Below are 55,945 nucleotides of genomic sequence, written 5' to 3'. Positions count from 1 at the left end.
TGCGTGGCCCGGACGCGCCCTGGCGAGCCCGCCCCGACCGGGTGTAGCCCTCGGGGCGTCCCGCGGAAGGCGGGGGAAAGGTAGAGCGCCGCGAGCCCTANCCTAGGTAGGGCTCGCGCCGCTGGGGACGGTACTGCTCAGTTCGGGCGGAGCGGGCGGCCCTGGGCGTCCGTACCGCCGTTGACGAGGATCATGATCCCGTCGATCAGCGGCCAGATGGCGCCGAGCCCGCAGGTGAGCCACGTGGCCGCGATCTGCGCGATCGCGATGCCGGTGTGGCCGGTGTAGAACCGACCGGCGCCGAAGCTACCGAGCAGGATGCCGAGCAGGCCTGCGATGAGCTTCGTCTTGTCGGAGTAGGGAAGGCCGGTCGCCGGGTCGACGGCGCCGTAGCCCGGCTGACCGCCGGGGTAGCCGCCCGGCTGCCCGCCGGGGTACTGGCCAGGAGGTGGAGAGTAGGTCATGGCGCCGCAGCGTAGTGGGCTTCGAGTGCACTGCACGATCGGGTAGGCGACACCGGTTAATTTGTGCCCGTTTTGTCGCCTAATGAGGGGTGACTTGCGTCGTTTATCCTCGGGAATTCCAACCATGGATCGAGGCCGCATCGCTGATCGTCATCGTTTACCGACTCAACGATGTCGCACGGCGCGCGTTGGAAGGACAGGTGGACGGTTGTGAAGATCGGTGTCCCGGCAGAGGTCAAGAACCACGAGTACCGCGTCGCGCTGACGCCGGCCGGCGCGCAGGAACTGGTCCGGCACGGCCACGAGGTCGTCCTCGAGGCCGGCGCAGGGCTGGGCTCGTCGCTGGCGGACGCGGATTTCGCCGCCGCGGGCGCCCGGATCGTCGACGGGCCGGACGCCGTCTGGGGCGACGCCGACCTCGTGCTCAAGGTGAAGGAGCCGATCGGAGAGGAGTACGACCGGATGCGGCCCGGCCAGACGCTCTTCACCTACCTGCACCTGGCCGCGTCCCGCGAGTGCACCGACGCGCTGGTCGACCGGAAGATCACCGGCATCGCGTACGAGACGGTCGAGCTGGCCGACCGCTCGCTGCCGCTGCTGGCGCCGATGAGCGAGGTCGCCGGACGGCTCGCGCCCCAGGTCGGCGCGTACCACCTGATGCGGTCCGGCGGCGGTCGCGGCACCCTGATGGGCGGGGTGTCCGGCGTCTACGCCGCGAAGGTCGTCGTCATCGGGGCGGGCGTCTCCGGGATGAACGCGGCCGCGATCGCACTCGGCATGCAGGCCGAGGTGCTGCTGCTCGACACCGACCTGAACAAACTGCGCGCCGCCGACCGGATCTACCAGGGGCACCTGCAGACCGTCGCGTCCAACAGCTACGAGATCGAGCGCGCGGTGACCGACGCCGACCTGGTGATCGGCGCGGTGCTGGTCGCGGGGGCCCGGGCACCGAAGCTCGTGTCGAACGCGATGGTCGCCGAGATGAAGCCGGGCAGCGTGCTCGTCGACATCGCGATCGACCAGGGCGGCTGCTTCGAGGACTCGCGTCCGACCACCCATGCCGACCCGACCTACCGGGTGCACGAGTCGGTGTTCTACTGCGTCGCGAACATGCCGGGCGCGGTACCGCACACCTCCACGTACGCGCTGACCAACGTCACGCTGCCGTACGTGCTGCAGCTGGCCGACAAGGGCTGGAGGGACGCGCTGCGGGCCGATCCGGCGCTCGCGCTCGGCCTCAACACGTTCGACGGCCAGGTCGTCTCCGAGCCGGTGGCGGCCGCGCACGGCCGGCAGGTCCTGCCGCTCGCCGAGGTGCTCGCGTAGCCTCTGCCCGCGTGGAAGCGCTGCAGCGGGCCGTCCGGGGTTACCTCGACCACCTCGCGGTCGAGCGCGGCCTGGCCCGGAACACGCTGCTGGCCTACCGCCGCGATCTGGGCCGCTACGTCGAGTTCCTGACCACCCGGGGCATCGACGGGCTGGAGCGCGTCGGGGAGCGCGACGTCGGTGACTTCCTGGCCGGGCTGCGGGCCGGCGACGAGGAGCACCCGCCGCTCGCCGCGTCGTCCGCGGCCCGGGCGGTGGTGGCGGTGCGCGGGCTGCACCGCTTCGCGGTCCGCGACGGGCGCGCCGGATCCGATCCGGCGCGGGAGGTCCGGCCCCCGACGCCGGCGCGCCGGCTGCCCAAGGCGCTGCCGCTCTCCGACGTCGAACGGCTGCTGGACGCGGCGGGCCCGGCGCCGGACGCGGTGGACACCGGCACCGACACGCCGCGCGCGCTCCGGGACCGAGCGCTGCTCGAACTGCTCTACGGCACCGGCGCGCGCATCTCCGAGGCGGTCGGGCTCGCGGTCGACGACGTCCAGGCCGCGGACGACGAGCGCGACACCGTGACGCTGACCGGCAAGGGCGACCGGGCTCGGCTGGTGCCGGTCGGCTCGTACGCCCGCCGCGCGCTCGAGGCCTACCTGGTGCGCGCCCGTCCGGCCCTGGCCACCGCGGGCCGCGGCACCCCGGCGCTGTTCCTGAACGCCCGCGGCGGGCGGCTGTCCCGGCAGGGCGCCTGGGGGATCCTCGGTGCGGCGGCCGAGCGGGCCGGGCTGGCCGGCCGGGTCTCGCCGCACACGCTGCGGCACTCGTTCGCGACGCACCTGCTCGACGGCGGCGCCGACGTGCGGGTGGTCCAGGAGCTGCTCGGGCACGCGTCGGTGGCCACGACCCAGATCTACACGCTGGTCACCGCGGAGAGACTCCGCGAGGCCTACACACTCGCCCACCCCCGCGCTCTGTAGCGCCACCAGGCGCGTTTGCACTGTTTGATTGCTACGGCGGTGGAGCCCGCCGAGGGCGAGGCTGGCGTCCGCGCGCGAGGCCGCCGCGACCTGGCTGTTGTCTCAAGGCCTTGCGCGCGGCCGTCAGGCTCGCCCCTCGGCGGGCCGTGCACGCCCTGCACACCCCCAGCGGCTGGAGGGTGGGTCCGCAACCAGCTACGGGGGAGCGGGGCGTCCCGGCGGATCGTGCGCGCGTCGGTCGCGGAGGGGCGCGGGGCCGGCCAGGCAGGCGTAGTCAGGGGTTTCTCGGGGTGGGAACCGGGGGGAAGCCGGGGGACACGCCGGATGGAACACGCGGCGTTTCTCGCGAGGCTGAAGGCCGACGCGAGGAGGTCGGGCGATGGGCGCGCGAGGAGCGAGGCGGGTCGGGGTCGTGGCCGGGTTGGCGGCCGTCGGTGGCGCTGACCGGAGGGTGCGACTGGCTGCTCACCGAGAAGGCCACCCAGCGGTACGAGGTGCAGGGCGACGTGCACACGCTGTCGGTCACCGGAGCGGCCGTCGACCTCGACGTCGTGCCGGGGCGCGGACCGGTCGTCGTCGACGAGGTGGTCCGGTACAACGGCAGCGCCCCCGCGACCAGCCATCGCCTGACCGGCGGCACGTTGCGACTCGAGTCCCCCGGCTGCACCGTGGGCGAGGCGTGCCGCGTGCGCTACCGGGTCACGCTGCCTGCCGACACCCGGGTCGTGGTCGAGATCGACGCGGGCACCGTCGAGACCACGGGCCTCACCGGCGACCTCGACCTCTCGCTCGACGCCGGCCAGGTCACCGCCCGGCAAGCCGCGAGCAGCCGGGCGGACGTCCGGGTGGAGGTCGGCGACGTCGACCTGCGGTACCGGCAGGCCCCGGAGCGGGTCGCGGTGACCACCGGCACCGGCGCCGTCTCGGTGAAGCTGCCCGCGAGCGACGACTACGCCGTGCGGACCCACACGACCGTCGGCGAGACCGACGTGTCGGTGCCGCGCGGCCCGGCCTCACCCAGGGCGGTGGACGTCCGGGTCGACGTCGGTCCGATCACCGTCGCGTCCGCATAGGAGGGCCCGGAACGCAGCCCACGGTTGCGGCGCGGCAGCGACACGCCGAGCGACTTGCAGGTTTATCGACAATCTTTGCTTTGGCCCCACCAGGTCCCTAGGGTTCACGGCAAGTTCGGCGGACTCTGCCGTCGCACCCGAATTCCTTTCCGACCGGCGTCCGTTGAGGTCACTCGACCCCGCCGGACGGCTGGAGGAGTTCAACGTTGTGCACATGGGGGACTCGTCCGCAGGGGGCGAGGCGGACGCGGCGGGAGCTGGTGAGATGTCAACGAACCCGGTGATGAGCGACGACTCGGGCGCTCTGGAGCAGGCCACCCTCGACCTGGCGACCTTGGGCATCGTCAACGAGCCGCGGCGTGCCCGCCGGCCGGACGAGAGCCTCCAGGCCAAGAGCGGGCACGGCCCCGCCCGAGTGATCGCGCTCTGCAACCAGAAGGGCGGCGTGGGCAAGACCACCAGCACGATCAACCTCGGCGCCGCGCTGGCCGAGTGCGACCAGCGGGTGCTGCTGGTCGACTTCGATCCGCAGGGCGCGCTCTCGGTCGGGCTCGGCGTGAACGCCTACGACCTCGAGCTGACCGTCTACAACCTCCTGATGCAGTCCGGCATCCGCACCGAAGACGTGCTGGTCAAGACGAACGTCACCGGTCTCGACTTACTGCCGTCCAACATCGACCTGTCGGCGGCCGAGGTGCAGCTGGTCAGCGAGGTGGCCCGGGAACAGACGCTCGACCGTGCGCTGCGGCAGGTACGCGACGAGTACGACTACATCCTGATCGACTGCCAGCCCTCGCTGGGTCTGCTGACGGTCAACGCCCTCACGGCGGCGCACGGCGTGATCGTTCCGCTCGAGTGCGAGTTCTTCAGCCTCCGCGGTCTGGCCATGCTGATCGACACCATCGAGAAGGTGAAGGACCGGCTCAATCCGGACCTCGAGCTCGACGGAATTCTGGCAACCATGTACGACTCGCGCACCGTCCACTCTCGCCAGGTACTCTCCCGCGTTGTGGAGGCGTTCGGCGACAAGGTGTACGACACGGTGATCTCGCGTACCGTCCGGTTCCCGGAGACGACGGTCGCCGGTGAGCCGATCACGACCTGGGCTCCCGGGTCCGGCGGTGCCAAGGCCTATCGGGCCCTGGCCCGCGAGGTGCTCGCCAGGTGAGGCGGCGGGTTCAACTCCCCGGCGCTTCCGAGCTGTTCCGGATGACGACGTCATCCGGGGCGAGCACGGTCGAGGTGATCGGCGGGACGCCCGCGGCGGCGGCGCGGCCGGCGACGCCGCGACCGGCACCGTCCCGGTCGACCCCGCCCGCAGAGGTCACTCCGATCCGCGCGTCGCCGCGGACTCCGAGCGGCAGGCAGCGGCACGATGAGAAGATCACCGTGTACCTGTCCTCCGGTGAGCTGCTCGAACTCGAGCGGACCCGGCTGGACCTGCGGGCTCGTCACGGCATCGGCATCGACCGCGGCCGTATCGTCCGGGAGGCGATCGCGATAGCACTGGCGGAGTACGACGCGAACGGGGAGCACTCGGTGCTCGTCCGTCGGCTCGCGAGCGGCCAATGAACTCTTTTCAACCTCAGATATTCCCGCAGGCTGAGCGCCGTCCGCAGGGGTCGGTCGAAAAGAATTCACTGACGTGCTCTTCGCGCTGAGTCGGCCGGCGGCGCTCGCCGGCTTGGCACTGGCCTTCGTGTTGGCCCTGGTGATCCGGGTGCTCGCCATCCGGGTCGTCCAGCGCCGTCAGGTGCCGGCCGGCTGGGGTACGCCCCGCCGGTCGGGCGGCAAGCTGGTCGACGTCAAACGGGACGTGGACATCTTCGGCGTGGTGGCCGCCGTCGTCGGCGGCACCGGCTGGGGCAAGAAGGCCGAGGACTCCGGCATGGCGCCGCCGCCGCTGCGAGTGCTGCTGGCCGGTCCGATCGCCGTGCTGGTCGCCGCGCAGGCGGCGTTCCTCGCGTTCCGACTCGTGACCGGGCCGGTGGCCCTGGACGCCCTGGACGTCTCCAACGTCCTGCGGGGCGACGTGTTGGGCGGCACCACCGTGGAGATCTTCCTGCTGTCGCTCGCGGTCGGCCTGCTGTGTTTCGGTCTGCTGGACCTGGTGCCGCTGCCTCCGCTGGACGGATGGGGGCTGCTGCGGCACGCGGTGAAACGTCCCGGTACCGGGTTCCAGAAGGCCCGGTACTGGCTGGAGGAGCAGAACGTCGGGATCGCGATCCTGCTGGCCGGCATGCTGCTGCCGCTGTTCCGCGGGCTGCCGCTGTTCCTGTTCCTGCTCGACCTCGTCAGCTGGCCGTTCCTGCTGATCTGGTCGTGACGCTGCGCGCACGTCGGGGCCGGTGACCAGGGTGTTCGGGCTTCGGCACGGTACGGTCGTGCGGTGAGCGAGACCGGTCCCGACAGCGCCGTTGGCGTGGGCGTCGTCGCGGCGGCGGAGACCCCGGCGGCGGAGATTCCGGCGGCCGAGGACGGGCCCCCGCGGGGATCCGGGTACGGCGAGAAGTTCCACATCCGGCTGGAGAACTTCGAGGGTCCGTTCGACCTGCTGCTGCAGCTGATCAGCAAACACAAGCTGGACGTCACCGAGGTGGCGCTCAGCCAGGTCACCGACGACTTCATCGCGCACATCCGATCGATGGGCGACGACTGGGACCTCGGGCAGGTCAGCGAGTTCCTGCTGATCGCCGCGACCCTCCTCGACCTCAAGGCCGCGCGGCTGTTGCCGGCCGCCGAGGTCGAGGACGAGGAGGACCTGGCGCTGCTGGAGGCCCGCGACCTGCTGTTCGCGCGGCTGCTCCAGTACCGGGCGTTCAAGCAGGTCGCGAGCTTCCTGGCCGAGCGGGAGCGGGACGGCGCGACACGCTGGCCCCGGGCGGTGCAACTCGAGGCACGGTTCGCGGCGGCGATGCCCGAGGTGCTGCTCGGGCTCGGTCCCGAGCAGTTCGCGCGGCTCGCGGTCAAGGCGATGACACCCAAGCCGGTGCCGACGGTCTCGATCGACCACATCCACGCGCCGAAGGTCTCGGTGCGCGAACACGCGGCGATCCTGCGGGAGCGGCTGGCGCGGCTGGGGCAGGCGTCGTTCCGGGCGCTCTGCACGGACTGCGCGAACACGCTGGAGATCGTCGCGCGGTTCCTGGCGCTGCTGGAGCTGTACCGGGAGGGCGTCCTGCTCTTCGACCAGATCGAGCCACTGGGTGAACTCCACGTACGCTGGGTCGGGGGTAGCGACCGCGTCGTCGTCGAGATCGACGAGTACGGCAGCGACGCCGACACCCCGCCGGCTCCATCGGCGGTGGGTGCGGTGCCGTCCGACGCGGCCGATGCAGAGCCGACCGGGCCGGAGCCGGTGGGTCCGCCGCCGGCGGTGCCGGCCAGTCGCTCGGCCCCATCGATCGAAACGAAGGAACGCGGGTGAACGAGGAAACACCGGCCGACGCTCCGGCGGAGCGCGGCTCGGCGGCGGTCGACGGTGCGCCCGCCGCGGCGCACGGGACCGCGGTGGCCGACGTGGCGCCGTCAGTGGCCGACGTGGCGCCGTCGGCGGCCGAGGGGGACGGCGCGCTGTTCGCTCCTCCGGAGGGCGCGCAGTCCGACCGGATCGAGCCGGCGCTGGAGGCGATCCTGATGGTCGTCGACGAGCCGGTCCCGGTGGGGCTGCTCGCGCAGACGCTGGGCTGCCCGGTCGACGCGGTCACCCGCGCGCTTCGTGGTCTGGCCGACGACTACACCGCGGCGGGCCGTGGTTTCGAGCTGCGTCAGCTCGCCGGCGGCTGGCGGGTTTACACGCGGTCGGAATACGCACCGTACGTGGAACGGTTCGTCCTGGAGGGCCAGCAGGCCCGGCTCACCCAGGCCGCGCTGGAGACGCTCGCGGTGATCGCCTATAAGCAGCCGGTGACCCGGTCGGCGGTGGCGGCGATCCGCGGCGTCTCGGTCGACGGGGTGATCCGCACCCTGCTCTCCCGCGGGTTGATCGAGGAATGCGGCACGGACCCGGAGACCGGTGGATACCAGTTCCGGACGACGGTGCTCTTCCTCGAGAAGCTCGGCTTGAACTCACTGGACGAATTGCCGGCGCTCGCGCCGCTCCTCCCTGGAATGGATGCCCTGGATGATGTCATCGCCGCGTCGTAACCCCAGCCCGCGCCGGGGTGACGGTCCCCCGCGCACGGGTGGCGGCGCCCCCCGCCGCGGTGACGCGCCGGGACGCGGTGACGCCCCCCGCCGCGGTGACGCTCCGGGCCGGGCGAGTGGGGATGCTCCGCGCCGGGCGAGTGGGGATGCTCCGCGCCGCGCGAGCGGCGAGAACCCTCGGCGGGGCGGTGACGGCGGCGGCCGCGACGGCGGCCGCGGTGGCGCGCCCCGCACCGGTGGCGGCGCCCCTCGTACCGGTAGTGGCGCGCCTCGCACGGGCGGTGGCGCCTCGCGTACCGGCGGCGGTGGCACCCCGCGTACGGGCGGTGGCGGCGCCCCGCTCACGGGCGGGGGCGGTCGCGGGGGAGCGCCCCGGCGCGGCGAGAGCGACACCTCCCGGGGCACCGACGCGCGGCGCAGCGAGCCGCTCGGCCGGGACGGACAGCCCGCCCCGCGGCGCGCGTCCCGCACCGTCGGCCGGGGCAAGGCCGCGACGCCCGAGCGTCCCTACCAAGACGTCTGGGAAGAGGAAGAGGGCGACCCGAACTGGGCCGCGAAGCTCGACGAGCCGAAGGAAGGCGAGCGCCTGCAGAAGGTGCTCGCGGCCGCCGGCGTCGGGTCGCGCCGCGCCTGCGAGGAGCTGATCGAGCAGGGCCGGGTCAGCGTCGACGGCGACGTCGTCCGGGTGCAGGGCAAGCGGGTCGACCCGCTGACCGCCGTCATCCACGTGGACGGGCAGCGGGTGATCGTCGACGACCGCATGGTCTACCTGGCGTTCAACAAGCCCAAGGGCGTGCTGTCCGCGATGACCGACGACAAGGGCCGCCCGACGGTCGGCGATTACGTCGCCGACCGGGACACCCGGGTGTTCCACGTCGGCCGGCTGGACGCCGAGTCCGAGGGCCTGCTGCTGCTCACCAACGACGGCGCGCTCTCGCATCGGCTGACCCACCCGTCCTACGGCGTGCTCAAGACGTACCTCGCCGAGGTGCCCGGACCGATGAACAACGACGTCCGCAAGCGGCTGCTGGAGGGCGTCGAGCTGGAGGACGGGCCGGTGAAGGTCGACCGGTTCCGGGTCGTGGACAACCTGCCCGGCAAGCTGCTCGTCGAGGTCGTCATCCACGAGGGTCGCAAGCACGTCGTCCGGCGGCTGCTCGAGGAGGTCGGGCACCCGGTGAGCCGGCTGGTCCGGACCGCGATCGGCCCGGTGCAGCTGGCCAGCCTGAAGCCCGGCAAGACCCGGCACCTCAACCACGCCGAGATCGGACAGCTCCACTCGGAGGTCGGGCTCTAGGCGCTCGCGGGGCGCCATTAGGCTCGGGGCGAGGTGTTCGGAAGGGGACGACGGGTGGCGGTCAGGGCACTGCGCGGAGCGATTCAGGTCGACGAGAACTCGCGGGACGCGATCCTGGAGGGAACGACCGAGCTGATCAAGGCGGTGCTGCACCGTAACGTGGTCACCCCGGACGACCTGATCAGCGTCATCTTCACCGCGACGCCCGACCTGGACGCGGAGTTCCCGGCGTACGCCGCGCGCCTGCTCGGCTTCACCGACGTGCCGCTGCTCTGCACGACCGAGATCGGCGTGCCCGGGTCGATGCCCCGCGTGCTCCGGCTGCTCGCGCACGTGGAGACCGAGACGCCGCGCTCCGGCCTGCACCACGTCTACCTGCGAGGCGCCGCCGCCCTGCGGCGGGACCTGCCCCAGTGAGCTCGCCCCTGGTGCGTGCGCTGGCTCTCGGCCTGCTGCTCGTCGTCCTGGTCGTCGTGCTGCTCACCGGCGGCGTACCGGCCCCCGCCGACCTGCGGTCGTTCGTCGCGGGCGCCGGGGCGTGGACGCCGATCGGGGTGGGCGCCGTCGCGGTCGTGACGTGTCTGCTTATGGTGCCGCGCGGCGTACCGGCGGTCCTCGCCGGGCTGTTGTTGCCGCCGGGCGTCGCGGTGGCCACCGCACTCTGCGGCATCGCCCTCGGCGCGACCGTGTCGTTCTCGCTCGGCCGCTGGCTGGGCCGCCCCTACTTGGCGGGCCGGACCGCACGCGTCGCCCCGGACGCCCGGCTGGCCCGGCTGCAGGCCTGGCTCGACCGGGACGGGACCCGGGCGGTGGTGTACGCCCGGATCCTGCCGGTCTTCCCGTTCGGCCTGCTCAACTACCTGTTCGGGGCGACGTCGGTGCGGGTGCTGCCGTTCGTCCTCGGCACCGCGTTCGGCGTCGCGCCGAGTACCACCGCCTACGTGCTCGTCGGCGCGTCGGCCGACCAGCCCGGCTCACCGGCGTTCCTGCTCTCGGTCGGGCTGGTCGCGCTGGTCGGGGCGCTCGGCCTCGCACACGCCTGGTACACCCGGCGCCGGTCGCGCGCCGTGCCCGCGGAGGTCAGCGCGGACCCGGTGCGGACGGGGTGACCGCGAGGCGGAGTGGCTTCGCCACCGCCCGCCAGTCCAGGAACTTGAAGTTGGTGTTCTCCCGCCCCTCGGTCTCCGGCGTGTTCTCGCCGTCGTGGACGACGAGCAACCCGGCCGGGAACGCGGCGGAGAGCGGCGTGTGCACCACCGCCGTACCGTCGGAGTGCTGGACGCCGTCCGTGGCCGCGCCGTCGACGACGTCGTACCGCCCCAGGTACACGAGCGTCTTCCGGTCGTAGACGAGGAAGCCCGAGTCGCCCTGGCTGGACACCAGCAGGTACCGGTCGGCGTAGACCGCCAGGCCCTCGACGTCGGCGGTGATCCGGGTGCCGCCGTACCCGGGGTTCGCGCCGTACACGCACTCGTCGGACGCCGCGTCGTAGGTGCCCGGGACGCCGAACTCCTTCACCTTCTCCACGATCCGGGCCGGGCCGAAGCGGTGGTTCCGCAGGTCGATCCGCCAGAGCGCGACGTCTTCCTGCGCGGCGTAGAGCACGCCGGTGACTGGGTCGACGACGACACCCTCGACCTGCGGGCCGACGCCTGGCTCGTCGCACGGCGTCCACGTCGTGCCGTTCGGCAGCCGGAAGGAGCCCGGGAGCGACAGCGTGTCGGCCCGCTGGTAGCTGACGCCCCGTGCGGTGTTCACGAGGCGGAAGAGACCGAGCTGGGTAGCCGACCGGCGGCTGGCCACGACCCAGGCGGTGCCGCGCTCGACGGTCGTCGTGAGCCCGTACGCGGTCGACTGGTCGTTCACCGCCGCCTGCTCGGCGTTGAACGCGAACGGGACGTCCGGCGCGGTGACGTCCACCAGCGGACGGGCCGCCCCGACTCCGTCGATCCGGTAGATCCGCAGCTGGTCGCGGCCCCGGTCGGAGACGACCGCGAGGTCCGCGGTGGTACGGCCGAGGCGGACGCCGTACGCGACGTCGACGTTGTTGAAGCGGCCGGGGGCGTCGTCGGCCGCGGGCGGCGGAGGCGGGGCGATCCGCTGCAGCTCCCGGCCGGCCAGGTCGTAGACCGCGAGGCCACCCTCCTTGAGCGTGCCGATCACCAGGCTGCGGCCGGGGCGGCGGGGGTCGACCCAGATCGCCGGATCGTCGGCGTCGGCGTTGCCGCCCGCCTCGTCGTCGAAGACCGCCGGGGTCTCCACGGTCGCGGTGACGGCGGCCCGCGGCGGGGTCGCGCCGTTCGCCGGCGCAGCGGCGGCGAGGAGTGCGACGGCAACGCCGGCGGCACTCAGGAGTAGGGGGTGTCGGGACATCAGCGAACCTCCGGTCTGGTTCGGACGAATCCGGGCAGACCCTAGGGGCAGCGAATGGTCGCCGTGCGAACGTTCGATGAATGGCCGGAACCGGCCGTCCTGCGCGAGATGGCCGGTTCGCGCGCCGCACGAGCCGGGCACGGCGCCGACGCCGGTCCGCTGCTCCGCCGACCGACCTCGCCGTCGGTCATCCGGCTCCGGGAGGTAGCGCCTCGGCGAGGCGGTCGAGGAAGGTTCGCTGAGCGGCGACCATCTTCTCGCGGGCGGTGCTCACCTCGAACCACTCGACCCGGTCGACCTCTGGGAACTCCTGGATCCGGCCGGACTTCGGCGGCCACTCCAGCGGAAACGTCCCCGGGACGACGTCGTCGGGGGAGAGGTCGCCCGCCACCGCCCAGACGGTCACGGTCTTGCCGCCGGACTGCTTCACCTCACCGAGCGGCAGCAGCGGGCCGTCCGGGGCCGGCAGACCCAGCTCCTCGGCGAACTCCCGGCGCGCCGCTGCCTCCGGCGTCTCGTCCGCGGTGTACTCGCCCTTCGGCACGGACCAGGCACCCGCGTCCTTCCTGGCCCAGAACGGCCCGCCCATGTGGCCGAGTAGCACCTCCAGCCGGTCGTCGACCGTCCGGAACAGCAGTAGCCCTGCGCTGCGCTTCCCCGCCATGGCTGTCAGTCTGCCGCTTCCGTCGTCGCCGGTCACCCGCGACACCGCGCCGTCCGACAGGACTTGCGGATAGGCGACAGCGGGATGGCCGGACGACGACGGAAGCGGTCATCATGGCGTGACATCGAGCGTGCGTACCGTAGGGAGGGGACGGCGATGACGTCAACCGCACCTGATTCACTCCCGGATCGCGCTGTGCTTCTCGCGCTCCAGGACTTGACCACGGAACTGACCGCGGACGGCGGGGACCTAGGGGCCCAGTCGGAGAACGAGGCCCGGCTCGCCATCGCGGCGCTCTTGACCGCGGCCGGAGCCCGCGAAATCGACCCGGCAGAGGTGTTGCCCGACGATGCGGCGGCCATGATGGCGGCGCGGCGGCTGCTGCGTTTGTCCACGGAGGACCCGGACACCGCGCGAGTGGCCGACGACGTACTCAGCCACCCCCCGGGTGACGACCAGATGTCGCTGGAACTGGCGGTGGCCGGTGCGGTGGTCCTGGGCGCGCTCATCGGATGGCTCCAGACCAAGGTGCACATCCGGATCACGCGGGTCGACGGCAAGACGGAGTTCGAGTTCGAGGCGCGCAAGGCGGCGGCCAGCCCCCGCCTCCTGCAGACAGTGGCCTCGACCGTCAGTGAACTCCTTGGCGCACCACCTGGCCCACCTCCGCCGGCCTAGGAGCGGGCGTGAGCACCGACGGCCCTGGGAGCGTCGAGGAGCAGCTCCAGCGGCTGGAAGAGGAAGTGCGAGCAGAGGGCACGATCGACGCATGGAGTCACTTCGCTGCGGTTCTCGCCGACAACGGGTATCCAGGACCAGCACTCGAGTACCTCCGGACGCTCTGGGCGGACGCCATGGCGGCCTCCGCACTCGACGAGGAGGAGACGTCCTCCCTCGTCGAATCGCTGTTCCTCGCGAGCTCCCTGGCGCGACGCGAGGACCTCGACGGGTACGCTGATCTGCTCCTCCGGCGAGCCGCCGCGGTCACCACCAAGCCCTCCCTACGGGAGGCAGCGCAGGAGCGCTTGGCTGCGGCGGCAGAGCGTCGAGTAGCCGAGAACACTGATCGGCGCCTGCACGAACTGCAGTGGGCGGACCTGATCGAACAACGTCGTCTCTGGTCCCTGGGGGTGGAGGACTACCTCCGACTCACCGATCTGACGCTCCGCGTCGGAGCGACCGACGAACTCGGCTCTCGTCTCCGATCGGCACTCGCCGAGTGCGTCGACGGACTCCGCGAGCACCCCGATGCCGCGCCGCTGCTCGAGTACTACGCGGAACTGTTGAGAGTGCTCGGATGCGCCGCCGAGCTGGACGAGGCTCTGCGCCGCCTGGAACGCGTCGATCCGTCGTCGGCCGTCCTAGCCCACCTCGCTCGCGCGCCGCTCTCCGACCCGGCGTCGCTCTCCGATCGCTCGATGGGTGTGTGGCGATTCCTGATGTCGATCGCCGGTTCCTCGGATACCTCCGAGGCCGCCGCCGCGCTGCACGATTTCCGGGTCGCGGTGGAGCTGAGTCCGCTGGTTCGCCCGCTCCGCGTCTTCTACATCTACGCGCTCTGGGATGCCGGCGAGCGCGACGCGGCGCGAGAGCAGGTTCGGCTCCTCGAATCGGTGGCCGACGAGACCCACATCAGCCACTACAACCTGGCTCACGTATACCGCTATACCGATCAACCATCCGACGCGCTGCACCACGCCGAACTCGCCCGCCGATACGCGACGACCGACCAGGACCGAGCAGACGCGGACGACCTCATCGCTGAGTGGAGGGCCTGATGAGGGAACTCGCCGAAGAGGTCCTTTACCAGAACCATGCCCTGCGCCTCATCGGATTGGACAGCTCCGTTCGGATCGCTGAGGACGTCCGGCAGCGGTCGCTCCGGCGTTACCCGCTGCGTGCGGCGTTCGACGCGATGATCGCCGCGGCGACCGCCGAGGGTCGGTCAGCGCGCGGACGTCTGCTGGCCTTCGTCGCCGACCTCGCGGATCGGGCGCTGGCAACGAAGGGCGCAGCGCTCAAAAGTGAGTTCCCGCCGTCCGTGGCCGCGGCGATCGAGCGAGCGAAGCGCGCCACCACACCGCTCGACGCCTATCGCGTTCTGAGTGACCTCCGCCCCGAGCTCACCGAGGCCGTCTACCAGCGGCTGAGCGCGCTGGCCGAGTCCCCGCCCGACGAGCGTGACCTCGTATTGAGGTACCTGGTGGCGCTGGCGTCCGGTCGACCGGAGTTGCGGGTCGAGGCCTCGATCGAACTCGCGGACCGGCGTGCCGACGAAGGCGACTACCGGACCGCGGCCCATTACTCACGTCGGGCGGTCGCGCTCGCGCGAGCCCTGGGGTCCCGCTCGCGCACGATAGCTCTGACCTGTGCATACGGTACATACCTGGCGCGGAGCGGACGGCCCGAGGTCGCCGCGTCCGTACTCGAAGCAGCGATGGCATCGGAAGACCCGGCGGACGAGTCCGGCGAGTCGGACCTGCTGGGCACGGATCTGCGGTTGCGACTCGCCTCGGTCTACCGTGAGCTCGGGCGCCTCGACGACGCGTTGCCCCTGATCGAGCAGAGCTTGGCGATCGTCGGACGCTTGCAGGGGGTGCTCGAGGTCGCCCGCCGCTCGGGGCTAGCCACGCCGCCTCAAGCCCAACTCGACCAGCACGAGTGCAGGTTGCGGATGCTGCGCCTGAGCATTCACTCCGATCGGGGCGACTGGGACCTCGGAGAGGCCGACGCCGAGGCCATCCTCGTGCCCGCCGAGCGCTCGAACCTGGCCGACATGCATTTCCAGGCGCAGACGTACCGGGCCACCGCAGCCCGGGCGCGCTATGACCGGCGATCGGCCGAGCAACTGTACGAGGCCGTGGTCGACCGCGCGCTACGGCACGGGGATCCGCGGATGCTTGCCGCCGCATACAACAACCTCGGTGCGTTCTACGGCGCTGATCGAGCGGAGGAGTCGCACCGTGCCCACGTCGCCGCAGTCTTTCACGCGGGCCGGGTCGGGTTCCCGAACACAGGCGTGCCCATCGCGCTCATCGGCCTCGGGGATGCGATGTCCGCGTTGGGGCACCGCGCGGGAGCAATCACCGCGTACAACAGGGCGCTGGAATCCGCGGAGGAGATCGGCGAGTTCACGTTCGTCACCGCGGCTCTGACGCGCCTGATGCAGGACGACGGCTGGTGGGCCGATGGTGGCGTCACCAGGATGATCGAGCTAGCACCGCAGCTTTCCGCCGCGGCCACGGCCGAGACCATCGCGCTGTTCGGGACGACCGCCGCCGACCGGCTCCAGCGCGACGGGATGACCGAGCTGGCGCTGGAGATGCTCCGGACCGCGGTCAACGACATCCAGGCCCGGAGCCCTCAGTCCCAGCACCTGGCCGATGCGCGGCTCGAGTACGGCCGCGCTCTCGCCGACGTGCCGGAGCGCCGCGTGGAGGCGTACCGGATGCTCGCCGAGCTGGTGGACGATATCGAACGGAGCATCGTCGCCACCGGGGACCCCACCCGCAAGTCGGACCAGATTTCGCGCGCGATCGACGCGTACGCGGTCCTGGTCCGGCTGCTGGTCACCGAAGATGCGGAGTCCCTCGGGCACGCGCGACCGGAGGAGCGCGCGTTCGCTGTGCACGAAGCGGCGAAGGCGCGGACGTTCGCGGCGCGACTCGGCCGCGCCACGATGGATCCACCGCAGTCGGTGCCGGACGAGCTCGCCGCGGAGGAGGCGGAGTTGCTCGGGCTCGCGCGGAACGCGTTGGCCGAGCACCTGCCAGGCGTTTCGGCGCGCGAACGGCTCGGCCGGATCGAGGTGGCTCTGCGCGAGTGCTGGAGTCGCATGCGTGAGTTCGCACCGGACTATGCGCGGATCCGCACCGGCGAACCTGTCAGCCTCGCGGAGCTGGGGGAGTTGCTCGCCGCGGAGCCCCACCGGGTCGCGCTCGCATCGTTCTTCTGCGACCGCGACTCGACGACGTGCTTCACACTCCAGCCGGGCGAACCGCTCGCGGTGCGACGGATCGACGTCGGCCGGAGCGTCTGGGTCGACGTCGCAGCCGTACTGCGCCGACAGTTCAATGGCGCGCCCGACGCCTGGCCGCCCTACCCGCCGATCCGTCGTGACCGGCCGTGGCGCAGGGACCTGTCGGCGCTTGACCGGGCCAGCGCCGACCTCGGACGGTTGCTGGAGCCGGTCGGAGACGTCGACCTGCTCTGCGTCGCTCCTCACGGGCCGCTGCACCTGCTGCCGTTCGCGGCGCTCCGTGGTGAGGACGGTCGGTATCTGATCGAGCGTTTCGGCGTCGTACATACACCAAGTCTGACGACGCTACGGCGCCGGACCGGCGCTCGCCCGGCGGACGTGGCCGCGGTGGTCGCCGGCGTCGCTGCGGAGGGCGATGCCCACCCGGAATTCTTCGAGCACGACGAGGTCTCGCTGGGCGGCATCCGGGCCTTGTCCGTCCACAACGGTCCGGAACACGCGACGCCGGGCTCCGTCCTTCATGCGCTCCCGAACGCCGACGTCGTTCACCTGACCTGTCACGGCTTCTTCGATGGGGATGACCCCCTGAGGTCCGGGCTTCTGCTGGCCGACGGCGAACGGCGGCCGCCACGGGCGCCGCGCGACATGGGCGTCCGCAGGCGACACCGGTTCTTGGTCACCGGTGAGGACGTCGTCGCGTTGACGCTGCGAGCCTCGATCGTGACGCTGCGCGCGTGCTCCAGTGGCGTCGTCGGCGAGCGCAACAACGGGGACGAGTTCGACGGATTGACCAGGTCCTTTCTCCAGGCCGGTGCGGGTGCGGTGCTCGCCGGGCTTTGGAACGTGGATCAGCGCTCCTCGAGCCGACTGACCTCGGCCTTCTATCGCCATTGGCTGGACGGCTCCGACCACCCGGCCCGATGGCAGGCGCTCCGGCGAGCGCAGCTCGAGCTCTTGCACGACGCTGCGGAGCCGTACCTCGCCCACCCGTATCACTGGGCAGCCATGTCGTTGATCGGCGATTGGCGTTGATTGAGCCGCCGTGAACGTGCACATCGGTGCGGCCACTCGATCTTGACACCACCCTCTGAGGGGCTCATTCTGCCTTACGCGAACGTTCGCCTAATGGATGAAGTGCATTTGTTAGCGATCACATGGCGGAACTGGGGGGACCCGTGTACGTCTCGCTCAAGGACGTCGCCGAGCGCGCCGGGGTCAGCTTCCAGACGGCGAGCAAGGTGCTCAACGGACGGTCCGGGGTCGTCTCCCCGGCTACCCGGGAGCGCATCGAACGTGCAGCCCGCGAGCTCGGGTACGTACCGAACGCGCTCGCCCGCGGCCTGGTCCGGCGGGACTCGCTGACCGTCGGCATCCTCGCCGACGACTTCTCCGACGTCGCGCTTTCCCGGTTCGTGGTGGCCGCGCAGCGCGCGATCGAACGGCAGGGACACGCGGCGCTGGTGGCCACGACGGCTCCGGAGAGCGACGCCCCGCTCCGCAGGCTCCAGGAGTACCGCGTCAACGGGGTGCTCGTCGTCGCGCCGAGCGTCGAGGAAGACGCCGTCATCGGCGACTACCTGCGCGGACCGCTCCCGGCCGTCACCCTCAACCACATCGCCGGCGGAGGTGTCCCCGCGGTCGGGTCCGACCACCGGGAGACCGGCGTGCTCGCCGCCGAGCACCTGGTCGGCCTCGGGCACCGGGCGATCGGCACGGTCACCGGCCCCACCGGGCGCCGGGTGGTGGTCAGCCGCCTCGGCGGCTTCCGCGCGGCGCTGGACGCCGCCGGTATCGCCCTTCCCGAGCGCCGGGTGTTCGCGACCGAGTGGGACGCCAGGAGCGCGGCCGCGGCGACGCATCGCCTGCTCGACGCCGACCCCGGCATCACCGCGATCTTCGCGCACAACGACACGATGGCGTTCGGCGTGCTCGCCGCGCTGCGCGCCCGGGGTGTACCGGTTCCGGCGGCCTGCTCGGTGGTGGGCTGCGACGACGCCCCGCTCGCCGAGTTCGCCGCGCCGCCGCTGACCACGGTGCGGGTGCCGTTCGAGCAGACCGGTGCGCGCGCGGCCGACCTCCTGCTCGCCCGGATCCGCGGCGAGACGATTCCCCGGCGCGACCTGCTCCCGGTCGCGCTGGTCGTCCGCGACTCGACCGCGCCACCACCGTCCGCCGCGGACCCGCCGCGCTCGCTCTCGTCCGGCTGACCTCGCCGCCGGATTCCGGCGGAGCGCCCGCCGCCCCGACCCGCGCCGCTTCCGTCGGCGCGCTCCCGGCCGACACCCCGCGGCCGGTCCCCCTCCGGAAAGGACAGCGATGACCTCTCCGCCAGTTTTCTCCCGACGATCGTTACTCCGCGGTGCGGTGGGCACCGGGGCGGTGGCCGCGCTGAGCGGCTGCTCCTCGGTGCTCTCCGGCCTGACCACCGCCGGCGAACCGGCGAACACGCTGCAGTTCTGGGACCTGTTCGGCGGCGGCGACGGCCTCCGCATGCAGTCGATGCTGGATGTCTACCGGAAGCAGAACCCGGGCGTCAGCTTGAGCGCGACCACGTTCAACTGGGGCAATCCGTACTACACGAAGCTGTCGCTGGCGACCGTCGGCGACAAGCCGCCGGACGTCGCGGTCGCGCACCTGACCAGGGCGAAGTCGATGATCGAGGGCGGCCTGCTGCAGGAGCTGGAGACCGACGCCCTGGAGCGCGCTGGCCTGACGCCGGACAAGTTCAACGAGCGGGCCTGGGCCGCCGGCCTGGTGGACGGCAAGGCCTACGCGATCCCGATGGACACGCATCCGTTCGTGATGTTCTACAACACCGACATCTGCAAGAAGGCCGGCCTGCTCGACGCGAACGGTGTGATCAAGCCGCTGAAAGGCGAGGCGGCCTTTCTGGACGCCATGCGCAAGGCGAAGCAGGTCACCGGCGGTTACGCCGGGGCGATCGCGCTCGGCACCGAGATCGTCACCGCGTGGCGGGCGTTCCAGTCGCTCTACGCGCAGCTCGGTGGCGAGATGCTCGCCGACGAGGGCACGAAGGTCGTGATCGACGACGCGAAAGCGCTCCGGGCGCTCACGTTCCTCCGGCAGCTGACGCAGAGCGGACTGTTCCCCAAGCCACCGACTACCAGGGTTCGATCGCCGACTTCGCCTCCGGGCGGACGGCGTTCCTGTTCCAGGGCGAGTGGGAGATCACGACGTTCCAGGACGCGAAGACGCCGTTCTCGATGGCGCTGTTCCCGCACGTGTTCGACGAGGGGTCGTACGCCTGCCAGGCCGACTCGCACACGCTCGTCGTCCCGAAGAGTCCGAAGCTCACGCCGGACCGGCTCGACCGGTCGCTGAAGTTCATCCGCAGCCTGCTCGACCAGAGCAAGACCTGGGCGGAGGGCGGGCACATCCCGACCTGGTTGCCGTTCCGGGACAGCGCCGAGTACCGGACGCTGCAGCCGCAGGCGCAGTACGCGACGGCCGCCGACAGCGCGGCCTACGACCCGGGCGGCTGGTACTCCGGCTCGGGGTCGAACTTCGAGCTGATCACCGGCTCCGCGATCGGCGCGATGATGGCGGGTCTCTCCACGCCGCAGGAAGCGCTCGACGAGATGCGCACCAAGCTGACGAACCTCGCCGCCACTGCCTCACCGATCTGAGCCCGATCCGACTCAGGAGGTCGACGATGACCACGCCCGCGGTGCGGCAGGGGCGTCCTGCCGCCGGGCAGGGGCGCTCCGCCGCTGCCTTCCTCGCTCCATTCCTCGTCCTGTACGTCCTGTTCATCGTCGGGCCTGCGCTCTACGGCCTGCTGATGAGCTTCTTCAACACCAGCATGGTGAAGTCCGGCCTGTCGACCTTCGCCGGTCTGGAGAACTACGCGGAAGCACTGACCAACTCGGACTTCTGGTCGTCGCTGTGGCACACGGTCTGGTTCACGATCCTCACGACGCCGCCGCTCGTCGTCCTGGCCCTCGTGCTGGCCCTACTGGCCAACCGCGTCAGCCGCGGCCGGTGGTTCTACCGGCTGGCGTTCTTCATGCCCTACGTCCTGCCGTCCGCGGTCGTCGCGCTGATCTGGATGTGGATCCTCGCGCCGGGCATCGGGCTGCTCGACACGTCGCTCTCGAAGATCGGCGTCACGGCCCCGAACTGGCTCGGTAGCGAGAACTGGGCGATGCCCGCGCTGGCGCTCACCACGGTCTGGTGGACGCTCGGCTTCAACTTCGTGCTCTACCTGGCCGGCCTGCAGGAGATCCCCCGGGACCTGTACGAGGCGGCCGTGCTGGACGGCGCATCCCCGTGGCAGCAGATCCGCCACATCACGATCCCGCTGCTGGGGCGCACCACGACGCTGGTGGCGGTGCTGCAGGTCATCGCGTCGCTCAAGGTGTTCGACCAGATGTTCATCATGACCGCCGGCGGACCGAACTTCTCCACCCGATCGGTCCTGCAATACGTCTACGACGAGAGCTTCACGAACTACCGGGTCGGCTACGCGTCCGCCGTCTCGATGTTGTTCTTCGTGGTCGTGCTGGCCGTCTCGGTGGTCTGGTTCCGGCTGGTCCGTTCGCAGCAGAAGGAGGTCTGACATGGCCAGCGAGACGGTGGGGGCCACCGGAACCCTGACCAGGCCGCGGGCGGCCCGATCGGCGGTCACCGTCGAGGCCGTCGACCGTCGGATGATGCTGTTCAACCGGATCTGCATCGGCGTGCTGATCGCGTTCGCGGCGCTGTGGCTGGTGCCGATCCTGTGGGCGGTGGACACCGCACTGAAGCCGAACGCCGAGACCGTCAACACCACCTGGTGGATCGAGAACCCGACGCTCGCCGCGTTCGGCCGCGCCCTCCGGGACACCGACATGCTGAGCTGGTACGCCTCGACGTTCATCGCGTCGGCGCTGACCGCCGCGCTGACCGTTGTGACCGCGAGCCTCGCGGCGTTCGCTCTCTCCCGGCTGCGGTTCCGGTTCCGGACGCTGGTGTTCTGGTTCATCCTGGCCGGGATCATGATCCCGTCGCAGGTCCTGATGGTGCCGCAGTTCCGTGAGTTCCAGTCGGTCAGCCTGCTCAACACGTTCTGGGCGGTGGCACTGCCCCAGGCGCCGACCGCGATCGCCGTGTTCATCTTCAAGCAGTTCTTCGACGGGCTCCCGGCCGACCTGGAGGAGGCGGCCCGCGTCGACGGCGCCGGGTTCTTCCGGATCTACCGGCAGATCGTGCTGCCGCTGTCCCGGCCGGCGGTCGCCGCGGTCACGATCTTCTCGTTCGTGATGGCCTGGAACAACCTGCTCTGGCCCCTGCTCGTGCTGACCAACCCGGATCTGATGACGATTCCGGTGGGGTTGGCGACCGTGCAGGGCGCGTTCGGTATCCGCTACGCCGACACGATGGCGATGGCGGTCTTGGGGGCGATCCCGCTGGTCGCACTGTTCCTGCTGTTCCAGCGGAACATCGTCGAGGGCATCGCCGGCACCGGAATCAAGGGGTGACTTGGTGTTACGAGCAACGCTGACCATCGATCCCTCGTTCACCGTGGGCGACGTCGACTCGCGGCTGTACGGCTCGTTCGTCGAGCACATGGGGCGGTGCGTCTACACCGGCATCTACGAGCCGGACCACCCGTCGGCGTCCCCCGACGGGTTCCGGACGGACGTCGCGGACCTGGCGCGGGATCTCGGCGTGCCGCTCATCCGGTACCCGGGCGGGAACTTCGTCTCCGGGTACCGGTGGGAGGACGGGATCGGGCCGGTCTCCGACCGGCCCACCCGGCTCGACCTGGCCTGGCGCTCGATCGAGACCAACCGCGTCGGCGTCGACGAGTTCCAGCGCTGGGCCGCGGGCATCGGCTCCGAGACGATGATGGCGGTCAACCTCGGTACCCGCGGGATCGAGGCCGCCCGCGACCTGATCGAGTACTGCAACCTGCCGGGCGGAACGTACTGGTCGGACCTGCGGCGCAAGAACGGCGCGTCCGAGCCGTACCGGATCCGGACCTGGTGTCTCGGCAACGAGATGGACGGGCCGTGGCAGATCGGGCACAAGACGGCGTACGAGTACGGGCGCCTCGCCGCGGAGACCGCGAAGGCGATGCGGCTGGTCGATCCGTCGATCGAGCTGGTCGCGTGCGGTAGCTCGAACTCGTCGATGCCGACGTTCGGCTCGTGGGAGGCCACGGTGCTCGGCGAGACGTACGACCAGGTCGACTACGTCTCCATGCACGCCTACTACGAGCAGCGCGGCGACGACCGGGACAGCTTCCTCGCGTGCAGCGTCGACATGGACCGGTTCATCGACGCGGTGGTCGCCACCGCCGACCACGTGCGGGCGGTGGGGCGCCGCAAGAAGCGGATCAACATCTCGTTCGACGAGTGGAACGTCTGGTACCTCAAGCGGTTCGAGGGCGAGGCGAACCTGCCGATCCGGGAGGCGCCGCCGCTGATCGAGGACGTCTACTCGGTGACCGACGCGGTCGTCGTAGGGAACATGCTGATCAGCCTGCTCAAGCACGCCGACCGGGTGAAGATCGGGTGCCAGGCGCAGCTGGTGAACGTGATCGCGCCGATCATGACCCGGCCGGGCGGCCCGGCGTGGAAGCAGACGACGTACCACCCGTTCGCGCTGACGTCGCAGTACGGGCGGGGCACCGTGCTGCGGGTCGAGCCGTCGTCGCCGACGTACGAGACGAAGTGGCTGGGGGAGGTGCCGCTGCTGGACGCGGTCGCGGTGCACACCCCCGACGACGGGGTGTCGCTGTTCGCGGTGAACCGGTCGCAGACGTCGCCGATGGTGCTCGACGTGGATCTGCGGGGATGGCCGGGGTACCGGGTGGTGTCGCACGTCGCGCTAGCGGACGACGATCCCGACGCGGTGAACACGGCGGAAGCCCCGGACCGGGTGGTGCCACGGTCGCTGCCGACGCCCGCCGTCGACAGCGGGCGCACGTCCGTCGAGTTACCACCGCTCTCCTGGAACCTCGTCCGCCTTGGGGGCGCGCCACAATAACAAGCCCAGACACGCCTGAGTGTGGTGTGGGCAAGCGCCCACACCACACTCAGGCGTCGAGACCCGCCTAGTACTGGACGCGGTGGGACTCCAGGTGGGCCATCATCGTCTGGTTCGCGGCCCAGCCGTCGGGGAACTTCACCGGCTCCCCGAGGTGCACCGGGGCGCTGGACGGGTGGGCGTCGAGCAGGTCGGAGATCCCGGCCCGCGCCACCACGAGACACGCCTGCCGGTGCCGGGACGCCAGCACGCAGAGCCGCCCCGCCTCCAGGTGGAACGCGGTCGCGTCCCGGCGCCCGGAGAGCGGGTGCAGGAACACCGTGACGTCGTACTCCCGGCCCTGCAGCCGGTTCGCGGTGTCGACGACGACCGGCAGCGCACCCAGCGCGGTGCGGATCGCCGCGACCTGATCGCGGTGCGCGGCGCCGACCGCGATCCGGTCCGGGCCGACCGGCGCCACGGTGTCGCCGTTGCGTGCGGTGGCGCCGCGCTCCAGGAGCCGCCGGGTCACGTCGGCCACCGCCTGCACGGCTTCGGCGTCCGTCCGGAGCGTGTGCCGGGCCGGCAGCTCGAGCAGCCCCCAGCCGGTCTCGGCGGCGGTCGCCAGCACGCCGTCCAGCGCGTTGCGTCCGAACCGGGGCGTGCTGAACGCGAGTTCCCGCTCGCCCGGGCCGGTGCCGGTGCGGAACCCGGTGAACGGGTAGAACGCCGAGGCCACGACGTCCTGGGCGGTGCGCGGCAGCCGCCAGGACACCGGGAGCCGGTGGACCGGGACGTCCGGGTTGTTGCGGAGCAGCACCGACACGGCGCTCTGCATCGGGTCCCAGCTCAGGCCACGCCAGCGGTCGTTCTCCACGGTGGAGAACGGGTCGAGCTGCCCGGGGTCGCCGACGAAGAGCGCGCGCTCGAACCGGGCCGCGAGCGTGAGCAGCGCGTCCGAGCGCATCTGGTAGGCCTCGTCGACGATCGCCCACGGCCACACCCGGTCTTTCACGTGCGCCCACTTCGCCGCGGTCGCGATCGTCACCAGCGGGTCACCGAGGTCGCCGAGCGCGCTGCCGACGGTCACGTTCAGCAGCTGCGCCAGCCGCGGCGAGGGCAGGAACCCGGCCCGGGACAGCCGGCCGATGCGGGCGTCCGGCCGCCGGGTCGCGAGCTCGCCGGAGAGCCGGACGATCAGGTCGTCCACCTGCTCGTTGGTCTGCGCGACGATCATCAGCGGCTGCCCGGTGATCGCGAGCTCGACCGCCGCGCGCACCACCAGCGTCGACTTCCCGGCCCCGGGTGGTGAGTCGACGACCACCCCACGATGTGCGCCGGAGAGCAGGTCGTCGAGGATCTCCGCGGTCACCTGGTTGGCCGCCGCCGCGGCGTCGAACGTCGTCGTCACTCCCAGATCTCCCCGGCGTCGTCGTCGGTCGGCACGTAGGGCTGCGGTGGTCCGCCGTGGGTCCACGGTGTCTCGTCCGCGGCGGGCAGGGCGGGTCCGCGGATCGCGGACGCGAGCACGCTGCTGTACGTGAGCACCTCGCCGGGCTCGGGAAGCACGCCGGGCAGTGGCGTCTTCGCGCGGCCGAAGCCCTTGTCGAGCTCGACGGTGACCAGGTCGCCTGCGACGTCGAGCACGGTGCCGCTCTGCTTCGGCCGGGTCGGGGCGGCGAGCGTCGTGCCGACCGCCAGGTGCACCGGGTCGTCGGTGTGCACGGTGACCAGCGGCCGGGTCACCAGGTTTCCCTTGCTGTTGGTCACCCGCCGGGTGGCGTCCACCGCGACGACCGTGCCGGCGAACGCCTCTCCGGTCACCCGGTACTCGGCCATCACGAGCGGGTCGTCGAACGAGCGTGCCGCGTCGTAGGTGGCCTGCGCCCGCTCCAGCTGGGCCAGCCGACGGGCCGCGGCGACCGCGCCGTCACGTCGCGCCTGCGGCCGGCCGTCGTCGGCCAGGTACTGGGAGTAGCGGGCGTACGCCGTGCAGTCGTCCGCCCACCGGCCGGCCACCGAGGCACCTGGGGGCAGCGTGGCGAGCCGGTCGAGCGTCCGCCACATCAGCCGCCAGGTGGGTTCGAGCTGGGAGCCCAGCACCTGCTCGAGCACGGTGACCGCGCGGCGCTGGGCGGCCGAGCCCGGCGCGGCGTCGCTGTACGCGCGGATCGCGGGCCCGAGCACCTCGTTGTCGAAGAGCGGGTCGGTCGCGGGCCCCGCCGGTGGCCAGCGCAGCGGGTCCTCGGCCTCCCGGGCCGCCTGCGCGCCGGTCAGCCCGGGCGGCGGCTCGATCCAGCCGAGCAGCGCGGCCAGGTTGTTGTCCTCGAACGCGCTCTGCCCGGTCGCCCAGTGCAGCGCCAGCGCCTCGGTGGCGGCGAGCGCGGTGGACGACCCGGGTTGCTCGGCGCGCTCGGTGAACCAGGTCAGCCACCGGCCGAGCACCGGAACCGACGGCGCGACCGGGTAGGGGCCGTCGGGGCGGCGGAACCGGGTCGAGCGGCCGAGCAGCTGGACGAACCCGAGCCCGGCGCGGTTCGGGACCAGCAGTTGCGGTCCGTCCTCGGCGCTCGGCGCGCTCTCCTCGTCCGGCGCCGGTTCGACCGGGAACGTCGCCAGGTAGTCGAGCACGATGCGGGCCAGGTCGGCGGCGAACCCGAACCGCAGCGCGCGGTCGCGCGGCTGCGCGACGACGAGCAGCGTCGGCGCGTCGGGCGCCGTGCCGACGAGGGCGGCCAGCGGGGCGTTGGCCTCGCCGGCCAGCGCCAGCGGCACGAAGACCAGCGGCCGGTCGGAGACGTGCAGGTGCGCCACGGTCGCGATCGGCTGCGCGACGCCGGCGTCGACCGCTCTGGCCTTGGCGTAGGCGCCGATCACGGTGCGACGACCGGCAGCGGTGCCGCCGGTGGGAGGGCGGGGACGACGGAGAGCGCGGGCACGGCGGTCGGAGCCGGAGCGCGGCCGGTCAGCGCGTCCGCGTAGACCGGGGCGGATGCCCGCAGCCGGGCGGCCGCCTCTGCCTGCTCGTCCGGGACGTCCCAGGTGCCGTCCGCGATCGCCAGCGCCTCCGCGACCGTCTCGACGCCCCCGAGCTGTTCCCGGACGCTGGTCCCGAGCGCGTCGGTGCGGCCACCCGCCTCGTCCCGGCAGAAAAACCCGAGCTCGCAGCTGGAGAGACAGCCGGGCGCGTACCGGGCGTCCAGCGTGCCGAGCGCCGCGGTCAGCTCGGCGGTCGACCGGGTCGGGTGACCGCGCTCGTCCGGTTCCAGGTCGAGGGTGAGGCCGGGCGGCAGCAGGTCGAGCAGCGCCTCGACCCGGGTGAGCCGGCGCAGCTGGTGCTCCAGGATGATCAGCTGCTTGCGGACGTCGACCTTCGTGGCGACCGGCCGATTGGAGAAGTCGGCCGGGCAGACCAGCACGACGTCGGGCGAGACCACGTCGTCCCGGCCGAGCAGCCGCCGCAACGCCAGCACGTAGACCGCGGACTGGATCGCCGCCGCCGCGACCTTGTCCGGGTCGGCCTGCCCGTCGATCACCGCGAACGACTTGATCTCGACGACGTGGAAGACGCCCTCGTGCGCGAACGCGACCAGGTCCGGCTCCAGGTACACGTGTTCACCGGCGACCGGCAGCCGCAGCAGCGGGTGGTCGAAGAGCGTGCCGGAGTCGTCCGCGGCATGCGTCAGCTTCTGCACGGAGTGCCGGTGCCGTACCTCCTGCGTGTCGACGCCGCCGACGTCCTCCAGGTCGGTGTAGGCGGCCTCGGCGAGGTCGAGGCCGAGCGTCTCCCGGAGCAACTGCAGCAGTTCGGCGCACCCGTCGGCTTTGAGCTGCGCTTCGAACGCGTTGCCGCGGGTGATCGCGAACTGGGACTGCCCGAACGGCGCCGGGAAACCGACGTGCCGGGCGAGCGCGTCCTTGTCGACGCCCGCGGTGTCCAGCACCGCCCGGCGGGCACAGCCCGGGTTCGTGGTCAGCGCCGCGATCGTGCGGGCGTTGTGCCGCCGGGGAGCCGCGGCGCCGCGGAGCCGGTCGAGTCGCGGGTCGGTCGGGTGCTGCGGGGAGGTGTTCACGGAAACGACGATCCTTCGCGGGGAAGCGCGGGAGAGAACGGTCAGAAGATCAGCTGCCGGTGTCGCTGATCGTGCGCAATCGGCTGCCGAACAGTTGCTGGGCGTCGTCGAGCTGTGATCTGGCCCGCGCCGCGCTGGCCTCCCGGTGAGCGCGGTCGGCGTCCTGGTGGATCGCGAGTTCGGCGAGCGCGGCCGCGGCGACGGCCTCCGGCGTCATCGCGTCGGGCCGGGCCGTTGCGCCGGGAATGCTGGTCGCGAACCGCCAGAGCAGACGCGTCGCGGCGGGTCCGGGGTCGGCCATCCGCTGCAACTGCTCGGCGAGGCGCGCGGCACCGGTCAGGAAGTCCACCCGCGGGCTGAGCGGGCCGACGATCCGGGTGGGCAGCGGCCAGGTGGAGACCGCGAGCAGGCCGCGGGCGGGGGCGAGCAGGTCGGCGGTGAGCGCCGCGCAGAGGTAGTAGGGGCGGGCGTGCGGAGCCGCCCGGTACGAGCGCTCCTCGTCGCGGCGCAGGCTGGTCAGGCGGGCCGAGGGGATCTGCGCGCCGGAGAACGCCTGGTGGACGGCGACGACGAGGCGGGGCGCGGCCGGTGCGCCGAGCAGCGTCAGCGCCTGGTGCACCTGTTCGCGGAGCGGCAGCAGCGGGCTCGGCACCCGGATCGGGGTCGGTTCGGCGGGTGGGGCGGCGTCTTCCAGCGCGGAGAGAGCGTCGTCCCAGGCGGCCTCGGCGGAGCGCAGCTCGGCGCGCAGGGCCCGGGCGGCCATCCGGTCGCCGCGCATCACCGCGCGGCGTACGTCCGCGCGCAGCTCGTCGATGCGACGCTCCAGCGCCTCGGCGGACTCGACCACGCGCACACCGTAGCTGCTTCCAGTGATCTCCAGCAATCCCCAGCCTTTCCCTGCCGCGAGAACCGATTCTCCGGGAACGTGGACGAGCGGGCATGATAGGAGGGGCGTCGACGGCTGTACCGATCTACGCCACCGCTCATTCATGGCGTTACGAGGAGGTCAGGCGTTGAGCACACCCGAGGCGGCGCAGCCGGGGGCGGGATTCCGGGGCGTCATCGCCGTCGACGGCCCCTCCGGGTCGGGTAAATCCAGCGTCTGCCGTGCCGTCGCTCGCCACCTCGGTCTGCGCTACCTCGACACCGGTGCGATGTACCGCGCCGTGACCTGGGCCGCGCTCGACCGCGGCGTCGACCTCACCGACCGGCCGGCGGTCGCGGCGCTCTGCCGCGCGCTGGTGCTCGACATCGCGACCGACCCCGGTGCGCCGGGCATCGCGGTCGACGGCGTCGACGTCACCGGAGCGATCCGGCAGTCGCGGATCTCCGAGTCGGTCAGCGCAGTGGCGACGAACCTCGACGTCCGGGCCGACCTGATCGCCCGGCAGCAGGCCATCCTGGCCGAGGAGAAGGGCACCGGCGTGGTCGCCGAGGGCCGCGACATCACCACGGTGGTCGCGCCCGAGGCCGAGGTACGGCTGCTGCTCACCGCCGACGAGAGCGCGCGGATCGCGCGCCGCGCCCGCGAGTTGCACGGCACCGACGACGCCGCGGCGCTCGCCGCCACCCACGCCCAGGTCGTGACCCGGGACGCTCGGGACTCCACCGTGGTCGACTTCCTGGTCGCCGCGGACGGGGTCGTCGAGATCGACACGTCCGCGCTGACGTTCGACCAGGTCGTGGACGCCGTCCTCGACGTCGTCGCGGAGACCCGCAAGACCAGGGCTGACCGGACCGCGGGAGCCCGCGCGCGATGAGCGTGACCTGGACGCAGCCGACCCCGGACACCGGGGCGCGCGTCGTGAATCGAACTGATGGAGCTTCCGCGCGATGAGCGACAACTGGACCCAGCTTGCCCTGGGCTGCAGGGCCGAGATCTCGGACGCCGGGCCGCGCGTCGTGAATCGAACTGATGGAGCTTCCGCGCGATGAGCGACAACTGGACCCAGCTTGCCCTGGGCTGCAGGGCCGAGATCTCGGACGCCGGGCCGCGCGTCGTGAATCGAACTGATGGAGCTTCCGCGCGATGAGCGACAACTGGACCCAGCTTGCCCTGGGCTGCAGGGCCGAGATCTCGGACGCCGGGCCGCGCGTCGTGAATCGAACTGATGGAGCTTCCGCGCGATGAGCGACAACTGGACCCAGCTTGCCCTGGGCTGCAGGGCCGAGATCTCGGACGCCGGGCCGCGCGTCGTGAATCGAACTGATGGAGCTTCCGCGCGATGAGCGACAACTGGACCCAGCTGGCTGACGAGTACGAGATCTCGGACGCCGAGCTGGCGGCGCTCGAAGGGGACGAGGGCGGCGACGAGGGCGACGAGGCCCCTGGTTCGCTGCCCGTGCTGGCGGTCGTCGGCCGGCCCAACGTCGGCAAATCGACGCTCGTCAACCGCATCCTCGGCCGCCGCGAGGCGGTCGTGCAGGACGTTCCGGGAGTCACCAGGGACCGGGTGGCCTACGACGCGGTCTGGAACGGCCGTCGCTTCACGCTCGTCGACACCGGCGGCTGGGAACCCGACGCCCAGGGCCGCGCCGCCGCGATCGCCGCTCAGGCGCGGTACGCGATGAGCGTCGCGGACGCCGTCCTGCTGGTCGTCGACGCCCGGGTCGGCATCACCGAGACCGACCTGGCCGTGGCCCGTGTCCTGCAGCGCGGCGGCAAGCCGGTCGTCCTGGCCGCGAACAAGGTGGACGACACGAAAGGCGAGGCCGACGTCGCCGAGCTGTGGCGACTGGGCCTCGGCGAGCCGTGGCCGGTCTCGGCCCTGCACGGCCGCGGGTCCGGCGACCTGCTCGACAAGGTGCTGGACGTGCTGCCGGAGGCGCCGCTCGAGGGCCGCTTCGGTACCGGCGGTCCGCGCCGCGTCGCGCTGGTCGGCCGGCCCAACGTCGGCAAGTCCAGCCTGCTCAACGCCGTGTCCAAGGAGGACCGCGCGGTCGTCGACTCGGTCGCGGGCACCACCGTCGACCCGGTCGACAGCCTGGTGGAGCTCGGGGACGAGGTGTGGCGTTTCGTCGACACCGCGGGCCTGCGGAAGAAGGTCTCGTTCGCCAGCGGCGCCGAGTACTACGCGAGCCTGCGGACGGCGGCGGCGATCGAGGCCGCCGAGGTCGCGGTCGTCCTGCTCGACGCCAGCGAGACGCTGAGCGAGCAGGACCAGCGCGTCGTCACGAGCGTGATCGAGTCCGGCCGCGCGCTCGTGCTCGCGTTCAACAAGTGGGACCTGCTCGACGAGGACCGCCGCGAGCTGCTGGAGCGCGAGATCGATCGGGACCTGCAGCGGGTGCGCTGGGCGCCGCGGGTGAACGTCTCCGCGCGGACCAGGCGGGCGGTGGACAAGCTCGCCCCGGCGCTGCGCACCGCGCTGGAGGGCTGGGAGCAGCGCATCCCGACCGGCCGGCTCAACTCCTGGCTCGGTGAGCTGGTCGCCGCGCATCCGCACCCGGTCCGGGGTGGCAAGCAGACGCGTATCCTGTTCGCGACCCAGGCCGGCAACAAGCCGCCCCGGTTCGTGCTGTTCACCACCGGCCCCGTCGACGTGGCCTACACGCGGTACATCGAGCGTCGGCTGCGCGAGGACTTCGGCTTCGTCGGCACGCCGATCCAGATCTCGGTGCGGATCAAGGAAAAGCGACGGCGTCGATGAGCGCTGGCGCGAAGAGTAGGGGACACGGATGAGCGCTGGCGCGAAGAGTAGGGGACACGGATGAGCGCTCGCGCGAAGAGTAGGGCGCGCAGATGAGCTTTGTTTCTCCGGGTTTCGGCGGGCGTAGGCGGGAACACCGCGACCTGCCTCCGGGGCAGTACCTGACCGAGGACTTTCCCGTCCTCAGCTACGGCCCCACACCGCAGGTCGACCTGGCGGACTGGAACTTCGGGATCGTCACCGAGACCGGTGCGGTGCACGGCTGGGGCTGGGAGGCGTTGCTGGCCCTGCCGCACGAGACGCCGCACGTCGACATCCACTGCGTCACCAAATGGTCGAAGCTCGACACCGACTGGGAGGGCGTGTCGCTGGACACGCTCTTCGAGAACGTCGAGACCGAGGCCGAGTATGCGAAGGTCTACTCCTACGGCGGCTACTCCACGAACCTCCCGCTCGAGGATCTGCTCGACGGCAAGGCCTGGATCGCGTTCGGTTTCGACGGCGAGCCGCTCGAACCCGAGCACGGCGGCCCGGCCCGCCTGCTCGTGCCGCACCTCTACTTCTGGAAGAGCGCCAAGTGGGTGCGCGGCATCCAGTTGCTGCTGGAGGACGAGCCGGGCTTCTGGGAGGAGAACGGCTACCACAACTACGGCGACCCGTGGCGCGAGCAGCGCTACGAGGGGGACTGAGTGGTGGTTCGTCGGCTGTCCTGGCAGGTCGCCACGGTCGCGGAGATCCGGCACGAGACACCGAGCGCCGACACGCTGGTGCTCGACGTCCCGGAGTGGCCGGGGCACCTGGCCGGCCAGCACCTCGACGTGCGGCTGACCGCGCCGGACGGCTACTCCACCGAGCGGTCGTACTCGATCGCGTCGGCGCCCTCGGCGGGCCGCGTCGAGATAACCGTGCAGCGGGTCGAGGACGGCGAGGTTTCGCCGTACCTGGCCGGTGTGCTCTCGGTCGGTGACCCGTTGGAGCTGCGCGGCCCGGTCGGCGGCTACTTCGTCTGGCGCCCGGCCACCGAGTCGTCAGGATCCGAGCAACCGGTGCAGCTGATCGCCGGCGGCTCCGGAATCGTGCCGCTGATGGCGATGGCCCGCACCCGGGCCCAGGTCGGGAGCGACGAGCCGTTCCGGCTCCTCTACTCGGTGCGGAGCCCCGAGGAGGCGATCTACCGGGAGGAGTTGCCGTCGCTCGGGTTCGAGGTGACCTACGCGTACACCCGCCGGACGCCGCCGGACTGGCCCGTCCCGGCCGGGCGGGTCGACGCCGCGCTGCTCGCCGCCACCACCTGGTCGCCGGACGACAAACCGCGCGTCTACGTCTGCGGCCCGACGCCGTTCGTCGAGGTGGTCGCGAACGTCCTGGTGGACGCCGGGCACGACCCCGCGTCGATCCGTACGGAGCGGTTCGGGCCGACCGGAAGATGAAGAGTATCTCCGATCCTGTTTAACATCACCGTGGTGCCCGAGGCCGCAGTGACCAGGGGTGGTAGCGTCGCCGCCCGATGAGCGCGACCCAGGAATTGGCACCGCCGAGTCCCGAAGCCTCCGGCGAACCACGCGAACCCCGGCGTAGATGGCGGCGGCGACCCAACCCGCTGGTCTCCGTCGTCGTCTTCGCGATCGCGGCGTTCGCGCTGGCTGGCATCGGCTCGCCGCTCTGGGGGCAGACCTCGCTCACCGAGACCGGTCTGCTGGGCCGGGTCAGCCCGTACATGGACGGTCAGCTGCTCGGCGTCGAACGGCAGACGTACGACCTCGGCGACACGGTCGACGCGGCGATCCCGAACGCGGCGCTGTTCGGCGACGCCGTCCGGGACGGCGAGTGGCCGTCCTGGAACCCCTACGTCCTGGGCGGCGGGACGCTCGGCGGCACCCCGAACGCGGGGATGGCGTCGCCGGTGGCGGTGCCGTTCTGGTTCCTCCCGGCCTGGCTCGCGCCCGCCTACGTGCTGCTGTTGCAGATCATCGTGGCGGTCGGCGGCTGCTACCTGTTCCTCCGCCGGTTGCGGCTGGGGAAACCGGCGGCGCTGCTCGGCGGGCTCGCGTTCGCCACCAGCGCGTTCATGATCGTCTGGCTGAACTGGCCGCAGACCCGGGTCGCGGCGTTCGTCCCAGCGCTGTTCTGGGCGCTGGAGTGCGTGATCCAGAACCGGCGGATCCGCGACGCGGCGCTGGTCGCGCTCACCGTCGCCGCGATGCTGCTCGGCGGCTTCCCAGCGGTCACCGGCTACGCGCTCGCCACCGGCGCCTGTTACGTCGTCGTCCGGTCGCTGGCCGAAGACGGCTGGGGCCGCCGGATGGTCGGGACCTGGCTGCGCGCGTTGGCGGGGGTCGGCGTCGGGGCCCTCCTGGTCGCGATCCAGCTCGCGCCCTGGGTGTCGACGATGTCGACGGCGCTGGTGCGCGGCCGCGCCCAGACGCCCGACCAGCACATCCCGACCCAGGTGCTGCTGACCTCGATCGCGCCGTACGTGTTCGGCACGGTCCGCCCGGGCGACGGCCCGTACTGGTACGAGGCCCGGATCTTCCTGGAGGAGGTCTCGTACGTCGGGGCCGGCGTGGCGGTGCTCGCGATCGCCGCGGTGGCGCTGGCGCGGTCCGGCCGGGCGGCGCTGCCTCGGGGAACCTGGTGGTTCTTCCTGGTGGCGACCGGCGCCTGGGGCGTCGTCGTCTACCTCGGTGGGCCGCCGCTGGCGTTGCTGCAGAAGCTGCCGTACCTGTTCTCCGACAACGCCGTCGAGCGTGCCCGCAGCATCATCGGATTCCTGATCGCGGTGCTGGCGGCGGTCGGCTTCCAAGCGTTGCTCGACCGGGCGGCCGAGCACGCGCCGGGCCGGGACCGGCGTCGGCTGCTGTGGGGCGTCGCGGTGTGGACCGGCGTGGCGGCCGCCGGCGTCGTGCTGTACCTGATGGCGCGGCGTTACGCCCTGGTCCACGACGCCGAGTGGGGTTTCCCCGGCGGCGGGCCGCACCTCGGCTGGCTGAACCGGGAGCTGGCGATCGGCCTCGCGTTCGTGCTGCTGGCGATGGTCGCGGCGGCGTGGCTGTGGTTCGTGCCACCGCGGCGACGGGGCCGGTTCCTCGCCGCTGCGCTGATCCCGCTGCTGGTGGCCGGGCAAGGGCTGCTCTGGGTGCACAACTACTACCCGCGCACCGATCCGAAGGACTTCTACCCGGTCTCCGACGTCCATCGGTACCTGGAGGCCAACCTCGGTCACGAGCGGTTCTGGGGTTCCAACGGCGCGGTGCTCGGCGGCGTCCACGCCCTCCACCGGCTGCGCGGCCTGCAGGGCCACTCGTTCGTCGAGACCCGGTTCGCCGAACTGCTGGAGAAGCTGCCCGGATACCAGTTCAGCGCGCCACCGAAGCCGGCGACGTTCCTCTGGCCGGATCCGCTGAACGACGGCTCGTCGCCGACCAGCCCGATTCTCGACCGGCTGTCGATCGCGGAGTTCGTGACCCCGCCGATCCAGAAGCCGTACGGCGTGGAGACCAAGGACGCCGGTGACGGCTCGGCCTACACGCTCACAGCCGACCGGCCGGTGACCGTGAAGGTCCCGGTGACCGGACCGATCCGCGGCATCGGCGTGACCCCGACGACGCCGGGGATCCGGGCGACCTACCAGATGCGCCTCTCGGTCGTGCTGCGCGACGCGAGCGGGCGCGAGGTCGCCGCCGCCGATCGGCTGGACCGCAACATCAGCGCCGGGACGCCGTTCTACGTTCCGCTCGCCGCCGAGGACGTGTCGCGCGGCACGACGCTGACTGCCGAGATCACGCTGCGCGGCGGGGAGTCGCTCGCGGTCGCGGGGCGGTCCGGCGCGCCGGCCGTCTCCACGGTCGCCAGCACCAACGACGGCCTGAAGTTGGTGTACGACCAGGACTCGGTGATCTACCAGCGCACGACCGCCCTGCCGCGGGCGCGGTGGGCGTCGAGCGCGATCGTCGAGCCCGACCCGGAGAAGCGGCTCAACCTGCTGGCGGACGGCTCGCTCGCGGCGGACGCCGTGCTGCTGGACACCGCCGGTGGTGCGACCGACGGCCGGCCGGCCGAGGTCCGCTGGCAGACCGACGGCTTCGACGAGATGCGGCTGACCGTCGACGCCGAGGGCGCCGGGTACCTGGTGCTGGCGGACGCGATCCAGCCGACGTGGCGGGTCACGGTCGACGGCCGAAGCGCGGACCTGGTCCGTGCCGACCACGGGTTGGCGGCGGTGCACGTGCCGGCGGGCACGCACACGATCGAGTTCGCGTATGCGCCGAAGTACGCCGATCTCGGCGCGTGGATCAGCGCCGGCACAGCGGTGTTGTTGGTAGTCGCCGTCGCCGGCGAATACCTCCACCTCCGCCGCCGTCGCACAACAGCCGCCGCGCCCGCCACTACCCCCGCCACCACCCCCACCTCCGTCGACGCCTGACGAGTTCCCGTCGTTTGCCGAGAAGCCAACGTCCGTGCGCCCGTGCAGGCGTCGACTTCTCGGCAAACCGCGTTCGCTGGGAGCGGGGGGGCTCAGGCGGGTGGTGTCCGGACTGCGCTGAACTTCGTGTGCTTGCGGAGGACGAAGCCGAGCTTCTCGTAGAGCGCGATCGCGCCGGTGTTGGTCGCGGCGGCGTGCAGGAACGGCACCTCGCCGCGGGCCCGGATGTTCGCGACGACGGCCCGGACCAGCCGCGCGGCCAGCCCGTGCCCGCGGTAGGCCGGGTCCGTGCAGACCGCGCTGATCTCGGTGTGCCCCGGCGGGTGCATCCGCTCGCCGGCCATCGCGATCAGGGCTCCTCGGCGCCGGATCCCCAGGTAGGTGCCGAGCTCGATGGTCCGCGGCTCGAACGGGCCGGGCTTCGTGCGCGCGACCAGGTCCATCATCTCCGGCACGTCCGCAGCGGTGAGCCGCACCGCGTCCGGTTCGGTCGCCGCGTCCACTCCTCCGTCGATCATCTGGACGCCGGGCAGCGCCCATTCGACGGTGAAGCCGGCACCGTCCGGCGGCGTCGCCTCGACCCCGGCGAGCGCGATGCCGGTGTCCGGCCCGATCAGCGTCGCGAGGTCCGCCCACGCCTGCGCGTCCGGGTCGTCGCCGAGCACGCCGAACGGCGAGACGTCCGGCTGGTACCGCGCGGCCCGGCCGTGGACCAGCGCGAACGCCCGGTGCGGCCCAGTCAGCGACGCCCAGGCGGGGTTGTCCAGCGGATGCGGCGAGACGTGCGGTGCGGCGTCGGAGAGGAGGCTCACCGCACGAGCCTACGAGCGCCTCCGGCGGGCGACCCGGCCCGGGTGGCGAGCGTCACGGCAGCGGTCCGAGGCCCAGATGGTCTCTCAGCGTCGTGCCCTCGTACTCGGTCCGGAAGACGCCGCGCTCCTGCAGCAGCGGCACGACCGTGTCGGCGAACTCGTCCAGGCCGCCCGGCGTCAGGTGCGGGACCAGGATGAAACCGTCGCTGGCGTCCGCCTGCACGAGCGTGTTGATCTGCTCGGCGACCGTCGCGGCCGAGCCGATGAAGTTCTGCCGACCGGTCACCTCGATGACCACCTCGCGCAGCGAGAGATTCTTCTCCGCGGCCAGCGCGCGCCACTGGTTCGCCACCGCGATCGGGTCGCGGAACATCCGGACGCTGGCCCGGCCCCGGGCGATCGTGTTCTCCCCGACGACCGGGTCGACGTCGGGCAGCGGGCCGTCCGGGTCGTAACCGGACAGGTCGGTGTTCCAGAGCTGCTCGGCGAATTTGATCGCGGTCTGGCCGCTGACCTGCAGGCGCCGGACCTCCCCGGCCTTCTCCTGCGCGTCCGCGTCGGTGTCGCCGAGGACGAACGTCGCGGCGGGCAGCACGAGCAGCTGGTCGGGTGTGCGGCCGTACTTCGCCAGCCGGCCCTTCACGTCGGCGTAGAACGCCTGCCCGGCTTCCCGCGTACCGTGCCGGCTGAAGATCGCGTCGGCGGTCGCGGCGGCGAACTCGCGCCCGGCGTCCGAATCTCCGGCCTGCAGGATCACCGGGCGGCCCTGCGGGCTGCGCGGGACGTTGAACCGGCCGGAGATGTCGAAGTGGTCGTCGGTGTGGGCGAACGCGCCGGCGTTCGGGTCGGCGAGGAAGACCCCGCGGTCGGCGTCGGCGACGATCTCGTCGCCGCGCCAGGAGTCGAACAGCTCGGTCGCGGTGGCCAGGAACTGCTTCGCCCGCGTGTACCGCTCGGACTCCGGGAGGAACCCGCCGCGCCGGAAGTTCTCGCCGGTGAACGCGTCCCACGACGTCACGACGTTCCACCCGGCCCGGCCCGCGGACAGGTGGTCGAGGCTGGCGAACTGGCGGGCCACTTCGTAGGGCTCGTTGAACGTCGAGTTGATCGTGCCGGTCAGCCCGATCCGCTCGGTGACCGCCGCCAACGCGGCGAGCACCGTGAACGTGTCCGGGCGGCCGACCACGTCCAGGTCGTAGATCTGCCCGCCCTGCTCCCGGAGGCGCAGGCCCTCGGCGAGGAAGAAGAAGTCGAATTTCGCCCGCTCGGCGGTCCGGGCCAGGTGCACGAACGAGTCGAACTCGATGTGGCTGCCTGCGGCGGGGTCACTCCACACCGTGGTGTTGTTGACGCCGGGGAAGTGCGCGGCCAGGTGGACTTGCTTCCCGGTCATGACGTGGCCTCCGCGTACCGGTTGGCGGGTCGGGGCAGGCCGAGCAGGCCTCGCAGGGTGGGGGCCTCGTAACCCCGGCGGAACAGGTCCCGCCGCTGCAGTTCGGGGACCAGCCCCCGGGTGATCGCGGTGAGGTCGTGCGGCACGGTCGCCGGGCGCAGCCGGAAGCCGCTGATCCCGGCTGCGTGCCACTCCTGCAGCAAGTCGGCGAGACCGGACGGCGTGCCGGTGAACACCAGCGCGTCGGAAGTGAACGTCTCGCCCGCGCGGTCGTCCAGGCGGGCGGCCCGGTCGGCGGCGGCGCGCGGCGACTCGTCGAGGAACACGACGACGTCGGCGAAGACGTGCAGGGTCTCGGAGCCCCGCCCGGCGGCGGACTGCTCGGCGCGTACCTCGGCCAGGATCGCGCGGGCCGCGCCCACGTCGGAGGGCGTCACGAAGACGACGTCGGCGCTGCGGGCCGCGAGCCGGTAGGGGATCGTGGCGTGCGCCAGCGCGGCCACCGGCGGCTGGCCCTGCGGTGGCCGGGGCGTGATCGACGGACCCTTGACGCGGAAGAAGCGGCCGGCGAAGTCGACGTAGTGCAGCTTGTCCCGGTCGACGAACCGGCCGGTGGCGGCGTCCCGGATCTCGGCGTCGTCCTCCCAGGAGTCCCAGAGCCGGCGCAGCACCTCGACGTAGTCGGCGGCCTCGTCGAACAGGTCGCTGAACAGCGTCGCGAGTTCAGGGGCCTGCCCGGCGTTCAGGGCCAGGACGTCCTGGTAGCGGAACGGCGGGATCGTGCGGCGTCCGAAGTGCGCCGCCTCGTGCGCCTTTCCGGAGACCTGTACCCGGACGCCGCCGCGGCCGCTGCTGACGTAGTCGAGCGTGGCGATCGCCTTGGAGACGTGAAATGGCTCGGTGTGCGTCACGGTCGCCGTCGGCACCAGCCCGACGTGCCGGGTGAGCGGCGCGACCCGGGCGGCGATCAGCACCGCGTCGAGCCGGCCCCGGACGCGGTCGACCCGGTCGTCCTGGGCGTCGAAGTCATCGCTCTGCAGGCCGATCGCGTCCTCGATCGTGACCAGGTCGACCAGCCCGGCCTCGGCCTCGCGGACCAGGTGGGCCCAGTAGTCCGCGGTGAACAGGTCGGTTGGGCGCGCGTCCGGTTCGCGCCAGGCCGCCGGGTGCCACCCGGCGCCGTCGAGCGCGACCGCGAGATGTAAGGGGGCAGACATCGGAGCCTCTCGCCGCGGAGCACCAGTACCTGCTCCGACGGTAACTGCTCCGCATGCTAGCGTCCAATGCCTATCGGCTAACTAGGATTACGCGCCGGTCGCCGGTCGCCGGGACGGCACTGGGTCAGCTCTTGGGCGCCCAGATCACCACGCCGAGGCACATCTCGTCGCTGGTGCCGTCGCCCCAGACCACGTACCGGGGCTCGAGCGACTGCAGCTCGGGCAGCTTCCGGCGGAGCGTCGCGTCGTGCGTGCACGTGACCCGCAGCGTGTCGCCGGCCTTCACGGTGGCGGGCGGCGTCAGCGATCGGGCGCCCTGGTCGTCGAAGTCATACTGGGCCACGTCGAGCAGGGTCTTCGCGCCCGGCGTGCCGGGGTTGAGCTCGACCCGGATCGACTTCCCGAGCAGGTGCATGTGCCCGGCGACCGCGTAGATGGCGCCGGGCTGCCGGATCGTCCGGTCGCACTGCTGCGTCACCGCGGGGACCGGCGTCCGGCCGTCGTTGCAGAGCGCGTTCAGGCCCGCAACCGTGCCGCCGGCCTCCGGGCCGAACCGGTGGATCAGATCGAGCACGGCCCGTTCGCGGTCGCAGAGGTTGCCGGTCTCGCCGGGCGGGCAGGCCAGCTCGACCGGGGCGGTGAGCAGGCGGGTCTGCAGTGCGGTGAGGGGGGCGGTGCGGTCGACGAGCCGGAGGCGGATGCCCGACCGGTCGGTGCCTGCCGGCTTCCCGTCGGTGGCCAGGAGGCTGTAGTGCACCTGCATGACCAGCCGGCTTCCGGCGGCGAGCGGGTAGCCGGTGCCCGGCGACGTCAGGTTCTCGCCGCCCCCGGGCGCCCACGCCGCGACCCACGCGGCGCCGCCCGCGAGCTGGGCACTCGGCCCGGTTCCGCCGATGCCCGTGCCGCCGAAGCACCGCCAGCCCGCGCCGGGCGCCTCGGCGTCCAGTGACTGGGCCTCGGCCACCTGCTCGGGCGGCACCCGGAAGAAGATCGCGTGGTGGACGATCGCCGGGTTCTGCGGCAGGAACTGGCTTCCGGTGAGGTACGCCGGCGCGGTGAGCTTCGGGTCGACGAGGAAGCAGCGGTACTCGTCGGTGCCACCGCCGGTCGGCTCCGGGGTGTACGGCTCGGCCATCGCGAGCTGCTGGAACCGTTCGCCGTCCCGCAGCGGTGACGCCGGCGGCGGCGACGCGGTCGAGTGCTGGTGGGTAGGTGTCGCCGGAGCGGCCTTCGGCGCGCTCTCGCTGCACGCGGTGAGGGCCCCGCACCCGGCGAGGAGCAGCAGCGTCGCGAGGCCGCCGGTCAGTCGTCGCCGGATCCGGTTCATGGGCCGAAACGGTACTCGGCAGTACCCCGACGACGGGGCGTGTTTCCGAGATCACCTCCGGGTATTCCGACGCGCCGGGAAGATCCGCCCGAGCTGAGCACTTCTAGGGTGGAATGAGAGGCGATGAGCGACACAACCCGATTCACCGAGCGTGGCGTCGAAGAGTTTCTCACCGGTCCGGAGATCGTTTCGGTGTTCAGCTGGGAAGACACGCCGGAACTCCTCCACGTCGGGCTGTCGGACCTGTACTCCGGCGGCCTGCACGGCGGCAAGTTGGCGACGGTCTCGACGGTCTGGCTGCCCGCCAACCGGGCGATGGGCGACGGCATTGCCGAGTTCGAGACGCTGGTCAGCGGATTGGCCGAGCACCACGACGACCTCTCGCGGATCGACCGCTGGCGGACCCGCGAGGAGGCCGAGGCCGGCCACGCGTCCGTGGTCGAGGCGACGAAGGAACGGCTGATGGCCGCGCACTCCTACGTCGAGATCCACGTCGTCGACCGCGACCACACGTACCGCACCGAAAATCCCACTTGACCTTCTGGCTTGACCTCAACTGCGGTTGAGGTCGGACGCTTCCTCCCGACGACGCCGGAACGCGAACGGGAGGACGACCATGAAGGTCATCGAGGTGGCGGAGTTCGGCGGGCCGGAGGTACTGGCCCCGGTGGAGGTCCCCGACCCGGTTCCCGGGCCGGGCGAGGTCGTGGTCGACGTCGCGGCGGCCGACGTGCTGTTCGTCGACACCCAGGTGCGCCAGGGGGTGTTCGACTTCGGGGTGCAGCCGCCGTACGTCCCCGGGGACGGCTTCGCCGGAACGGTATCGGCGGTGGGCGACGAGGTCGACGCGGACTGGGTCGGACGCCGCGTGGCCGCGTACACCGGCGGCTTCCTGGGGACCGGAGGCTACCGCGAACGGGGCGTCGTCACGGCTGACGCGCTGGTCGCGGTGCCGGACGACGTGCCGTCGACGGTCGCTGCGGCGCTGCTCCACGATGCGGTCACCGCGCTGACGGTGACCGACGCGGCGCAGATCCGGCCGGGGGAGTGGGTGCTGGTGACGGCCGCGGCCGGTGGCATGGGTGTCCTCCTGCTCCAGCTCGCCGCTTCGGCGGGCGGACGTGTCGTCGGAGCCGCCCGCGGTGCGGAGAAGACCGCACTGATCCGGAAGTACGGCGCGGAGGCGGTGGACTACTCGGAGCCGGGGTGGGACGAGCGCGCGAACGCGCTCACCGGGGGTGCCGGGTTCCCGGTGGTGCTCGACGGGGCCGGCGGTGCGGTGGGGGAGGCGGCGTTCCGGATCACCGCGGACGGCGGGCGGTTCTCCGCCCACGGCTCCCCGAGCGGGGGTTTCGCCGCCCTCGACGCGGACGCCGCCGCGGCGCGCGGCATCCACCTGCGCGGGATCGCGGACGTCCAGCTCCCGCCCGAGCGGATGCGGAATCTGCTGGCCCGTGCGCTGGACGAGGCCGCTGCCGGACGGCTGAAGCCGGCGATCGGTGCGACGTTCCCGCTGGAGAAGGCGGTGGACGCCCACGCCGCGCTCGCCGCCCGAGCCGTGCCGGGAAAGGCACTACTGATCACCTGACGCGTGCGTCTCCGAACTGCGCTCACGGCACCAGGACGACCTTGCCGGTCACCGTGCCGGACTTGGCCAGCCGCAGTGCGCCCGTAGCCTGGGTGAGCGGGACGCGGGCAGCGACCTGAGCCGCGATCGCGCCCTCGGCGAGCAGCCCGAACACCGCACCGAGGTCCTCGCGGAGGCGGGCCTGGAAGGCCGCGCGGCGCCGCCGGCCGGCCCAGATGTTGTAGAACGTCGCGCGGTGGCCGTTCGGGAGCGCGTTCCACCACGCCAGCCGGGCGATCAGCTTCAGCACCGGCAGCTGGGAGTTACCGGGGTCGTTCTTCGTCGCGGCGGTGCCGTACGAGACGAGCGTGCCGCCGGGGGCCAGCAGGCGGTAGGAGTCGACGATGCCCGCACCCCCGACGTGGTCGAACACCGCGTCGACGCCGTTCGGGGCCAGGGTGCGAACGCGGCCCGCCAGGTCGGGATCCCGGTAGTCGATCGGCTCCGCGCCCAGCGCGCGCACCGCGTCGTGGTTGCGGCGGGAGGCGGTGCCGAGGACGCGGATCCCGGCGTGCCGGGCCAGCTGCACGAGCGTCGAGCCGACACCGCCGTTCGCGCCGTGCACGAGGATCGTCCCGCCGGGGCGCGCCTTCGCGGCGCGGTGCAGCATCTGCCAGGCGGTGATGCCGTTGACGACGACGGTCTCCGCGGCGGCTGGGTCGACGCCGTCCGGCACCGCGACCAGGTCACCGGCGTCGACCAGGGCGTCGCTGGCCCACCCGCCGGTCTTGGTCAGCGCGGCGAAGCGGCGGCCGAGCAGGGCCTCCTCGACGCCAGGGCCGACCGCGGCCACGGTGCCGACCAGGTCGTAGCCGGGGACGAACGGGAACGCCGGCTGGTCGTAGTACTTGCCGCGGCGCATCTGCTGTTCGGCGAAGGAGACGCCGCTGGCCTCGACCGCGATCCGCGCCTGGCCGGGGCCGGGCTCGGGCAGCGGACGCCGATCGACGAGGAGCCCGTCCGGCTCGACGACGCCCGGCAGAACGATCTGGGTGAGCATGGAAGTCCCTTCTAAAGAGTGGTTGACCACTCACTGCAGTCATGAGTGATTGAACACTCACACCTGCTCGGCGTCAAGCGCCCAGGGGACCGGCTTCGGCGGGATCGGTGAAATTGCCCATCAGGGCGAAACCGTGCCCGCGGACGGGCACGGCGTCCGAGGATGGGCTGCGGCACCGGGGCCGGGAGGAGACACGATGACGCAGACCGTGACCGAGGTCGACCCGCTGGAGGTCGGGCTCGATCCGACCCGCCTGGCGCGGATCGACCGGCACTTCGCCCGCTACGTCGACGCCGGGCGCCTCCCGGGTTGGTCGCTGCTGGTCAGCCGGTACGGGCGGGTGGCGCACACGGCTACTTACGGTCGGCGGGACGTCGAGGCCGGCGCCCCGGTCACCGACGACACGCTGTTCCGGATCTACTCGATGACCAAGCCGATCACCTCGGTCGCGGCGCTGATGCTCTACGAAGAGGGTGCGTTCGAGCTGACCGATCCGGTCAGCCGTTACCTCCCGGCCTTCGCCGACCAGCGGGTCCTCGTCGGCGGCACCGCCGCACGCCCGGCCACGGTGCCCGCGATCGAGCCGGTCCGGATCTGGCACCTGCTGACACACACCGCCGGCCTCACCTACGGCTTCCACCACACCCAGGTGCTGGACGAGATCTACCGGGCGGCGGGTTTCGAGTGGGGCAGCCCGAAGGGTCTCGATCTGGCCGCCTGCGTCGACGCCTGGGCGGGTCTGCCGCTGGCGTTCCAGCCCGGCGCCGAGTGGAACTACTCGGTCGCCACCGACGTCGTCGGCCGCCTGGTCGAGGTGGTGTCCGGACAGTCGCTGGACGCGTTCTTCGCCGAGCGGATCTTCGGCCCGCTCGGGATGACCGACACGTCGTTCACGGTCGCGGAGACCGACGCCGACCGGCTGGCCGCGCTGTACGCTCCGACGTCCCGCTCCACGACCGGTTCGCGGATCGTGCGCAACGAGCGGATGGGCCGCGCGATCCTCCGCGAGCCACGGTACCTCTCGGGCGGTGGCGGCTTGGTCGCCACCCGCCACGACTACCACCGCTTCGCGCAGATGCTGCTGGGCCGCGGTGAGCTGGACGGCGTCCGGTTGCTGGGGGACCGGACGGTGCGGTTCATGACCGCGAATCACCTGCCGGGCGGCGTGGATCTCGCCGCGTTCGGCCGGCCCCTGTTCGCCGAGACGACGTTCGCGGGCACCGGGTTCGGGCTCGGCGTCTCGGTGGTGCTCGACCCGATCGTCGGCCGGACGCTCGGCAGCGCCGGCGAGTTCGGCTGGGGCGGCGCCGCGAGCACCGCCTTCTGGGTCGATCCGGCCGAGCAGCTGACCGTCGTCTTCCTCACCCAGCTGCTGCCGTCGAGCACCTACCCGTTACGCAGCCAGCTCCACCAGCTCGTCTACTCTGCCCTGGTGGACCGCATCGAGTGACCACCGCCAGGCGGCTGCTGCAGGCCACCGCGCTGGTCAGCACGTTGGACCGGTTCGCGATGCCGCCGATGCTGATCGCGATCGCCCGTGACCTCGACGTCCCGCTCACCCAGGTGGTGCAGGCGGCCAGCCTGTACTTCCTCGCCTACGGCCTGATGCAGCCGGTCTGGGGTGTGGTCTCCGATCGGTTCGGGCTGATCGGGACGATCCGCGCGGCTTTGCTCGTCGCCGCCGTGGCGACCGGCGCGTCCGCGCTGGTGGGCGGCGCGGTGGCGCTGGCGGCGGCCCGGGGATTGGCCGGTGCGTGCTTCAGCGCGGCGATCCCGGCCGGTCTGGTGTACCTCGGCGACACCGTGCCGGCTCCGGACCGCCAGCGCGAGATCACGAACTTCATGTCCGGCAGCGCGGTGGGCACCGCACTCGGTGCCGCCGGGGCCGGCGTCCTCGCGCAGGCAGTGAGCTGGCGGCTGGCGTTCCTGGTCACCAGCGCGGCAGCCCTCGTGCTGGTCATCGTCCTGCGACGGTTGCCACCGCCCGGGGTGAGCCGCCGTGAGCAGCGCCTGGCCACCGCGCTGGGCCGGGTTCGGCGTTCCCGGGCGACCTGGCTCGTGCTCGTGCTCGCGTTCGGCGACGGAGCCGTGCTGCTCGGCGTCCTCACGCTGTTGCCGGCGGCGGTGGAGGCGACCGGCGTGGGGGCGGCGCTGGCCGGGGCGGTGACCGGTGTCTACGGCGTCGCGGTGCTGATCTTCGCCCGGCTGGCCGGGGCACTTTCCCGGCGGACCGGACGCTGGCAGCTCCCCGCGGCCGGTGCGGGCGGTGCGCTCGCCGGGTGCGCGCTGGTGGCGGTCACCCAGGTACCGGCCGCCGCGGTCGTCACCGCGTTCCTGCTCGGCATGGGGTGGGCGTGGCTGCACTCGACGATGCAGACCTGGGCCACCGAGGTCCTGCCGTCGGCGCGGGCGACGGTCGTGTCGCTGTTCGCGGCGGCGCTGTTCCTCGGCAGCGCGATCGCGGCGCTGCTCGCGGCCGGGCCGGCCGAGCAGGGTCGGTTCGGGGCGGTGTTCGCGGTCGCAGCGGTGCTCACGGTGCCGCTGGGCGTGACGGCGGCCGTCGGCCGGGCCCGCTGGCGCGCTCCCGCCGACGAAACCGAGTCGAGGACTAGCGAGTGCTAGTGCGCCACTGTTGGCGTTTCTTCTCGTCCCGGACGACTAACCCGTAGGTGGCCAGCTCGGCACGCAACGCCACCAGTTCGTCCTTCTTGCCCTTGTCGAGGGCTTTCTGGCGGGCCTTGAACACCACGTGCGTGGCAGGCGGCAGCGACGGGTCCTCCTCGACCCAGGGCTGGAACCGGGCGGCGTGCGGATCGGTGTCCGACCACGGGTAGCCGTGCGCGGTGAACGCGTCGCGGAGCTTCGCCTTGCTCAAGTCGTGGGACTCCCGGGCCAGCTCCCGGGTGTCGCGACCCAGCAGGACGAGTTTCTTGCCGTCGGGGAAGACGGCGCCGACGCCCTCACGGGCGATCTCGCGCGGCGCGGGCCCGTCGAAGAGCGCCCCGAACCGGCCGCCGCGGTCCAGGGTCACCGTCTCCGCGGTGACGGTGACCTTCAGCCGCTCGTAGGCGGCCATGCCGACCAGGATCAGCCCGGCGACGGCACCGGTGGCGACCAGTACCACTAGGCCCCACGGCTCGGGCAGATCCTCGACGAACCGCATCGATCGGCGCAGCGGCTTCCAGGGGAAGTTGGCCAGCCAACCGACGATCAGGTAGGCCAGGGCGCCCGTCCCGGCGCCCACGGCGGGCAAGCCGACCGCGATGACGGCTTTGACCGGTCCGGACTCCTCGACAGTGGTGATGGACATGTCAGTCACGGTGGGGGGCGGCGGGACGACGCCGCTGCAGGCGATCGTCGCGTGCCCATCGACTTTGGTCTACGGCCTCGGCGCGCTGATCGGGCGGAGCGCCCCGTCGGGTCGACGATCGGCCCACGGGTGGGCGGCGGAGAGCGGCTACGCCGACCAGTCCCACCTCCATCGGGACGTACGGACCTTCGCCGGAACGACGCCGACCGCCGTCGCGGCCGCGCCCTGGCTCGCCGTCGACGACGTCGCGTGGGCGTGACATCGCGCCTACGCTGGCATCCGGGCGATGGCTGGATCGAGAGGAACGCTGATGAGCACCTTCCTCGCAGCGGTACCGGCGCTTCCGGTCGCCGACGAGCGCCGGGCGGTGGCGTTCTACGAGACCGCGCTGGGCTTCACCGAGCTCCGGCACGACGGCGCCGGGCTCGGCATCCTTCAGCGGGACGACGTCGAGCTCCACGTGTGGGTGGCGGACGGCAGCGCGCCCGGCGCCGAGCGGCACCTGGCCGGCTCGGCGTCCTGCCGCCTGCAGGTCACCGACATCGACGCGTTGTACGCGCACTGCCGCGAGCTGGACGTCGTGCATCCGAACGCGCACCTCGCCTCCACGCCGTGGCGCACCCGCGAGTTCGGGGTCCTCGATCCGGACGGCAACCTGATCGCGCTCTACGAGCGCCAGCGGTAGCGCTCAGCCGGGCGACCCGTACCGACCGCCGGCGAGGGCGGCTCGGAGGTCGGCCGCGATCGTGTCGCGTTCGGCGTCGGACAGGCGTTGATCGTCGTCGAGGTACCGGAAGACGCCCGGCCCGCGCCGGTCGGCAGCCAGATCCGGCAGGCGCGGCACCACGTGGAAGTGGACGTGGGCGAAGCCCTCCTTCTCGGCGAACTGCATGACGTACGTCTTTGCGCAGCCGGTCACCTCGGCCAACGCTCGGGACAGTCGCACCTGCCAGAGACCCGACGCGGACGCCTCGGCGTCGGTCAGCTCCGCGATCGACGTGACGTGACGTCGTGGGACCAGGATCAGCCACCCGGGCAGTGCGCTGTTGAAGCCGTGGGCGACCCGCCACCAGGCGTCGGCGGCGATCCGTTCACGCGGGGGGAGCTGGTCGAACTCGTCGTTCTTCCGGCACGGGTAACACTCCACCGCCGCACGGTAGTACGCCGCTCGGCGCCGAAACGTCCAAGCCGGAGCGATGGGCCACCGGTAGCGTCGGCGCGACTACTGCGTCCGGAGGATCGATGCGAGTCAAGCGGATCGTGACCAACCTTCCAGTGCCCGACGTCGAGGCCGCCAAGAGCTTCTACCGCGACTATTTCGGGCTGAGCAACGAGGAGTTCAACCTGGGGTGGGTGGCTCGATTCACCTCCCCGGAGAGCGGAGCGAACGTCCAGCTCGTCACGCGGGACGCCACCGCGCCGGAGGACTCGGTCGCTTCCGTCCTCATCGACGGCGACGTCGAGGAGGCCTATCGGGAGGCGCAGCGGCTCGGCTACGAGATCGTGCACCCGATCACGACGGAGCCGTGGGGCGTGCGCCGGTTCTTCGTCCGGGCGCCGGACGGCAACGTGTTCAACGTGGTGAGTCATCCGGACTGACGTCCAAGGACGTCTCGAGTAGCGCGGTGCCGGTCCGGTACAGCTCGACGAGGAGCGGCTCGACGGCGCGGCCGGCGGCGGTGAGCCGGTAGAGCGTCCGGGGCGGGAAGCTCGCGCTCCGGGCCCGCTCCACCAGGCCGCGCTGCTCCAGGCGGACCAGCCGTTCGGTCAGCACCTTCGCGCTCAGCGTGGGCAGCCCGCGCTGCAGCTCGGTGAACGAGCGCGCCCCGCCCATCAGGTCGCGCAGCACCAGCGTCGTCCAGCGGCCACCGATCGCCGCCAGCGCCACCTCCACCGGGCACTCTGGCTCCGGCCGCCGCGTCGCACCGCGCCCGTCCGGAACCAGCACCGGGTCCCAGCCGGTACTTACCGTTTGGTGACCTACGTGCGGCACGGATTCACTCCTGGCATGGGAATCGACGACACGCTCCACGCCACCACTCTCGCACTCACCGACGACCCGGGGCAGCACCCGCACGTCTTCGCTCGTGCCTTCAACACCGGCCGCGGCACGGTGGTCGACGAGGTCTACGAGCCGGGCGGTGTCCTGGTCACCGAGCCGGGCCGGAGCGTCGACACCGCGGCCGAACGCGTCGGCGCCAACCAGCGCTTCCTCGACCTCGGGCTGCCGATCGCGGTGAACCCGCGGCAGGTCTACGTCGCCGACGACATCGCGCTGCTCATCGTGGACTGGGTGATCGACGGCACCGACCCCGACGGTCGGCACGTGCACGTGGAGGGCACCGCGACCGACGTCGCCCGCCGCGGCGTCGACGGCCGGTGGCGTTACGTGATCGACAACCCGTTCGGGACGGCACTGGGGTGGAGCCCGGCGGGGTGAGAATGGTGTGATCTGTGTGCTTGCTGTGCATCCGTCGCGCTAGGGTGGCCCGGCTCAGATCCACTGAGGTACGGGGAGTTCAGTGAGACACCGTCTGGTCGTGGCCGTTCCGCTCGCCTTGGCCCTCGCGTTAGCCGGCTGTTCGTCCAGTGACGAGAGGGGCGGTCCCACAGCACCGACCCACAGTGCCGTGCCGTCGCCCACCGCGACGATGGAGAAGGTGCCGGACGGGGTGAACGTTCCGCTGGTCCGGAAGGGTCGGTTGACCGTCTGCCAGTGGCGCGGCGGAACGCCTTACCTGAGCGCGACGGCGGGCGGCACGAAGGCCGAGGGCTTCGACGTCGAGCTGCTGACACTGGTGGCCGAGCGCCTCGGCGTCGTTCTACTGATCATCGAGTCCGACCAGGGTGACGTCCTCGCCGCCCAGGCGCTCGGCGCGAAGTCCTGCGATCTGAGCGCGGGCAGGTTCTACGCGCTGCCCGAGGACGACCCGGATCAGCTCCCGGTCGACTACACCGTGCCGTACTTCCGCCGGACGACCGCGATCCTGTCGTCGGACACGAGCCTGACGTCGCTGGAGTCGCTGCGCGGGAAGCGCGTCGCGATCGAGTCGTCCGGCATCCTGCCGGACGAGGTCGCGGCCGCCGGCGTGCAGACCGTCGAGCTGGACGGCGCCATCATCCCGGCCGCGATCCACGCCGGGCGGTTCGACGCGGCGATCCTCGACAGCGGAGTCGCGCGGTACGCGCAACTCCAGGACAAGTCCGGGGCCATGCGGGTCACCCACGAGTTCGGCGAACCGGGCGACGTCGTGTTCGCGGTCGCCAACGGCAACACCGTACTCCGCGAGCAGGTGAACGCCGCCCTCGTCGACGCCGGGCGCAACGGGCACTACCACTACGCCTACCGCCAGTGGTTCGCCGGCGAGCCGACGCTGGTTCCCGGCTCCTGACCTGCAGCCGATGGCGGGAATCAGGACAATTCGTCCGCGAGCAGATCCATCAGCAACCCGTCGTGCCAGACGCCGTCAGCCCCACGCTCGTAGCGACGCATGATCCCCACCGGCCGGAACCCGACCTTGGCGTAACAGCGGATCGCGGCCTCGTTGTCGGCGGCGGGGTCGATGACCAGGCGATGGTGGCCGTGGTCGTCGATCAGGTGCCGGGCCAGGGTACGAACCGCGTCGGCGCCGACCCCGCGGCCGTGGACCGCGGGATCCAGGTAGACGTCGATGTTGGCGTGCCGGTACTCCGGGTCGTCTTCCTCGCCCCACTGGATCGCGCCGACGACGCGCTCCTCGTACTCGACGACCAGCACCTCGACGTCGTCGACGGCCATTTCGTCGGCGACCGCGTCGACCAGGTCGCCGTCGCCACGCCATCGCGTGTACACCTCGGGCATCGACCGGATCTCGGCCAGCCGCGGAACGTCGTCCTGCGTCGCCGCCCGCAGGCGCACCAGCGTCCCCGACAGCGTCGTCGTCTCCATGGCGAGACGCTACCGTCTCCGGTCGCCGCGATCGCCTGTCGACCGCGTCAGCCGACCGGGACCGCGGGGCGCAGCGGCTCACGGCGCTGGCGGCGGCGGACCAGCAGCCACACCACCCATCCCGCGGTGATGATGAAGCCGAGGCTGATGATCCGGTAGAGCACGACCGCGGCGATCGCGGTGCTCGTGGGCAGGCCACCGGCGACCAGGCCGACGATCAACGCGCCGTCGACGACGCCGAGGTTGCCGGGAACCAGCGGGATGCTCGCCGCGGCCATGCCGGCGCAGTACGCCAGCACCAGATGGATCGCGGTGATGTCGCCGGCGCCGACGGCGCGGCAGCACAGCCAGAGACACAGCGCGTCCAGCAGCCAGTTCGCCAAGGCGAAGTAGGCGGCGACGGCGAGGTCGAGAGGCCGGATCCGGACCGCGGTGATCTCCTCGACCAGGGCGACCAGGCGTCCGCTGCCGCTGTCCGGCCGCTGCCGGACCCGGTTGACGAACCTCTCGATCGCACCGGCCACGGTCGTGAGCCACTGCGGGTGCCGCGCCATCGCGCGAACCGCGACCGCCAGCGCCAGGCCGACCGCCAGGTAGGTCAACAGCGTGGAGAGGCCACCGCCGCTCCCGGCCAGGATTGCGCCTCCCGCACCGATCAGCACCAACGCGACGCTCGACAGCACGCCGCTCAGCGCGATGCACCAGGACGCGGCGGCCGCCGAAGCGCCGTACCGCCGCATCTGCTGGAAGTTGTAGCGGGTGGAGAACAGCGGCCCGCCGGGCAGGCTGACCGACAGGGAGTGCGCGGCGAAGGCCAGCGCGACATGGCGCCCGAGGTGCACGGTCGTTCCGGCGGACCGGAGCAGCCGCCGCTGCATGCGCGCGTAGCCGCCCATCGAGACCAACTCGGCCACGACGGCGAGCGCCACCCAACTCCACAGCGGGGTGTGGAGTTGGCTGAACGCCGCGGCCAGCGAAGGTCCGCCGAGCACCGCCTCGACCACCAGGATCGCCAGGACGACCACGATCGGCACGGTCCTCCGGAGCACGCGTCGACGCATCGACCGGACCGGGACCTCCGGCGCAGGGGTGGGGAAAGCGACGTCGCCGCTCATAGCCCCCTCCCCCTGAGATCCGCGCCGTGGCGGCATCAACCCGACTATCTACGTTAAACGCCCAGTTGGAGCGACCTCTCGTCGACCCTATCTCCTTTTCTCAACGACTGTTGATTTATCGCGCCGACCGGTCTACCGTCAGGACTGCGAAACTCCACAGGTGTTGAATTAGAGACTCGTGGACGGCTCCGAGCGGGCGGTTCACCGAGCGAAGGAGCTCTCATGGAAAGCAAAAGCACGAGCACGTCGACGAAGTCCGCGGCCGCCGCGCGTCACCGGCCGGCCTGGCTGGAGGCGACCGGCCTCGTCGGCGCGCTCGCGCTGATCGTCGGCCTCCTGCTGTTGGCGTTCGGCCTGCCGACGGTGAACGGTGGGCCGCACGACGTGCCGCTCGGCGTCGTCGCGCCGCCGCCGGCCGTCACCGCGGTCGAGGACGCGCTGGCCAAGGCGGCTCCCGGCGGGTTCGACGTCCGGACCTACCCGGACGAGGACGCGCTCCGGGCCGCGATCGGCGACCGGGAGGTCTACGGCGGCTTCGTCCTCGGGGCGGACGGCGGCACGCCGAGCGTCCTGGTGCTCACCGCGAGCGCCGCCGGCCCGCCGATCGCCCAGGGCATCAGCACGATCGGTGCCACGCTGGCGGAGCGCAACGGCGCGACCGCCACCACGGTCGACGTCCGTGCGCTTCCGGCGGACGACCCGCGCGGCGCCGGCCTGACCGCGATGGGTCTGCCCGCGGTGCTCGGCGGCGTCCTGGCGGCCGTGCTGCTGACCCGCCGCTTCCCCCGCCAGCCCTGGGTGCGGGTCTCGGCCGCCGTGGCGTTCGCTCTGGTCGAGGGTCTGGTGGCCGCGTCGGTCCTGACCTGGTGGTTCGGGACCGTGGACGAGAACATGGTGCAGGTCGCGCTGGGGCTGGCCTTCGGCCTGGCCGCGGTCGCGCTGACCGTCCTCGGGCTGGAGGCGGTCTTCGGTATCGCGGGCATCGGGCTCGGCGCCGCGCTCTTCGTCCTGCTGGGCAACCCGCTGTCCGGGCTGGCGTCCGGGCCGGAGTTCCTGCCGTCCGGCTGGGGAGCGTTCGGTCAGCTGCTGCCCAGCGGGGCGAGCGCGACCCTGCTGCGCGCCAACGCGTACTTCGACGGGGCCGGTACGGCGACCGCGCTCACGGTGCTGACCTGCTGGGTCGTGGTGGGGCTGCTGCTCGTGGCCGCCGGGACGGCGCGCGCCCGGCGTGCGGGTGCAGTGTCCGGGCCGACGGCGTCCCCCGCGGAGAGGTCCGGGGCGGCGTCCGAGTCGGCCGATGCGCAGCCGTCGGCCACCCGGTCCACCCTTGCCTGAGCAGCGGCCCGCCCGCGGCGGGGCCGGTCACCGACCCGACGAGGTCGGTGACCGGCCCCGCCGCTGGGTTAGGCTCCGACCATGAGCACCCCGGACGTCGGCCTAGGCCGACGACGGGGACGGCGGCCCGGCTCACCGAACACCCGGGAGGCGGTGCTGGCCGCCGCCCGGTCGGCCTTCGCCGAGCACGGATACCGGAAAGCGACGATCCGCTCGATCGCCCGGGACGCCGGCGTCGACCCGTCGCTGGTCATCCAGTTCTTCACGAGCAAGGAAGAGCTGTTCCGGGCGTGCCTGGAATTGGTCCTCGGCCCGCCCGAAGTGGCCGCCGCCCAGTTCGCCGCCGCGGAGGGCACGCTCGGCCACCGGCTGGCCACGTTCTACTTCGGCTTGTGGGAGCGGGCCGAGTCCCGGCACTCGCTCACCGCGATGGCGCTGAGCGCGGCGTCAGAGGACGAAGCCCGGCGCGCGATACGGACCTTGATGCTGCGGCATTTCGTCGGGCCGATCGGCGCCGAGATCGGGCTGGACCGGGCGGCGCGCCGGGTACCCCTGGCCGCGACCCAGATGCTCGGGATGGCGTTCCTCCGCTACGTCGTGCCGACCGATCCGATGGCGAGCATGCCGTTCGACGACGTGGTGCGGCTGGTCGCCCCGGTGCTCGACCGCTACCTCACCGGAGATCTCGACGACGTCCTCACCGCCGAGCTGACGCCGCTCGTTTCGCCGCAACACCCGGGTCCGTAGCGCAGGACGGCGAACTGTCGGGGGAGTGGCGTAGCGTCCGCCGAAACTCCGCCGAGGAGGTTCCGCGATGGCATCCACTGCGCTGTTGGCGATCGGCACCCGCAAGGGCCTCTGGCTGGCGACCAGCCACGACGGTCGGGCGAGCTGGCAGGTCTCCGGCCCGCACCATCCGATGACCGACGTCTACGCGGTCGCGATCGACACCCGCCGGTCGACGCCCCGGCTGCTCGCCGGCGTCACCAGCGAACACTTCGGGCCGAGTGTCTCGGTGAGCGACGACCTCGGCGCCAGCTGGTACGAGCCCGACCACGCGCCGGTCGGATTCCCGGACGCCACCGGGGCCGCGCTCGGCCGGGTCTGGCAGCTCGCGCCCGGTCCGGCGTCCGAACCCGACGTGGTGTACGCGGGCGTGGAGCCCTCCGCCCTCTTCCGCTCCGACGACGGCGGTCGTACCTACTCGCTGGTCGAGGGGTTGTGGAACCACCCGCACCGGGAGCACTGGGGGCCCGGCTACGGCGGCATGGCGGTGCACACCGTGCTGCCGCACCCGGCCGATCCGCGGCGGCTCACCGTGGCGATGTCCACCGGCGGCGTCTACGTCAGCGAGGACGCGGGGGCGAGCTGGTCGCCGAGCAACACCGGCGTCAAGGCTTACTTCCTGCCCGATCCGTACCCGGAGTTCGGGCAGTGCGTCCACAAGCTGGCGCAGAACCCGGCCGCGCCCGACCGCTTCTACTTGCAGAACCACCACGGCGTCTACCGCAGTGACGACGGTGCGGCGAGCTGGCAGTCGATCGCCGACGGGCTGCCCAGCGACTTCGGCTTCCCGATCGTGGCCCATCCGCACCGGCCGGACGTCGTGTACAACTTCCCGCTGGTGGCGGACGCGAAGCGGTTCCCGCCCGACGCGCGGTGCCGCGTGTACCGCAGCGAAGACGCCGGGAAGTCGTGGCAGGGTCTCTCGGCGGGCCTGCCGGACGAGGACTTCTGGTCGGCCGTGCTGCGGGACGCGCTCTGCGTGGACAACGCCGATCCGGCCGGGGTGTACTTCGGCGCCCGCACCGGTGAGGTCTACGCCAGCCGCGACGAGGGGGAGAGCTGGCAGCTCGTCGCCGCCCATTTGCCGGACGTGCTCTGCGTCCGGGCGAGCCTGGTGTAGCGATGGCGGTCTCGATCTCGCTGCCCGGGGTGCTGCGTCCCTACGCCGGGGACGAGGCGACCGTGGAGGTTCCTGCCGAGCGTGCGGCGACGCTGGGGGCGGCGCTCGACGTGCTCGCCGAACGTCACCCGGCGCTCGACCGGCGCCTGCGCGACGAACGGGGCGCGCTGCGGCGGTACGTGAACTTCTACCTGGACGGGGAGGAGTGCCGGCGGCTGGCCGGTGCGGAGACGCCGGTGCCGGACGGCAGCGAGATCCTCATCCTTCCGTCCGTCGCCGGGGGATGAGCGCGCCGGAGGCGAGCTCGCTGCCGCACAACGGATGCTGATGCGGAAACGTGACTTGTATCCGTAAAAGCGGGCGAAATAGCATGAAGCCTAGAAGGTCGGGTATCGCTCGTTCACGTTCTGATCGGGCAGTGGGGTGGCGCGAGGGATTGAAAGGTCGATATCTGTAGCGCATCACGCAGTCGTCCCGTAACGCGGGGTTCAGCCGGTGCGCGGGCCGTTGGGGCGGCTTCAGAGACGACCACAGGCGCCGACCGCGCTGCGGGGTTCTCGTTGGGGGGAGGGTCCATGATGGACCATGCGGTGCCGGGTCCGATGACGACCAGACCCACCGGCGGTAACTCGAAACCCGCGCCGGCGACCAAGGCCGGCCCGACCCGTCCGACGGCGAGTCGCCCGTCCACCGCCCGCACCGACCCGTCCCGTCCGGCGTCGACGCCGCGTCCGACCGGGACGCCGCGCGTGCTGCCGGTCGCGTCCGGTAGCTCGGCGGCCGGACCGTGTGCGCTGCCGATCGCGGCCGGTCGGGTCACCCCGGCCTCGCACGCGGCGCCGGTCGGTGCGCTGGCGAAGCGGCGCGTCGGATCCTGCACTCCGCCGCTCCCGGTGCCCCGGCGTCCCTGGGCGCTCGGCCTCGCCCGTGCGCGGACGCCGTCCGGTGCGCTCGCCGGCGTTCGCGGGTTGGCCGGTGCCGCGGTTCCCGTCGCCGACGCGACCTACATCGCGCTGCCCGACGGCCGCCTCCGGTGGCCGGGCGCGCTGCGCTGCAGAAGGATCGGAGATGCCGCCGGGCGGTGCTTCCACCCGCTGCGGCGGCGGTGGCGTGGCACGGAACAGCGTGGGGGCAGGCGCGTGGCGGAGATGGCATTCTCGGTGACGATCGCGGCGCTGGCGGTACTGCTCACGCTCGCCCTGGTCTCCGCGCTACTTCCGGGGGCGGCTGCGGTCGGCGGAGTCGCCACCGGTTTCCTGTCGCTGGCCGGGGGATTCTCCGGCTACGCCGCCTGGCGCTGGGTGCGGTGGATGCGCGACCGTACGGAGCGTCTGCACTGGTCGGTGCTCGCGGCGGTGGGTGCGGCGGCCACGGCGTCCGAACTGTACGGTGCGGCGGCGATCGCCGCCGGTCACTCGGGCTTCCTCGAGCGGCTCACCGCGCTCGCCGGCTTCGGGTTCGCAGCGGCGCTGACCGTGGCGGTGACGGGCGTGGCCAGCCTGGTGACGTACCACCGGTCGGTGACCGACGCCCAGCTCCTCCAGTGGGCGGCCCGTCCAGGACGGCGCTG

55 protein-coding genes and 2 pseudogenes (1 of these 57 running past the window's edge) are annotated in these 55,945 nt (G+C 72.1%); 40 read left to right on the top strand and 17 right to left on the bottom strand.

The annotated features are described in order from the left end of the window. Positions 1-47, top strand: partial view of an NUDIX domain-containing protein gene (locus tag ABEB28_RS20490; protein WP_345729769.1) — the end only. The gene continues 559 nt to the left of window position 1, outside the view; the window shows 47 of its 606 coding nt (coding positions 560-606); the start codon falls outside the window, past its left edge; the stop codon is at positions 45-47. A gap of 90 nt (positions 48-137) precedes the next feature. Here ABEB28_RS20490 and ABEB28_RS20485 read toward each other — a convergent pair whose 3' ends face one another. Continuing rightward, positions 138-464, bottom strand: a complete 327-nt coding sequence (locus tag ABEB28_RS20485) for a TM2 domain-containing protein (RefSeq protein WP_345729768.1) — start codon at positions 462-464, stop codon at positions 138-140. A 210-nt stretch (positions 465-674) separates the two neighbouring features. Between ABEB28_RS20485 and ald the strand changes: the two genes are divergently transcribed. The 11 genes from ald to ABEB28_RS20430 all read left to right on the top strand — a co-directional run bounded on the left by ald (position 675) and on the right by ABEB28_RS20430 (position 10,380). Further along, a complete protein-coding gene (ald, locus tag ABEB28_RS20480) occupies positions 675-1,790 on the top strand; it encodes an alanine dehydrogenase (RefSeq protein ID WP_345729767.1) in 1,116 nt (371 codons plus the stop codon). An 11-nt stretch (positions 1,791-1,801) separates the two neighbouring features. Next, positions 1,802-2,755, top strand: a complete 954-nt coding sequence (locus ABEB28_RS20475; RefSeq protein WP_345729766.1) for a site-specific tyrosine recombinase XerD — start codon at positions 1,802-1,804, stop codon at positions 2,753-2,755. Positions 2,756-3,189: 434 nt separating this feature from the next. Then, positions 3,190-3,828, top strand: coding sequence for a DUF4097 family beta strand repeat-containing protein (locus ABEB28_RS20470; RefSeq protein WP_345729765.1), 639 nt, complete (start codon positions 3,190-3,192; stop codon positions 3,826-3,828). A gap of 265 nt (positions 3,829-4,093) precedes the next feature. After that, positions 4,094-4,996: a ParA family protein gene (locus ABEB28_RS20465; RefSeq protein WP_345729764.1), complete on the top strand. Its 903-nt coding sequence runs from the start codon at positions 4,094-4,096 to the stop codon at positions 4,994-4,996. Between the two features lie 41 nt (positions 4,997-5,037). After that, positions 5,038-5,400, top strand: a complete 363-nt coding sequence (locus tag ABEB28_RS20460) for a hypothetical protein (protein ID WP_345729763.1) — start codon at positions 5,038-5,040, stop codon at positions 5,398-5,400. Between the two features lie 73 nt (positions 5,401-5,473). Continuing rightward, positions 5,474-6,154, top strand: coding sequence for a hypothetical protein (locus tag ABEB28_RS20455; protein WP_345729762.1), 681 nt, complete (start codon positions 5,474-5,476; stop codon positions 6,152-6,154). Positions 6,155-6,217: 63 nt separating this feature from the next. After that, entirely contained in the window at positions 6,218-7,255 is a 1,038-nt protein-coding gene (locus ABEB28_RS20450; RefSeq protein WP_376981847.1) for a segregation and condensation protein A, read from the top strand. Next, positions 7,252-7,974 (top strand): SMC-Scp complex subunit ScpB, encoded by a 723-nt coding sequence (gene scpB / locus ABEB28_RS20445; RefSeq protein ID WP_345729761.1) that lies wholly within the window; start codon positions 7,252-7,254, stop codon positions 7,972-7,974. Before ABEB28_RS20450 ends, scpB begins: the two co-directional genes overlap by 4 nt. Beyond that, entirely contained in the window at positions 7,952-9,271 is a 1,320-nt protein-coding gene (locus ABEB28_RS20440) for a pseudouridine synthase (protein ID WP_345729760.1), read from the top strand. Before scpB ends, ABEB28_RS20440 begins: the two co-directional genes overlap by 23 nt. A 54-nt stretch (positions 9,272-9,325) precedes the next feature. Continuing rightward, a complete protein-coding gene (aroH, locus tag ABEB28_RS20435; RefSeq protein WP_345729759.1) occupies positions 9,326-9,688 on the top strand; it encodes a chorismate mutase in 363 nt (120 codons plus the stop codon). After that, entirely contained in the window at positions 9,685-10,380 is a 696-nt protein-coding gene (locus ABEB28_RS20430) for a TVP38/TMEM64 family protein (RefSeq protein WP_345729758.1), read from the top strand. Before aroH ends, ABEB28_RS20430 begins: the two co-directional genes overlap by 4 nt. Here the strand turns inward: ABEB28_RS20430 and ABEB28_RS20425 are convergent. Together ABEB28_RS20425 and ABEB28_RS20420 are read right to left on the bottom strand one after the other, a co-directional pair. Beyond that, positions 10,352-11,644: a phytase gene (locus ABEB28_RS20425; protein ID WP_345729757.1), complete on the bottom strand. Its 1,293-nt coding sequence runs from the start codon at positions 11,642-11,644 to the stop codon at positions 10,352-10,354. The two genes, ABEB28_RS20430 and ABEB28_RS20425, sit on opposite strands and share 29 nt — an antisense overlap. A gap of 187 nt (positions 11,645-11,831) precedes the next feature. After that, positions 11,832-12,308 (bottom strand): NUDIX hydrolase, encoded by a 477-nt coding sequence (locus ABEB28_RS20420; RefSeq protein WP_345729756.1) that lies wholly within the window; start codon positions 12,306-12,308, stop codon positions 11,832-11,834. Positions 12,309-12,503: 195 nt separating this feature from the next. Here ABEB28_RS20420 and ABEB28_RS20415 point away from each other — a divergent pair, with 195 nt between their 5' ends. The 9 genes from ABEB28_RS20415 (at position 12,504) to arfA (ending at position 23,280) form a co-directional block, all read left to right on the top strand. Next, a complete protein-coding gene (locus ABEB28_RS20415; RefSeq protein ID WP_345729755.1) occupies positions 12,504-12,986 on the top strand; it encodes a hypothetical protein in 483 nt (160 codons plus the stop codon). Positions 12,987-12,994: 8 nt separating this feature from the next. Then, positions 12,995-14,086, top strand: coding sequence for a tetratricopeptide repeat protein (locus ABEB28_RS20410; protein ID WP_345729754.1), 1,092 nt, complete (start codon positions 12,995-12,997; stop codon positions 14,084-14,086). Next, positions 14,086-17,319: a CHAT domain-containing protein gene (locus ABEB28_RS20405; RefSeq protein ID WP_345729753.1), complete on the top strand. Its 3,234-nt coding sequence runs from the start codon at positions 14,086-14,088 to the stop codon at positions 17,317-17,319. Before ABEB28_RS20410 ends, ABEB28_RS20405 begins: the two co-directional genes overlap by 1 nt. A 122-nt stretch (positions 17,320-17,441) precedes the next feature. Further along, complete coding sequence (locus ABEB28_RS20400) at positions 17,442-18,494, top strand: LacI family DNA-binding transcriptional regulator (protein WP_345729752.1); 1,053 nt, start codon at positions 17,442-17,444, stop codon at positions 18,492-18,494. A gap of 109 nt (positions 18,495-18,603) precedes the next feature. Then, complete coding sequence (locus ABEB28_RS20395; protein WP_345729751.1) at positions 18,604-19,629, top strand: ABC transporter substrate-binding protein; 1,026 nt, start codon at positions 18,604-18,606, stop codon at positions 19,627-19,629. Beyond that, complete coding sequence (locus ABEB28_RS20390; RefSeq protein ID WP_345729750.1) at positions 19,512-19,934, top strand: type 2 periplasmic-binding domain-containing protein; 423 nt, start codon at positions 19,512-19,514, stop codon at positions 19,932-19,934. The genes ABEB28_RS20395 and ABEB28_RS20390 overlap by 118 nt, the downstream gene beginning before the upstream one ends. Positions 19,935-19,960: 26 nt before the next feature. After that, entirely contained in the window at positions 19,961-20,866 is a 906-nt protein-coding gene (locus ABEB28_RS20385) for a carbohydrate ABC transporter permease (protein ID WP_345729749.1), read from the top strand. 1 nt (position 20,867) lies between these two features. Beyond that, on the top strand, positions 20,868-21,767 hold the full coding sequence (locus ABEB28_RS20380) for a carbohydrate ABC transporter permease (protein ID WP_345729748.1): 900 nt from the start codon (positions 20,868-20,870) through the stop codon (positions 21,765-21,767). A 4-nt stretch (positions 21,768-21,771) separates the two neighbouring features. Further along, positions 21,772-23,280, top strand: a complete 1,509-nt coding sequence (arfA, locus tag ABEB28_RS20375) for an arabinosylfuranosidase ArfA (RefSeq protein WP_345729747.1) — start codon at positions 21,772-21,774, stop codon at positions 23,278-23,280. A 67-nt stretch (positions 23,281-23,347) separates the two neighbouring features. Here the strand turns inward: arfA and ABEB28_RS20370 are convergent, their stop codons facing one another. From ABEB28_RS20370 to ABEB28_RS20355, 4 genes are read right to left on the bottom strand one after another with little or no spacing between them, the layout of a single operon-like run. Continuing rightward, positions 23,348-24,670, bottom strand: a complete 1,323-nt coding sequence (locus ABEB28_RS20370; RefSeq protein WP_345729746.1) for an AAA domain-containing protein — start codon at positions 24,668-24,670, stop codon at positions 23,348-23,350. Next, positions 24,667-26,136, bottom strand: a complete 1,470-nt coding sequence (locus tag ABEB28_RS20365) for a hypothetical protein (protein ID WP_345729745.1) — start codon at positions 26,134-26,136, stop codon at positions 24,667-24,669. The genes ABEB28_RS20370 and ABEB28_RS20365 overlap by 4 nt, the downstream gene beginning before the upstream one ends. Next, entirely contained in the window at positions 26,133-27,332 is a 1,200-nt protein-coding gene (locus ABEB28_RS20360; RefSeq protein ID WP_345729744.1) for a hypothetical protein, read from the bottom strand. The genes ABEB28_RS20365 and ABEB28_RS20360 overlap by 4 nt, the downstream gene beginning before the upstream one ends. A 49-nt stretch (positions 27,333-27,381) precedes the next feature. Then, on the bottom strand, positions 27,382-28,179 hold the full coding sequence (locus ABEB28_RS20355) for a serine/threonine-protein kinase (protein ID WP_345729743.1): 798 nt from the start codon (positions 28,177-28,179) through the stop codon (positions 27,382-27,384). Between the two features lie 166 nt (positions 28,180-28,345). On the opposite strand from ABEB28_RS20355, the gene cmk reads away from it, so the two are divergent. From cmk to ABEB28_RS20330, 5 genes are all read left to right on the top strand, one after another. Then, positions 28,346-29,092: a (d)CMP kinase gene (gene cmk, locus ABEB28_RS20350; RefSeq protein WP_345729742.1), complete on the top strand. Its 747-nt coding sequence runs from the start codon at positions 28,346-28,348 to the stop codon at positions 29,090-29,092. A 465-nt stretch (positions 29,093-29,557) separates the two neighbouring features. Next, positions 29,558-30,982 (top strand): ribosome biogenesis GTPase Der, encoded by a 1,425-nt coding sequence (gene der / locus ABEB28_RS20345; RefSeq protein ID WP_345729741.1) that lies wholly within the window; start codon positions 29,558-29,560, stop codon positions 30,980-30,982. 92 nt (positions 30,983-31,074) lie between these two features. After that, positions 31,075-31,671 carry a sulfite oxidase-like oxidoreductase gene (locus tag ABEB28_RS20340; protein ID WP_345729740.1) on the top strand — a complete coding sequence of 199 codons (597 nt, stop codon included), beginning with the start codon at positions 31,075-31,077 and terminating at the stop codon, positions 31,669-31,671. 3 nt (positions 31,672-31,674) lie between these two features. After that, entirely contained in the window at positions 31,675-32,412 is a 738-nt protein-coding gene (locus ABEB28_RS20335; protein ID WP_345729788.1) for a ferredoxin reductase, read from the top strand. A 77-nt stretch (positions 32,413-32,489) separates the two neighbouring features. Next, positions 32,490-35,405 (top strand): YfhO family protein, encoded by a 2,916-nt coding sequence (locus tag ABEB28_RS20330; protein ID WP_345729739.1) that lies wholly within the window; start codon positions 32,490-32,492, stop codon positions 35,403-35,405. 92 nt (positions 35,406-35,497) lie between these two features. Here ABEB28_RS20330 and ABEB28_RS20325 read toward each other — a convergent pair whose 3' ends face one another. The 4 genes from ABEB28_RS20325 to ABEB28_RS20310 form a co-directional block, all read right to left on the bottom strand. Beyond that, positions 35,498-36,217 carry a GNAT family N-acetyltransferase gene (locus ABEB28_RS20325; protein WP_345729738.1) on the bottom strand — a complete coding sequence of 240 codons (720 nt, stop codon included), beginning with the start codon at positions 36,215-36,217 and terminating at the stop codon, positions 35,498-35,500. A 52-nt stretch (positions 36,218-36,269) separates the two neighbouring features. Then, positions 36,270-37,610, bottom strand: a complete 1,341-nt coding sequence (locus tag ABEB28_RS20320) for an NtaA/DmoA family FMN-dependent monooxygenase (RefSeq protein WP_345729737.1) — start codon at positions 37,608-37,610, stop codon at positions 36,270-36,272. Further along, positions 37,607-38,827 carry an LLM class flavin-dependent oxidoreductase gene (locus ABEB28_RS20315; RefSeq protein WP_345729736.1) on the bottom strand — a complete coding sequence of 407 codons (1,221 nt, stop codon included), beginning with the start codon at positions 38,825-38,827 and terminating at the stop codon, positions 37,607-37,609. The genes ABEB28_RS20320 and ABEB28_RS20315 overlap by 4 nt, the downstream gene beginning before the upstream one ends. A gap of 124 nt (positions 38,828-38,951) precedes the next feature. Beyond that, positions 38,952-40,154 (bottom strand): monooxygenase, encoded by a 1,203-nt coding sequence (locus ABEB28_RS20310; RefSeq protein ID WP_345729735.1) that lies wholly within the window; start codon positions 40,152-40,154, stop codon positions 38,952-38,954. 123 nt (positions 40,155-40,277) lie between these two features. On the opposite strand from ABEB28_RS20310, the gene ABEB28_RS20305 reads away from it, so the two are divergent. Both ABEB28_RS20305 and ABEB28_RS20300 read left to right on the top strand, forming a co-directional pair. Further along, on the top strand, positions 40,278-40,691 hold the full coding sequence (locus ABEB28_RS20305) for a hypothetical protein (protein ID WP_345729734.1): 414 nt from the start codon (positions 40,278-40,280) through the stop codon (positions 40,689-40,691). 79 nt (positions 40,692-40,770) lie between these two features. Continuing rightward, positions 40,771-41,742, top strand: a complete 972-nt coding sequence (locus tag ABEB28_RS20300) for a zinc-binding dehydrogenase (protein ID WP_345729733.1) — start codon at positions 40,771-40,773, stop codon at positions 41,740-41,742. A 22-nt stretch (positions 41,743-41,764) separates the two neighbouring features. On the opposite strand, the gene ABEB28_RS20295 is transcribed toward ABEB28_RS20300, so the two are convergent. Further along, a complete protein-coding gene (locus ABEB28_RS20295) occupies positions 41,765-42,781 on the bottom strand; it encodes a medium chain dehydrogenase/reductase family protein (RefSeq protein ID WP_345729732.1) in 1,017 nt (338 codons plus the stop codon). A 196-nt stretch (positions 42,782-42,977) separates the two neighbouring features. Between ABEB28_RS20295 and ABEB28_RS20290 the strand changes: the two genes are divergently transcribed. Next, positions 42,978-44,231, top strand: a complete 1,254-nt coding sequence (locus tag ABEB28_RS20290) for a serine hydrolase domain-containing protein (RefSeq protein ID WP_345729731.1) — start codon at positions 42,978-42,980, stop codon at positions 44,229-44,231. Beyond that, positions 44,228-45,403 carry an MFS transporter gene (locus ABEB28_RS20285; protein WP_345729730.1) on the top strand — a complete coding sequence of 392 codons (1,176 nt, stop codon included), beginning with the start codon at positions 44,228-44,230 and terminating at the stop codon, positions 45,401-45,403. The genes ABEB28_RS20290 and ABEB28_RS20285 overlap by 4 nt, the downstream gene beginning before the upstream one ends. Here the strand turns inward: ABEB28_RS20285 and ABEB28_RS20280 are convergent. Further along, positions 45,390-46,091 carry a YqeB family protein gene (locus tag ABEB28_RS20280; RefSeq protein ID WP_345729729.1) on the bottom strand — a complete coding sequence of 234 codons (702 nt, stop codon included), beginning with the start codon at positions 46,089-46,091 and terminating at the stop codon, positions 45,390-45,392. The genes ABEB28_RS20285 and ABEB28_RS20280 overlap by 14 nt on opposite strands. A 133-nt stretch (positions 46,092-46,224) precedes the next feature. Between ABEB28_RS20280 and ABEB28_RS20275 the strand changes: the two are divergent. Together ABEB28_RS20275 and ABEB28_RS20270 are read left to right on the top strand one after the other, a co-directional pair. Further along, positions 46,225-46,350: pseudogene (locus ABEB28_RS20275) on the top strand (AraC family transcriptional regulator); the annotation flags it as partial. Between the two features lie 51 nt (positions 46,351-46,401). Then, complete coding sequence (locus tag ABEB28_RS20270) at positions 46,402-46,776, top strand: bleomycin resistance protein (RefSeq protein WP_345729728.1); 375 nt, start codon at positions 46,402-46,404, stop codon at positions 46,774-46,776. Positions 46,777-46,779: 3 nt separating this feature from the next. Here ABEB28_RS20270 and ABEB28_RS20265 read toward each other — a convergent pair whose 3' ends face one another. Beyond that, positions 46,780-47,238: an HIT family protein gene (locus tag ABEB28_RS20265; protein ID WP_345729727.1), complete on the bottom strand. Its 459-nt coding sequence runs from the start codon at positions 47,236-47,238 to the stop codon at positions 46,780-46,782. 95 nt (positions 47,239-47,333) lie between these two features. Between ABEB28_RS20265 and ABEB28_RS20260 the strand changes: the two genes are divergently transcribed. After that, on the top strand, positions 47,334-47,690 hold the full coding sequence (locus ABEB28_RS20260) for a VOC family protein (protein ID WP_345729726.1): 357 nt from the start codon (positions 47,334-47,336) through the stop codon (positions 47,688-47,690). Here ABEB28_RS20260 and ABEB28_RS20255 read toward each other — a convergent pair. Continuing rightward, complete coding sequence (locus ABEB28_RS20255; protein WP_345729787.1) at positions 47,665-48,036, bottom strand: winged helix-turn-helix transcriptional regulator; 372 nt, start codon at positions 48,034-48,036, stop codon at positions 47,665-47,667. The two genes, ABEB28_RS20260 and ABEB28_RS20255, sit on opposite strands and share 26 nt — an antisense overlap. A 63-nt stretch (positions 48,037-48,099) precedes the next feature. On the opposite strand from ABEB28_RS20255, the gene ABEB28_RS20250 reads away from it, so the two are divergent. Continuing rightward, positions 48,100-48,531 (top strand): YybH family protein, encoded by a 432-nt coding sequence (locus ABEB28_RS20250; protein WP_345729725.1) that lies wholly within the window; start codon positions 48,100-48,102, stop codon positions 48,529-48,531. Positions 48,532-48,721: 190 nt separating this feature from the next. Further along, complete coding sequence (locus ABEB28_RS20245; RefSeq protein WP_345729724.1) at positions 48,722-49,483, top strand: substrate-binding periplasmic protein; 762 nt, start codon at positions 48,722-48,724, stop codon at positions 49,481-49,483. 20 nt (positions 49,484-49,503) lie between these two features. On the opposite strand, the gene ABEB28_RS20240 is transcribed toward ABEB28_RS20245, so the two are convergent. Next, a complete protein-coding gene (locus ABEB28_RS20240; protein ID WP_345729723.1) occupies positions 49,504-50,019 on the bottom strand; it encodes a GNAT family N-acetyltransferase in 516 nt (171 codons plus the stop codon). 47 nt (positions 50,020-50,066) lie between these two features. Then, entirely contained in the window at positions 50,067-51,134 is a 1,068-nt protein-coding gene (locus ABEB28_RS20235; protein WP_345729722.1) for a lysylphosphatidylglycerol synthase transmembrane domain-containing protein, read from the bottom strand. A gap of 222 nt (positions 51,135-51,356) precedes the next feature. On the opposite strand from ABEB28_RS20235, the gene ABEB28_RS20230 reads away from it, so the two are divergent. The 5 genes and pseudogenes from ABEB28_RS20230 to ABEB28_RS20210 form a co-directional block, all read left to right on the top strand. After that, complete coding sequence (locus ABEB28_RS20230) at positions 51,357-52,469, top strand: ABC transporter permease (RefSeq protein WP_345729721.1); 1,113 nt, start codon at positions 51,357-51,359, stop codon at positions 52,467-52,469. Between the two features lie 81 nt (positions 52,470-52,550). Next, positions 52,551-53,216 carry a TetR/AcrR family transcriptional regulator gene (locus ABEB28_RS20225; protein ID WP_345729720.1) on the top strand — a complete coding sequence of 222 codons (666 nt, stop codon included), beginning with the start codon at positions 52,551-52,553 and terminating at the stop codon, positions 53,214-53,216. A gap of 67 nt (positions 53,217-53,283) precedes the next feature. Then, complete coding sequence (locus tag ABEB28_RS20220) at positions 53,284-54,375, top strand: WD40/YVTN/BNR-like repeat-containing protein (RefSeq protein ID WP_345729719.1); 1,092 nt, start codon at positions 53,284-53,286, stop codon at positions 54,373-54,375. A 2-nt stretch (positions 54,376-54,377) separates the two neighbouring features. Continuing rightward, positions 54,378-54,662 (top strand): ubiquitin-like small modifier protein 1, encoded by a 285-nt coding sequence (locus tag ABEB28_RS20215; RefSeq protein WP_345729718.1) that lies wholly within the window; start codon positions 54,378-54,380, stop codon positions 54,660-54,662. 315 nt (positions 54,663-54,977) lie between these two features. Next, positions 54,978-55,945: pseudogene (locus tag ABEB28_RS20210) on the top strand (hypothetical protein); the annotation flags it as partial.

This window comes from Cryptosporangium minutisporangium (genome assembly GCF_039536245.1).
Classification (GTDB): Bacteria; Actinomycetota; Actinomycetes; order Mycobacteriales; family Cryptosporangiaceae; genus Cryptosporangium; species Cryptosporangium minutisporangium.
Note: the sequence above shows the minus strand (reverse complement) of the source record. Positions and strands in the feature narration are given on the sequence as shown.

What these genes read in the sequence shown, in the direction of transcription:
- ABEB28_RS20485 (WP_345729768.1), bottom strand. Translation starts at nt 464, where the DNA reads ATGACCTACTCTCCACCTCCTGGCCAGTACCCCGGCGGGCAGCCGGGC.
- ABEB28_RS20465 (WP_345729764.1), top strand. Translation starts at nt 4,094, where the DNA reads ATGTCAACGAACCCGGTGATGAGCGACGACTCGGGCGCTCTGGAGCAG.
- ABEB28_RS20460 (WP_345729763.1), top strand. Translation starts at nt 5,038, where the DNA reads ATGACGACGTCATCCGGGGCGAGCACGGTCGAGGTGATCGGCGGGACG.
- ABEB28_RS20440 (WP_345729760.1), top strand. Translation starts at nt 7,952, where the DNA reads ATGATGTCATCGCCGCGTCGTAACCCCAGCCCGCGCCGGGGTGACGGT.
- ABEB28_RS20425 (WP_345729757.1), bottom strand. Translation starts at nt 11,644, where the DNA reads ATGTCCCGACACCCCCTACTCCTGAGTGCCGCCGGCGTTGCCGTCGCA.
- ABEB28_RS20420 (WP_345729756.1), bottom strand. Translation starts at nt 12,308, where the DNA reads ATGGCGGGGAAGCGCAGCGCAGGGCTACTGCTGTTCCGGACGGTCGAC.
- ABEB28_RS20405 (WP_345729753.1), top strand. Translation starts at nt 14,086, where the DNA reads ATGAGGGAACTCGCCGAAGAGGTCCTTTACCAGAACCATGCCCTGCGC.
- ABEB28_RS20400 (WP_345729752.1), top strand. Translation starts at nt 17,442, where the DNA reads ATGGCGGAACTGGGGGGACCCGTGTACGTCTCGCTCAAGGACGTCGCC.
- ABEB28_RS20395 (WP_345729751.1), top strand. Translation starts at nt 18,604, where the DNA reads ATGACCTCTCCGCCAGTTTTCTCCCGACGATCGTTACTCCGCGGTGCG.
- ABEB28_RS20390 (WP_345729750.1), top strand. Translation starts at nt 19,512, where the DNA reads ATGGCGCTGTTCCCGCACGTGTTCGACGAGGGGTCGTACGCCTGCCAG.
- ABEB28_RS20385 (WP_345729749.1), top strand. Translation starts at nt 19,961, where the DNA reads ATGACCACGCCCGCGGTGCGGCAGGGGCGTCCTGCCGCCGGGCAGGGG.
- ABEB28_RS20380 (WP_345729748.1), top strand. Translation starts at nt 20,868, where the DNA reads ATGGCCAGCGAGACGGTGGGGGCCACCGGAACCCTGACCAGGCCGCGG.
- der (WP_345729741.1), top strand. Translation starts at nt 29,558, where the DNA reads ATGAGCGACAACTGGACCCAGCTGGCTGACGAGTACGAGATCTCGGAC.
- ABEB28_RS20340 (WP_345729740.1), top strand. Translation starts at nt 31,075, where the DNA reads ATGAGCTTTGTTTCTCCGGGTTTCGGCGGGCGTAGGCGGGAACACCGC.
- ABEB28_RS20330 (WP_345729739.1), top strand. Translation starts at nt 32,490, where the DNA reads ATGAGCGCGACCCAGGAATTGGCACCGCCGAGTCCCGAAGCCTCCGGC.
- ABEB28_RS20320 (WP_345729737.1), bottom strand. Translation starts at nt 37,610, where the DNA reads ATGACCGGGAAGCAAGTCCACCTGGCCGCGCACTTCCCCGGCGTCAAC.
- ABEB28_RS20315 (WP_345729736.1), bottom strand. Translation starts at nt 38,827, where the DNA reads ATGTCTGCCCCCTTACATCTCGCGGTCGCGCTCGACGGCGCCGGGTGG.
- ABEB28_RS20310 (WP_345729735.1), bottom strand. Translation starts at nt 40,154, where the DNA reads ATGAACCGGATCCGGCGACGACTGACCGGCGGCCTCGCGACGCTGCTG.
- ABEB28_RS20305 (WP_345729734.1), top strand. Translation starts at nt 40,278, where the DNA reads ATGAGCGACACAACCCGATTCACCGAGCGTGGCGTCGAAGAGTTTCTC.
- ABEB28_RS20300 (WP_345729733.1), top strand. Translation starts at nt 40,771, where the DNA reads ATGAAGGTCATCGAGGTGGCGGAGTTCGGCGGGCCGGAGGTACTGGCC.
- ABEB28_RS20295 (WP_345729732.1), bottom strand. Translation starts at nt 42,781, where the DNA reads ATGCTCACCCAGATCGTTCTGCCGGGCGTCGTCGAGCCGGACGGGCTC.
- ABEB28_RS20290 (WP_345729731.1), top strand. Translation starts at nt 42,978, where the DNA reads ATGACGCAGACCGTGACCGAGGTCGACCCGCTGGAGGTCGGGCTCGAT.
- ABEB28_RS20280 (WP_345729729.1), bottom strand. Translation starts at nt 46,091, where the DNA reads ATGTCCATCACCACTGTCGAGGAGTCCGGACCGGTCAAAGCCGTCATC.
- ABEB28_RS20270 (WP_345729728.1), top strand. Translation starts at nt 46,402, where the DNA reads ATGAGCACCTTCCTCGCAGCGGTACCGGCGCTTCCGGTCGCCGACGAG.
- ABEB28_RS20260 (WP_345729726.1), top strand. Translation starts at nt 47,334, where the DNA reads ATGCGAGTCAAGCGGATCGTGACCAACCTTCCAGTGCCCGACGTCGAG.
- ABEB28_RS20250 (WP_345729725.1), top strand. Translation starts at nt 48,100, where the DNA reads ATGGGAATCGACGACACGCTCCACGCCACCACTCTCGCACTCACCGAC.
- ABEB28_RS20240 (WP_345729723.1), bottom strand. Translation starts at nt 50,019, where the DNA reads ATGGAGACGACGACGCTGTCGGGGACGCTGGTGCGCCTGCGGGCGGCG.
- ABEB28_RS20235 (WP_345729722.1), bottom strand. Translation starts at nt 51,134, where the DNA reads ATGAGCGGCGACGTCGCTTTCCCCACCCCTGCGCCGGAGGTCCCGGTC.
- ABEB28_RS20230 (WP_345729721.1), top strand. Translation starts at nt 51,357, where the DNA reads ATGGAAAGCAAAAGCACGAGCACGTCGACGAAGTCCGCGGCCGCCGCG.
- ABEB28_RS20225 (WP_345729720.1), top strand. Translation starts at nt 52,551, where the DNA reads ATGAGCACCCCGGACGTCGGCCTAGGCCGACGACGGGGACGGCGGCCC.
- ABEB28_RS20220 (WP_345729719.1), top strand. Translation starts at nt 53,284, where the DNA reads ATGGCATCCACTGCGCTGTTGGCGATCGGCACCCGCAAGGGCCTCTGG.
- ABEB28_RS20215 (WP_345729718.1), top strand. Translation starts at nt 54,378, where the DNA reads ATGGCGGTCTCGATCTCGCTGCCCGGGGTGCTGCGTCCCTACGCCGGG.